The organism is Photorhabdus aballayi (assembly GCF_026153155.1).
In the GTDB taxonomy this organism is placed as follows: Bacteria; Pseudomonadota; Gammaproteobacteria; order Enterobacterales; family Enterobacteriaceae; genus Photorhabdus; species Photorhabdus luminescens.
This window is the reverse complement of record NZ_JAPFCD010000010.1, coordinates 57,672-115,342: the sequence shown is the minus strand read 5'-3', so window position 1 is coordinate 115,342 and position 57,671 is coordinate 57,672. Positions and strand designations below refer to the sequence as shown.

The following is a 57,671-nucleotide window of genomic DNA, read 5'->3' as shown; positions in this document are numbered from 1 at the left end:
GTATCGTATTGCATACCCCCTTTCAAGCCCCAGGAATCATTAATTTTCCAGTAACTATCTCCCGCCCAGGTCATCATACCTGTACTGTCTTTACTGTTGATCATGGTTTCTTTACCGGTGCGTGGACGTTCAAAGTAATAGATTTGACCTAATGACAGGTTAAAACGTTCAACTAAACCTTCATCATAAAGGCGGGTAGTGAGACCGGTAGTCACTTGATTGGCAGATGAGATACGGTCCAGGCCGCCATAAAAGCGGTCACGGAACAGGCCGGTATAGTCAGTTTGTAATAAAGATGAGTCGAAGTTGTTGATATTATCTTGGTCTTTGTATGGCACATACAAATACTGAACTTGCGGCTCTAGCGTTTGGGTGTAATTGCTGTTCAGGTACGTTGAACGTTCAAACACCATTTTGGCTTCGCTTTTGAACTGTGGCAGAACCCGGTTAACAGATTCTTTATATTCAGCATTCTCAAGAGCCTTGGGAATATCCTGCTGATAATGAGTCGCCATCAGCTTAACTTCATTATTCATACTGGCCCAGCCATTAGAGAGCGGCAGGTTAATGGAGGGTTCCAGATGCCAGCGGGTTGCTTCCGGGTTATTTTTACCTACACTGGTGAATTTTGCCGCCTGACCATAGACTTTAAGGTCAAATGGCCCCAGATCGTTTTTGTAATAGTTCAGATCTAACTGTGGTTCAGCCCTGTAAGCTTTTCTACTGGTATCTTTAGAGAAAATTTGGAACTGTTTAGTTGATAGTGTGGCATTCCAGTTCTGTTGAGCATAGCCCAGACTGAATTTTTGTGTGGCATAGCCATCCGTGGTGGAACCATATTGAGAGCTGAAATCAGAAAAATATTCGGGATCGCTGACTTTGGTATAGTCGATATTAAAACGCCATACCCTATCCATCACACCACTGTGTCTCCAATAGAATAACCAGCGATTATCACTTTCTCTGGCGGTACGTGTGTTTGCCTTTTTGTCTTTGACATACTGCTCGTCGTTATTCAGCCAATCGAGAGCAAGGGTACCTGTGCCTGCTTTAGTTAAGTAACGGAATTCATTATCCAGTTTTAAACCACGCTGACTAATATAGTGTGGTGTAATCGTAGCATCATAATTCGGTGCGATATTCCAGTAATAAGGTAGCAGAAATTCAAAACCACCTTTTTTGGAATAGCTGGCGTTAGGAATAAGAAAACCGGAACGGCGTTTATTACCGATCGGTAATTGAAGATACGGGCTATAAAATATTGGAACGTTAGCCATTCTGAAACGGGCATTCCATATTTCGGCCACTTCTTCTTCGCGATCGAGAATGACTTCGGAGCCGACAACGCTCCAGCTATCATTACCAGGCAGGCAGGAAGTAAAAGTACCATTATCCAGAATGGCATAACGGTTTTCACCGCGCAGTTTCATTTTGTCTGCGGTGCCGCGTCCTTGACGCCCAACCATCTGATAATCACCCTGATACATATCGGTATCTTTATTATTTAAATTAGACCAGGCGCGTGGACCTTTTAGAATAATCTGAGGATCATCATAATGAACATTACCCGTTGCAGTCACGGTTCTTAACGGAACTTCATCTTCTGTTTGATCAAGTTGTACTTTATCTGCGGTCAGGGTCTTATTACCCTGTTTAATATTGACATTACCGATAAATTTAGCAGAACGTGGATAATCTGCTTGTGAATCATCTGCCAGGATATTGATAGGGAGTTGATTGAGATCGCCATTAATTATTGGTTGATCATAAACAGGTATACCCAGCATACACTGTGCTGCGAGATCAGCATGTGCATGCTGACCGTAAAGTGCGGCCCATACCGTTGTGGCCAGCAAAGTTGGATAACATTTCTTCATAGATATTTATGCGGTTCCATCATCAGTGGCATTATGCCGGGCAAACCTCAAGAGACTAGCGCACTCGATGAATATGCGCCAGTGTAAAGTCATACCTTTACTTATCTTGCCGTTAGGCACGGAGCTGAATGAATAGTATGATAATGCAAAACTACACTCAGAGCATTGGTGAATTGAGGAGTATATGCATTATTGGGGAAAATTGCTTGGGCTGATCTTTGGTGTTGTGTCTGGAGCGGGCTTCTGGGGTATTGTTATTGGTCTATTTATTGGTCATATGCTTGATAGGGCCAGTGTACGGAGAAACCAAGGTTTTTTTGCAAATAATCAGTCTCGCCAACTGTTATTTTTCAGTAGTACTTTTCAGGTGATGGGTCATATTACTAAATCAAAAGGGCGGGTGACTGAAACAGATATCCGGCTTGCGAGCCAGTTAATGGAGCGAATGCAACTTCACGGACAAGCCAGGATAGCGGCACAGCAGGCTTTTCGTGAAGGTAAAGAGCCCAATTTTCCTTTGCGTGAGACGCTAAGACAATTGCGTCGTGCCTGTTTTGGCCGGTCTGACTTAGTTCGCATGTTTTTGGAGATCCAATTACAGGCTGCATTTTCTGATGGTCAATTGCATCCGAATGAGAGGAAAGTGCTGTTTATTATTGCTGATGAACTTGGAATCTCTCGTAACCAATTTGAACAATTCCTTGCCATGATGGAAGGCGGCCGTAATTTCGGTGATGGGGGAGAGTGGCAGCAACGGCAGTATGGCGGCTATCAGAGGGCCGCACAGGGGCCAACACTCGCAGACGCTTGTAAGGTGTTAGGTGTGCGTGAAAAGGATGACGCGACGACAATTAAACGTGCCTATCGTAGATTGATGAGTGAACACCATCCGGATAAGCTGGTAGCAAAAGGTTTACCACCGGAAATGATGGAAATTGCTAAACAAAAGGCCCAGTCAATTCAGGCTGCTTATGATCTCATTAAAAAAGAGAAAGGTTTTAAATAGCCTGTTATTTTATTTTTAAAAACATGTTACTAATGTTACTCAATTTATAGGGGAATAATATCCCCTATAGCTGTTGAGTTTATTTTTTATTTCTCTAAAATATTAGAATATTTTATGTTTTATTTTGTTTTAATTTAGGAGGAATGCAAAAAATGGCAAATATCCGTGTTCTCTTGGCTTGTTGCGGCTTAGCCTTGTGTCTGGTATTGGCTTCATTGGATTCGGTTACCGTATTTGTCTATTAATCAAAAATCGGCTTTACACTGAAAATGCATTGGTGTTCCATAGACCGGATGTGTGATATATAACTCTTGTGCATGTAATTGCAGGCGAGGCGCCATTGCCCTTGCCTGCTGATGAGCGTAAAACCGATCTCCCAAAATCGGGTGCTCAAGTGCTAGCATATGTACTCTGAGCTGATGTGAACGACCGGTTATCGGTGAAAGTTTTACTCGAGTTGCCTCATCTTCGTAAGCGAGTACTTCATATTCAGTTTGAGCTGATTTCCCGGTTTCAAAACAGACTTTCTGCTTTGGCCGATTCGGCCAGTCACAAATCAGCGGTAAATCGACAAGACCAGTTTCTGGTTCCAGACGTCCCCAAACCCGTGCAATATAGGTTTTTTCCGGTTCTCGTTCACGGAACTGGCGTTTCAACTCTCGTTCTGCATCTTTGTTCAATGCAACCACCATTACGCCGCTGGTTGCCATATCTAGCCGGTGGACAGATTCTGCTGCTGGGAACTGTTGTTGTATCCGCGTCATAATACTGTCTTTATGTTCTTCTGCCCGACCGGGAACAGAAAGTAATCCACTGGGTTTATTGACCACGATGATATGTTGATCCTGATAGAGCACATGTAACCAGGGATCGGTAGGAGGATTATAAGCTTCCATTGAGGCTCCGGTAGCTGAATATTAGGGGAGGCTCGGAATAGGGTTCTTAGTAAAGTTTACCCCATCCCGGTTCAGCCTCCGGGTATTGCTAATATTTACTGATGCGTAACGACAACAAGGCGAATAGCATCCAGACGCCAGCCTGCCTGATTTAAGTTAAGCAGTAACTGTTGGCGATTGGATTCAATGGCTTCCAATTCATCATCACGAATATTTGGATTAACGGCCTTCAATGCTTCCAAACGGGAAAGTTCAGCAGTGAGATTTTCATCTGCTTGCTGTTTCGCTTGTTCAATCAATGATTGAGCTTGAGTTTCTACTAAACCTTCGGCCTGTTGCAAAATAGCGTGGACTTCTTTTTGTACCGCATTGACCAGTTTACTTGCAGTATGACGATTCACTGCATTAAGTTGGCGGTTAAAGCTTTCAAACTCCACCTGACCAGCCAGATTATTGCCTTTCAGATCCATCAGTATCCGCAATGGCGTTGGTGGAAGGAAACGGGTCAATTGCAGGTGTTTCGGGGCTTGAGCTTCAACGACATAGATCAGTTCCACCAGCAGGGTTCCGACAGGTAATGCTTTATTTTTCAAAAGGGATACTGCACAGCTACCCGTATCGCCGGAAAGGATAAGATCCAACCCATTACGGATAATGGGGTGCTCCCAACTGATAAACTGGGCATCTTCACGGGACAGTGACTGTTCACGATTAAAGGTGATAGTACAACCATCTTTTGGTAACCCAGGGAAATCAGGGACCAGCATATGATCGGATGGTGTCAGCACTATCATGTTGTCATTGCGATCTTCCTGATTGATACCAACGATATCAAATAAGTTGAGAGAGAAGTTCACTAAATCAGTATCATTGTCATACTCTGAAATTTTTTCTGCCAGCCGCAAACCATGCTCGCCGCCATTAGAATTCATTTCCAGCAGTCGGTCACGGCCTTGCTCCAGTTGCTGTTTGAGTTGCTCATGTTGTTGGCGACATTGATCAATAAATTCACCAAATTTTTCCTGGCTATTGGGTTTAGCAAGATAGTTCAGCAGAGTTTCATAATAGTGATCGTAAATAGTACGACCGGTTGGACAGGTATGCTCGAATGCATCCAGACCTTCGTGATACCAACGAATCAGGACTGCTTGGGCGGTATTTTTCAGATAAGGCACACTGATCTGGATATCACGGCTTTGGCCGATACGATCCAGACGTCCGATGCGCTGTTCCAATAAATCCGGATTGAATGGCAAATCGAACATCACCAATTGATTGGCGAACTGGAAGTTGCGACCTTCTGAGCCAATTTCTGAGCACAGTAATACCTGAGCCCCTTCTTCTTCGGAAGCAAAATAGGCTGCGGCGCGATCACGTTCAACCAGTGATAGACCTTCATGGAAAACAGCGCCACGAATCCCTTCGCGCTCACGTAGTACCTGTTCCAATTGCAGAGCAGTGGTTGCTTTCGCACAAATTACCAGCACTTTTTCATGACGATTCGCCATTAGAAAACCAAGTAGCCACTCTACGCGGGGATCAAAGTGCCACCAGGTAGCATTTTCGCCTTCAAATTCTTGATAAATTTGTTCTGGGTAGAGCATATCCCATGCGCGTGCTTCCAGCGATTTTTTAGCGCCCATAATATCGGAGACTTTAATAGCGGTCTGATATTGGGATGGCAGAGGCAACTTTATCTGGTGCAGTTCCCGATGGGGGAAGCCTTTCACGCCATTACGGGTATTACGGAACAGAATACGGCTGGTGCCGTGACGATCCATCAACATGGAAATGAGTTCACGGCGTGCAGTTTCACTTTCATCACTATTACTATTGGCGGCTTTCAGCAGAGGCTCAATATCCTGCTCACTAATCAACTCACCCATTAGGTTTAATTGATTATTATTGAGTTGTTCCCCGGATAACAGCAGTGTGACAGCATCGGCAACTGGACGGTATTTTTGTTGTTCGTCAATAAAAGCTTGATAATCGTGGAAACGGTTTGGATCAAGTAGGCGTAGACGGGCAAAATGGCTTTCCTGCCCTAGCTGTTCTGGTGTTGCAGTCAATAGCAATACGCTGGGGATTTGTTCAGATAACTGTTCTACAACCTGATATTCACGGCTAGGCGTATCCTCGCTCCAGGCCAAATGGTGAGCTTCATCCACCACCATCAGATCCCAGTTGGCTTCAAGCATATGCTCAAAACGTTGTTTATTGCGGCGGACAAAATCCAGTGAACAGAGCACCAATTGTTCTGTTTCAAATGGATTATCACTATCGTGTCGTGCTTCGGTATAGCGGCTATCGTCAAACAGGGCAAAGCGCAGATTGAAACGGCGTAGCATTTCTACCAGCCATTGATGTTGAAGGCTCTCTGGCACAATCACCAGAACACGTTCAGCACGACCGGCCAGCAATTGCTGGTGGATGATCATCCCGGCTTCGATAGTTTTACCCAAACCGACTTCATCAGCCAACAGAACCCTTGGCGCGTAGCGTTTGCCGACTTCATTAGCGATATGAAGTTGATGAGGGATCAGGCTTGCACGGATACCCCGCAAACCGCTTTCAGCCAGTTTAAATTGTTCGCTTTGATATTTACGGGCGCGAAAACGCAAGGCAAAACGGTCCATGCGGTCAATTTGACCAGCAAATAGACGATCCTGTGGTTTGTTGAAGGTAAGTTTACTGTCAAGGAGCACTTCGCGCAGACTGATATTTTCTTCCAGAGTATCAAGTCGTGTGCCTGTATAAATCAGCAGGCCATTTTCGTGTTGGACTTCATCCACTTTGAGTTGCCAGCCTTCATGGCTGGTGACAACATCCCCCGAGTTAAACATAACACGGGTAATAGGAGAGTCATTGCGTGCATAGAGGCGGTTTTCGCCGCTGGCAGGAAAGAGCAAAGTGACCATTCGTGCGTCCAGTGCAACAACGGTTCCTAATCCAAGTTCGCTTTCTGTATCGCTGATCCAGCGTTGACCGAGGGTAAATGGCATAAATTTTAACTCAGTTTCTGTTAGATAATGTTATTCATAGGTGGAGGACGACAGCTTTTTATTTGGTCTAACGGAGATAGTGGGCAGACAGCAAAACACCCCGTTAATTCCCTTATCACTCGTCAAAGGGGCGATATGTTAATGGAAGCAAAGCCAGTCGTCACCTGCAAAAAATAGTCATCAACCAAAAGGCATTACCATCTGTCCGGTGAGTAAAGTTGTAAAATCATCCTGTAAAAACGGCAGAATAGCATCAGCGATGGGCTGAAGCTGCTTATTGATATAGTGATCATAGTCCGGTGATGAATGCAGATTTTCCAGCGGTTCTGGCCCGGATTGTGTCATGACATAGCTTATCCAGCCACCATTTTGATACTGCAAAGGCCGGTTATGTTGCAGATTATATTCATCTGCTAGCCTTGCTGCCCTTACATGTGGCGGTACATTGTGCTGATAGTCAGACAGTTTACGGCCTAATCTTTTACGGTAGGTTAGTTTATCATCAAATTTTCCTTCCAGGGTACTGGTAATATAGCGGCGGATAAATTCTTGATAAGGTTTATTATGAAAAATCAGTGAATACAATTGCTTCTGGAAATCCTGCGCCAGAGGTGTCCAGTCAGTGCGTACTGTTTCCAGACCTTTATAGACCATACGATCACCACTCAGGCCGGCATAACGTTTTTTGCTGCCTTGTTCAGCGCCACGGATGGTTGGCATCAGAAAACGGCGATAGTGAGTTTCAAATTCCAACTCAAGGGCGCTTTTGAGTCCAAAATGTTCTTGCAGATGCTTTTGCCACCATTGGTTAACTGACTGCGCCAATTCTTTACCGATGCTAAGGGCAACTTCTTCTGTGTGTGCCTGTTTTAGGCATATAAAGATGGAATCGGTGTCTCCGTAGATAACTTGATAGCCTTGGGATTCAATCAGTTTTCTGGTTTGGAGCATAATTTCATGGCCGCGCATAGTAATGGAAGACGTTAAGCGCGGGTCAAAGAAACGGCAGCCTTCTGCTCCAAGAACACCGTAGAAAGCGTTCATGATAATCTTCAATGCCTGTGACAATGGGGCATTATGCTGTTTTTTTGCTTCGTCTCGTTCGTGCCAGATTTGCGTCACAATATCGGGCAGACAGTGTTGAGTACGGGAAAAGACGGCATTACAAAAACCGGGAACTGCATGTTCATTATCCGGTTGTGCTAGCCCTTCCGCCATGCCGACAGGATCGATAAGAAAAGTGCGGATAATGGCGGGATATAGGCTCTTATAATCCAGTACCAGAACTGAATCATACAAACCGGGAAGAGAATCCATCACGAAACCGCCAGGGCTATTCTCTCCTGATCTTACGCCTAGATTGGGTGCAACATAGCCGATACGGTGCATTCTTGGCATATAAAGATGGGTAAAAGCCGTTACTGAACCGCCACTGCGATCTACCGCGAGACCGGTAACTGTTGCTCTTTCTAGCAAGAATTCCATTAAGTGGGTTTTATCGAAAATTCGGTTTACCAGAATACAGTCTTGCAGATTGTATCGCGCTAGAGCGGGTTTATCCTGCTGGAAACGGCGGTCAATCTCATCCATGCGCTGATAGGGTGTATCAATGGCTTTACCTTCGCCTAATAGTTCCTGTGCTACATATTCCAGACTAAAAGAAGGAAAATTCCAGGTAGCGGTTTTCAGTGCTTCAATACCATCAATAATCAACCGGCCGGCGGTGGAAGCGAAAAAGTGCCCCGGTTTAAAGCCGTGCTCTCGCCATTCCAGTAACCCTCCGGCACGTCCAAATTTCAGCGGGACACCGTAGCGTTCAGCATGTTTTTGTAAAATTCGTAGATCGAACTGAATCAGGTTCCAGCCAATAATGGCGTCAGGGTCATATTTTTCCAGCCACTCGTTGAGTCTTTCCAGCATTTGCGGACGACTTGCTACATATTCCAAATCGAAATTTACCGGGTGTTCATTACCGTTAGCAGGGCCAAGCATAAATACTTTTTGCTGATCACATCCTGCTAATCCAATGGAATAAAGTTCTCCATGCTGGCTGGTTTCAATATCCAGGGATACCCATTTCAATGTTGGGCGATAAGTCGGGTTGGGTTTCATTTGATAGCTGCCATTAGGCGCCTGACTGAACCAGATGGGGGCAGTGATAAAACGTTCCATCATAAATCTGTCTGGTGGACGGATATCTGCTTCATAAACCTGAATTTCCTGTTGCTGTAGTACTTTCTCAATCCGTTGTAACTGCCGATATTGCTGGCAATAAAGCGCTGCGACAGGTTGACGATTAAAATCCTTTAATGGAAGTGGGCGGAGATGGTAGTTGCGCTCTTGCGCCAGAATTTTTTCCACCCGCGGCATATTGGCTTGCGGGATAAAAGCAACAGCTTGTTGGTGAAGAATTTTTATATGACGTGGCCCCTGATCTGTCACCAGCCAGTATTTCACCTCAATACCTGCGGGAGTATCACGCCAGTGACGTGTCAGTATAAAACCTTGTTCGGTAGGATTCTGTTGCATCATAGAGGCTGGCGCTTATATTTGTTGAAAATAACCACAATTATAGCATTGGATAATGGTTATTTGTACAGTTGTTTGAACTCGCTATATCGTGATGTGATGTATACCCGTTATCTTTCAAGTTGCCTCTTTGTTGGCTGCACTCACTCACCCCAGTCAATCGTTATCTATGCTCCTGGGGATTCGTTCACTTGCCGTCGCGATGCATCTTGAAATCCATAGAGTATAGATATTATTTTTGTTCTTGTAAGTTTAAGTTATTTATGGGGGTTATAATAAAGTTAAAAGGCGGGTTAAACTTATAAAACCGCTAGGTTAGACATAATTACGCTTATCCCGTCTAGCAATAAAGCATAAATCTAGCGTAGTAAGTATAGAACCAATAAAGAATAAAAATGGAGGCAAAAACAAAATAGCTTATTGATCTAATTTTATTGTTTTTAAATAAAGCATATGACTTGTAAAAACAGGCTATATAAAAAGGACTAAGTGGGATTAATATAAATATGGAAGTGATTATATCAATACCTCCATCTTCATATTGCCATATATCACAATCAATTGAGTTGAAGTCAAAAAAGTCTGTAACCCTAGGAAAAGCGAATGAGTTAATTAATCCAAAGGATAAAAAACTTAACATAAAAAATGTAAATATATCTGATATTTTCATTTTTTATCCTTTAAGTAAATTATCTAAATAATCTAGCCGCTTATATATACTTACTCCGTAAGAAATCCATTTTTTTTCATCAGTAGTGCTTAATTCAGGAGGAGTGTTCATTATTCTTATGAAATCTCCCTTTTCTCTTGTTATACCACGGTTATATCTAGAACCAGCCATGATATATTGTTCTTTTGTTAAGTTCTTGGTATTTGCATTAGGATAATCATAGAGAATTAAATCTCTTAAATGACGAGCAACCATTTTAATATTAAATTCATCAATTTGAAGGCAAGTTGCAATTTCTAACTGGTCTGTTGTTGTTAATGTATTTGAGTCGAAACCCATCATATCTGCTACATGTCTTATCTGTATTGCAACTATACCCGTAGAAGTTTCATTTGAGCCTTTTGAGCGAGTTTTATCAAGATTAAAAGCCTGTTCACGCCATTGCCTCATTGCAATAGTGTTTAACTTCCACATATCTGGTTTACCGCCCGCTTCTATTCTGGCAACACCAGCTAAAAGATTTGATGGGATTTGTTCTATATGGGCATATTTTAAAATTAGGTTTCTGTTATATTTCACATATGCATCTTTATAACCATCCAGATAATTTACTGAGCCTGGAATAAATTGATTAAGAAGGTAAATTGAAGCATCTATTTCATCCCATCGCCTAAAAGATGGCCTGGAACTTGGGTCATATGTACAGAAATTATTACTTAATACCCTGTTACGTAATTTATTCATTTTTAATAAACCTCATCATCTCTGATACTATAAGCAGAAGTACCCGCAATGTGGTGACTCCAAGTTATATTTTGATAAATGACAGAGATACTCTCTTCTGGTTGATTCTCTGCATGGGTTAAAGAGTGAGGGTAATTAATATTAAAAGCATTTATTTTTGCTTTTGTTAATTCTATTGAATAAAACTTTTCTTGAGCACCTTCTGATGAAGTTCTGTAAAAATCTAGCAGGATATGAAGTTCTTCATTGTTTGAAATTGCTAATCCAAGTAAAGGAGAGGATTTATCGATAGGTTTTATGATATTAAAAGGATGATGACTTACATGCTGTACGCGAGTTAAAGAATGTGTAGCGGAGTAAACTAATATTTGATCCCTGTGGTTCTCTTGATATTTATTACCAATAGAATCAAAAGTAGAACAGCCTGCTGAAATTAACCCTTGGTTCTTTCCTTTTATGGTCGCATAAATCAAATTAGACATTATTAAATCCTTTATGAAAAATTAACACATAAAAAATACTTATAACAAAAAAGATTTATACCATCCAATTTTATTTTTAAAATATAGACCTTAGTCACAGAAGGAAATAATCGAAATACCAAGCCATATCCTATTCCTATTTATTCTAATAGCGATGGAGTTAATAACGCCTAATGAGAGTCAACCTTCCTACCCAAAATAGCCGCCTCAGAAACAGTACCGGCAATCAACGCGTTTGTTGATCCGTCATAATGAATATTGCCATCAACAATTAATAAAGCACGGTCAGCTATACGAGCGGCATCATCCAGATTATGGGAAACCATCAGTAATGTAAGCTGACGTTCATGGCAAACTTGTTCCAGCAATACCAGCATTTCATTACGCAGTGCCGGATCTAGGGCAGAAAAAGGCTCGTCAAGTAATAAGATTGGTTGCTGACGAACCAGACAACGGGCTAATGCTGCCCGCTGCCGTTGTCCACCAGAAAGTTGAGCTGGTAGACGGCTAAGACAATCTTCCAACGAAACTTGAGAGACTATTTGCTGTAATGTCTGTTTCTGAGTGCTATTAAGGCGTAATCCGGGATGTAAGCCTAGCCCAATATTCTGCTCAATTGTCAAATGAGAGAAGAGATTATTTTCTTGAAACAGCATGGATACCGGGCGTTGAGCTGGTGGCGTACTGGTATGATTTTCCCCATTCAGCCATAGGGAGCCTTTTTCTGCTGTTTGAAAACCGGCGATCAAGTTCAGGAGCGTACTTTTACCTGCGCCACTGGGACCCAGTATTGCGATATGTTCCCCGGCCTGAATCTGCAAGTTAAAGCGCATCATCAGATGTTCATAGCGGTAAGTCAGATTCTCAAGTTTAAGCATTACGTGGTCTCGGTAAGCGTTCAAGTAAACTAAACAGCATAAAACATAACAATAACAGCAATAAAGCAGTGATCGCGCCATCCTGACTACGGTAAGCCCCGATTTGCTGGTAGAGATAGAAGGGCAGGGTACGGAAATCTTCATTACCAAACAGCGCTACGACGCCAAAATCTCCAATGGATAGGACACAAGCAAAGGCCAGCGCTTGTGCCAGCGGAACTTTCAGTGCTTTTAGTTCAATCCAGCGCAGTCGGTTAATACCTTGAATATTCAGGGAGCGACACAGTGGATTGTAGCGGGCAGCCAGATCTTTCATTGGATTATCCAGAACTTTCAGTGCATAGGGAATTGCCATCAGTGCGTTGGTTAAAATCACCAGACCATAGGGTGAACGGGGCAGACCAACGGTATCGTTGAGTAACAGAAAGAACCCTGTTGCCAATACAATGCCAGGCATAGAGAGGATTAACAAACCACTCATTTCCATTGCTTGTCCCCAATGGGAGGAATAACGCAGGTACAGTTCACGGCTGCTCCACAGCAACATCATAGTGAATAAAATACACAGGAACCCTGCGCCTAAAGCAATCATTACAGAGGTGATAAATGCCTGCCACAATGCAGGCTGGCGCAATACGTTAAACAGCCCGCTGTTAAGGCCATCCACGATAACAGCCAATAATGGCGGCACGAGTAGTAATAATGCTGCGGTAATTAACAGACTGTCGCAGATTTTTCTCAACAAAGTATCCTGTGGATTACGCCATTGTTGTTGATTGCTGTAGCCGACAGATAGAGCGCTATTAAGCTTCTGGCTGAGGAGCACAAGGCCTAGGCAGCAGATAATCTGAATCAATGCCAGTAACGCGGCGCGGTTGAGATCGTAGTCATAGCTTAACGCCTGATAGATTGCCAATTCGACAGTTGTTGCCGCGGGCCCGCCACCTAACGCTAGCACAGTAGCAAAACTGGCGAAACAGAGCATAAAAATCAGTGCGCCAGTGGGTAGGATCTGGCGGCGTAGATAAGGCCATTCAACAAAACGGAAATGTTGCCATTCATTCATACCTAGCTGCGCCGCTAATTGCCGTTGTTCCACTGCGATGTTTTCCAGTGATTGCAGTAAAAGCCGTATTGCTAGTGGCATATTAAAGAAGATATGCGCCAACAAAATTCCTGATAAACCATAAGGAGTAAAACGGTAATTGATGCCGATCCATTCGCAGAACTGAGCCAGCCAGCCGGCTCGGCCATAGACCGTCAGAATGCCGAACAGAGCGACTAATACAGGCAAAACCAGCGTCATAGCACATAGGCGAAGAAATAGGATTCGGCCTGGAAAATAGCGGCGATAGAGTGCTCTGGAAAGAAAAATAGCCGGGATAACAGAAAACAGCGCCGACAAAAAAGCCTGCCAGAAGGTAAAACCCACTACATGCCACAGATAGCTATCTTCTGCCAGTAAAGACCAGTTATGTTCAGGTGCATTAGACCAAAGCGCACCGAATGCTAGTAAGGCGACCAATAGTAAAAGACCGGAGGCAAGAGCCCCCGGCAACAGCCATCCGGCTATCAGCGGCTGACAGCGCTTTGCCATGCACGAATCCATTGGTTACGGTATTTTGCGACTTCTTCTGCGGGATATTGCAGTGATTTTTCAGGTATTGAAAGCTGTGAATATACTTCTGGAAGTGGAATATCAATGACCGGATACATCCAGTTAGTGGTTGGAATCTCCTGTTGGAAAGCTGGAGTCAACATAAACTGCATAAATTTCTGGGCAAGCTCCGGCTGCTTGCTGGAAGCCAGTTGTGCAGCCACTTCGATTTGCAGGTAATGACCTTCGTTGAAGGTAGCGGCAGCATAATCGTCTTTCTTCTCAGATAACAAGTGGTAGCCCGGTGAAGAGGTATAACTCAGCACCAGATCGCCTTCTCCTTTCAGGAACAGGCCATAAGCTTCACTCCAGCCTTTGGTAACAGTCAGTGTTTTCTTTGCCAGTTTTTGCCAGGCTTGTGGGGCATCATCACCATAAATCTTTTGCATCCATAACAGCAGACCTTGCCCCGGTGTGCTGGTGCGAGGATCTTGATAGATCACTTTCCAGTTATTGTGGCTATTGATCAGCTCATCCATGCTTTTTGGCGGGTTTGGTAAACTCTTTTTGTTATAAATGAAGGCAAAATAGCCATAGTCATAAGGAATGAATATCTGGTTGTGCCATGATACCGGCAGTGACAGCTTGCTGATATTCACTTGACTTTCAGTGAACAGCCCCGTTTGTTGAGCCGCTTGAATTAAGTTGTTATCCAATCCAAGAATAATATCCGCAGCAGTACGTTTACCTTCCATTCTTAGGCGATTGAGCAAAGAAACGCCATCTTCCAGAGCAATCAATTTCAGTTCACAATCACATTCAGTCTCAAACGCTTTTTTAATTGCGGGTCCGGGTCCCCATTCTGCGGCAAAAGAATCATAGGTATAGATTGTTAATACCGGCTTGGCCTGTACAACCTGACTCAATAGCAACATAGAAGCTGATAGGGCCGTCAGTACGATTAATTTGGAAAATAACGTCTTAAACACTTTGCTCTCCTTACATTAATGAGGATTGGCAAAGGATTTGAGGAAGCGCTAAACGGCAAGATAATGTCTGTGAAATAGTTAGCAGCTCAAATCCCTACGCCGGTATTTAGCCGGATCAGGTTCGGCGGGTTTACTCTCAGCAAGGCTGTTTTAAACAGCCAGCACCCCGTTGAGATGGCGCTATTGTAGAGATTTAGCTAGCGACTGCAAAGTCCAATGATAGAGGTTTACCACTTGAGGGTAGTGTGAAACAATTAGTCATCTTTCAAATTTAGTTTATCGAGGTAGTCTGGTGATCGATGATGATGGCTACCGCCCGAATGTAGGAATTGTAATTTGTAATCGGCAAGGCCAGGTTTTGTGGGCCCGGCGTTATGGGCAACATTCCTGGCAATTTCCTCAAGGGGGCATTAATCCGGGGGAATCACCAGAACAGGCTATGTACCGGGAACTGTATGAAGAAGTGGGTTTAGGTCGGAAAGATGTACGCGTTCTGGCCTCTACGCGTAATTGGTTGCGTTACAAATTACCCAAGCGTTTGGTGCGTTGGGATACACGACCTGTCTGTATTGGTCAAAAACAGCGGTGGTTTTTGCTACAACTGCTCTGTAGTGAAGAAGATATTAATGTGCAGCACAGTAATACCCCGGAGTTTGATGGCTGGCGTTGGGTCAGCTATTGGTATCCTGTCCGGCAGGTTGTCTCTTTTAAGCGTGATGTTTATCGGCGCGTGATGAAAGAATTTGCTTCGGTTGTAATGCCAATACAGGAAAGCTCATCTCTGCCACGTTCTTCGTATTCTTATCGTCGCAAAAGAAGTTAGGTGAGTTCTATGCTCATGCGCTTACGGGAAATTGTTGAAAAAGTTGCTATGGCGACTAATCTGGCCGAAGCGCTTGAGCTATTGGTGAACGAGACCTGTCTGGCGATGAATACGGATGTCTGTTCTATCTATCTTGCTGATCATCAACGGCGGTGTTATTACCTGATGGCAACCCGAGGGTTGAGGAAACCCCGGGGAAGGGCTGTCAGTTTGGCTTTTGGCGAGGGAGTTGTCGGACAAGTTGGTCAATTGTCTGAACTGATTAATCTGGCTGATATCCGCAGCCATCCAAGTTTCAAATATTTGCCTCAAGTTAAAGAGGATAGCTTTCGCGCTTTTTTGGGCGTTCCGGTGGTCTATCGTCGCCAGTTGCAAGGTGTTTTAGTCGTTCAGCAGCAGGAACAACGCTTGTTTAGTGAAACCGAAGAGTCCTTTATGGTGACGCTTGCGACACAACTGGCGGTGATCCTTGCTCAAGCTCAGACTAAGGGTTTGTTTGGTCAGTATCGGCAAACCAGAATTAAAGCGTTGGCAATTTCCAATGGCATCGTGATGGCTCAGGGATGGCAAGATTGTTCCCAACCCTCGCTTGATCAAATTTTTGAAGCTTCAACCCTTGATCATGCAGCAGAACGTTCTCGTTTAATTCAGGCGCTTGAAGATGCAACAGCAGAATGCCGTCGGCTCAGTAAACGTTTTACCGCAGGCTCTCAAAAAGAGAGTGCCGCGATTTTTAATCTTTATTCCTACCTTTTGAATGATCCTCAGTTGAAACAAGATCTGTTCTCCTGCGTTGAACAGGGATCTGTGGCGCAATGGGCGGTTAAACAAGTTATTGAGAAATACGCAGAACAATTTGCCAGTTTGCAGGATGCTTATATGCGGGAAAGGGCATCGGATCTACGGGCGCTTGGGCAGCGATTATTATTTCATCTTGATGATTCACTGACTGCCAGCCATCAGTGGCCTGAATGGTTTATTCTGGTTGCAGATGAACTGAGTGCCAACCTATTGGCAGAAATGCCGCAGGAAAGATTAGCCGGGGTTATTGTTCGTGATGGCGCTACCCATTCACATTCGGCCATATTAGTTCGAGCAATGGGTATTCCGGCCATTATGGGGGCAGATATCCAGCCGGAACTCCTGCACAATCGTATGCTGGTTCTTGATGGTTTCCGTGGAGAAGTTTTTATTGAACCTGAGCCACTGATTTCACAGGAATATAGACAGATTATCGAAGAAGAAAAAGCGCTTAGCAAACTGGCTGAGGGAGATGTTGATCAGGAAGCGCGGCTTAAAAGTGGTGAGCGCATTTTGGTTCAGCTTAATGCGGGTTTGAGCCTGAAATATGAGTTACAGATCAGTAATAGTATTGATGGTGTTGGACTCTATCGCACCGAAATACCCTTTATGCTGCATTGTGGTTTCCCGTCAGAAGATGAACAAAAAGCGCGTTATCATGAGATGTTGCAATTATTTCCCGATAAACCGGTGGTACTACGTACACTTGATATCGGTGCGGATAAACAACTGCCTTATATGCCGCTCAGCGAAGATAACCCTTGTTTGGGATGGCGTGGTATACGGGTGACGCTGGATCAACCGGAGATCTTTCTTATTCAGCTTAGGGCAATGCTCAGAGCTAACGCTGATACGGGTAATCTGAAAATCCTGCTGCCAATGGTGACGAGTGTAGAAGAAATTGATGAAGCTAAGCGATTGTTAGACAGAGCGAAAGAGGAAGTCGAGCAAATGCTGGCGCGTCAAATACCTATGCCTCAGATCGGTGTCATGATAGAGGTTCCTTCGATGATTTTTCTGTTGCCACAACTTAAAAACAGAGTCGATTTTGTGTCTATCGGTACCAATGACTTAACACAATATCTATTGGCAGTGGATCGGAATAATACTCACGTCGCTTCTCTTTATGATTGCTTGCATCCAGCGGTAATTCGGGCATTAAAACTGGTATTTGAAAATAGCCAACGAGCAGGTCTTACGGTCAGTATTTGTGGTGAAATGGCAGGCACTCCGATGGGGGCGTTATTATTGATTGGTCTTGGCTATCGTAGCCTGAGTATGAGTGGTTGTAGTGTGCCAAGAATTAAATATTTATTACGTCATCTGGAGTTGGCTCAGGTTGAAAAATTAATGGCCGAGATACTGCAAGTTGAAACCAGCCGAAGGATAAAGGAGTTGTCAGCAACGTTTATGGAGCAGCATGGGGTTGGCGGTTTGGTCAGAGGCGGCATTTAATCCGTTTAATGGCCTGTGCTATGATTCTCAATCACTTGCCTTAGGGCATTAACGCTAAATATTAAGTGGGGAAAGATGAGTAACAGCTACCTGGCATTTCCTAATATTGACCCGGTCATTTTTTCAATAGGTCCAATAGCCCTCCATTGGTATGGTTTCATGTACTTGGTAGGGTTTATATTCGCCATGTGGCTTGCGACACGCAGGGCAGCAAAACCCAATAGCGGCTGGGCAAAAAACGAAGTAGAGAACTTGCTTTATGCAGGGTTTGTTGGCGTATTTGTTGGTGGCCGTCTGGGCTACGTACTGTTTTATAATTTCCCTGCTTTTCTCGATAACCCACTTTATTTGTTTAAAGTTTGGGACGGTGGAATGTCTTTCCACGGTGGTTTGATGGGGGTTATCTGTGCAATGTGGTGGTTTGGTCGCAGAACGAAACGCCATTTCTTACAAGTTGCTGACTTCATTGCACCGTTAGTCCCTTTTGGCTTAGGCATGGGGAGAATTGGTAATTTTATTAACGGCGAGTTATGGGGACGTGTCACATTGGATACGCCGTGGGCGATGTTGTTCCCAAGCTCCCGTGGTGAAGATATTGCACTGGCTGCAACGGACCCTTCATTGATATCGGTACTTGAACAATATGGTGTTTTGCCACGTCACCCTTCACAGCTTTATGAAATGGCGTTGGAAGGGATCGTTCTGTTCATTATTTTAAATTTATATATCCGTAAACCTCGGCCGATGGGCAGTGTTTCTGGTTTATTCTTAATTGGTTACGGTATTTTCCGGGTAATAGTCGAATTTTTCCGCCAACCGGATGCGCAATTGGGTTTATTCGACGGGATCAGCATGGGACAAATTCTTTCTATCCCAATGATCCTGGCGGGAATATTAATGATGATATGGGCATACAAACACCAAGGTAATAAGGTACAAGAGGTAAAATGAAACAGTATCTGGATTTAATGACAAGAGTGCTTGCAGAGGGCACTTCGAAAGCAGACCGCACTGGGACGGGGACACTCTCGATTTTCGGGCATCAGATGCGTTTCAATTTGCAGGATGGTTTTCCGCTAGTGACAACTAAACGTTGCCATATCCGTTCAATTATTCATGAGCTTCTTTGGTTCCTGAATGGTGATACCAATATTAAATATCTGCATGAAAATGGGGTGACTATTTGGGATGAATGGGCAGATAAAAACGGTGATTTGGGGCCGGTATATGGTAAACAATGGCGTGCATGGGGCACCGCAGATGGTCGCCAGATTGACCAATTGAAAACCGTATTGGAGCAGCTTAAAAGCGATCCAGATTCACGTAGAATCATTGTTTCTGCTTGGAACGTTGGTGAACTGGATAAAATGGCATTAGCGCCATGTCACGCTTTCTTCCAGTTTTATGTTGCGGATGGCAAACTTTCCTGTCAGCTTTACCAGCGTTCCTGTGACGTATTCCTTGGTTTACCGTTCAATATTGCGAGCTATGCATTGCTAGTTCATATGATGGCTCAACAGTGTGATCTGGAAGTGGGCGATTTTGTCTGGACTGGTGGTGACACCCATCTTTATAGCAACCATATGGAGCAGACAAAATTACAACTCAGTCGTGAACCGCGTTCATTGCCAAAATTGGTGATAAAGCGTAAACCGAAATCACTTTTTGATTATAAATTTGATGACTTTGAAATAGTCGATTATGACCCGCACCCAGGAATAAAGGCACCGGTTGCTATTTAGTTGTTTGGTTATTAGCAATAATTTGGAGGGAGACTATTGAGTGTAAATTGTTTCCCTTTTAATTTTGATGATATAAACACAGACATGCAGAAGTAGAGAAAAAAGGCAGAGATCTACTTGGCAACTCAGAGTATTTGGAGCATAGGATGTTTATCATGAAAAATGGGATATCTGAATTGGAACGTGAGAAAGATCAGGCTGATATAAACGCAGAGCAGCAGGCCATAGCGTTGCTTAAAATCGCCATGCTGTCTAAGAAAGACATTATAGAAGGTAGAAAAATGACACTTGAAGAAGCACTTCGTAGGCTCAAGGAACGTCGGGCGTGATATATAAAGCTAAAATTACTAAAACAGCCTACCAAATATTTTCTATTATTGAGAACTACAAGGTTAACACCATAGGATTGGAAACGGATCGGAATGTGATAGATGATTAATTGAATCATCGAGATTGATTGGGGAAAACCCGTTAGCATACGGCTATTCCTCAATGTTACTGGATAAAGGAATACAATTTCACCAGTGGTTTTCCAAAGATCGGCAATTCCGTGCCATTTATGATGTAGTCGGGGATGAAATTCAAATATTGGCATACGCAAGCACAAACCAAGATTTAATTGCCCTCTTGTATCAACTACTGATCATACACTGACAGTAAAAACACTTTATGGTGCATTAGTCTCAGAGCCGGGTAGGATTGGCATTAAACCCGACCTAAGACAGCAATATGAAAGACCTTAAAAAATCTTTTTTACTCAATCAGTTGTAGAAATAGATAAAGCTAATCGATAAAAACTGCACTAGAAACCTTAAAACGTTTACTCAGGGCTTTTATATGGGTTACTGTCAGTGACTTTGTTCCACTCAGAATTTGTGATACCAGAGAAGCTTCTCCGATTTCGTTTTTAAGGTCGGCTGGTGTAAAACCGTATTGATCCATTAGAACTCGTAGGGTTGCAATCCCCGTAGGAATATTTTCAATAGCCTGGTTAAATTCTGCAAATTCAGGAGCAGTATCTTCATAGCGTTTAATCGCTGTAGCTAGAATCTCAATTAGTCCTTTGTTATTGTCATAGTCTTTGAAAAGCTCATCAATTAAATCCAGCGCTTCTTTGTACTGTTCTGAGGTATCGATGTAGGTCAGCCAAGGGATCTCTGAAAACAGAGCGCGAGCTCGTTCCTGAACGACTGCAAAATTTATCATTCTCTGTTTCTCCGGTAGTAGTCGGTTAACTTGTCGTATTCTGTGTGGGATACGATGTGTTTAATGTAACAGTGCTCCATTGAAAACTCAATAAAGGCCAGTAACCGGACATTATTACCACCAATATCAATATACCACTATTGATCTCTATACTTAAAACAAGCTTCTCAATTAATTATTTTCTAGTCTGATATTATTTATCTTTATAGAATGAATTAATAGTAATAACATCCTCATGTAAAGCATTCAATATTTTCTTTATTATGTTCATGAGATTCTTCCTCATAGCCATATAATCTTACAATGTATGGCAATAATAAGAAATAAAAATAACTATTCTCTTTGATTTTTGCGAAGCTCTACGCAATTTAAATGTAACAATAATATGTTGTTATTTTTTTATTGATGCACTCTCGCATAAAATTCAAATTTATGTTTATTTTGTTTTGGAAATAAATAGAATGTCTTACGAAAGGAAATAAGGAATTATCAATGGTAAATAATATGAATGTAATCGGTCATTATAATATTGATAATCAATTAGGTTTTTCTTTATTGGAATTGATGATTGTTATTGTTTTGGTTTCAATATTTTCCTTATGGGGAGTGCAGGAATGGGGCTATCACCAGGAAAGAGCCAGATTACAAGAATCAGCACAAAAAATATTAACATTTATAACCAGACAACAATCTTTAGCAAATTACCTGAATAAAAGAGTCGTGTTGTGGTTGAAAATAGGAAAGGACTGGTGCATAGCGCTCTCTAATCCGGTATTGGCTGATTGTGATTTGGAAAATGTTGAGGGAATAAGTTCCCCCTATCAAGATGTTATTATCAGTTCAGCAACCAAGGATCAGATAGAATTTCATGGAATAAGAAACACCATGATACCTGCGAGTTTTATTTTGGCGAATTCCGCAGGTGAAATATCTATTATTTTTTCTTCGCGAGGTAGGATAAGATCATGTAGTAATAATAAATTTAACCAAATTCCAGCTTGTGATTAATTATATTTTTTCACTAAAATAAGCGATACTTTATTGTAACAATGAAACATAAAAATCAATCTGGAATGACATTATTAGAAGTTATTGTAGCAATGGCTATTGGTAGTATTATTTTACTAGCGATTGCTAAAAGTTATCCTATTTTAACTAAACAAATAATGGAGTTATATCAGAGATATCGTTTAGGCTATTTCGTTAAACAAACATTGCATATTATAGAAAAAGATATTCGCCGTGCTGGATATTGTCAGCATTATTGTGATGGAAAGCCAATATTCATCGATAATAAAAGTGATGAGAGTGAGGATTCATGTCTGATTATTGCATACGATCTTAACATCAATAGCCAATGGGAGCCGCCAGAACACAGTGAATCGGAATTCTTCGGCTATCGCCTTAACAATAAATCAGTCGAGTGGAAAAGGGGGGCGGGTAATTGTCAGGAAAATGGCTGGGAAAGGCTGTTTGATCCAAATGAAATAGGGGTAGATTCCTTTCAAGCAGAAAGGTTACCCGCAAAAGATGGCCTGGTTTTTATCAAATTGGCGCTTATTGCACATTGGTTTAAACATCCATCGATAAACTACCAATATCAGTCAGTAATACGTTTGCGCAATATCAGGGGATAAGTACCGTGGCTGAGCATTCTTCGCATGGCTGCTTTCAATATCAGCAAGGTAATGTATTGCTAATTTCAGTACTGATATTGCTGGCAGTGAGCCTAATGATGTTAAAGGCTTTGCATCATCATCTGGATAACGCTTTAATCATGATGGTCGATGAACGCAGATATTTAAAGGCTTTTCAGCAAGCAGAATCTTCACTGGCGTGGGGAATTGCTCAGTCATGGCCACTTGATAGTAATAAAACAGAGGAGTGGTATTGCCAGCAACAGCAGGAATTTCATTTGACCAGTTGCTTAAAAAGGCATTCGAGTCATTTTTTTCTACTGAAAGGTATGGCTGATGTGGCATCTGGTCAATCTGTCGGATTATATCAATGGATGAAATTATTTTCTGCTGGTGGAAGAGATTCTCTTATCCCGGTAGAAAGTGGTTGGCTGGACTTTTGCCCTGAGGTAGATGTGGGATTTTGTTCATGAAGTCGGATCTTTTTTATGAGCATCAAGCAGGTATGAGTTTGCCCGAAGTAATGATTGCTGTTATGGTTTTTTCGGTCTCTCTATTGGGATTAATGCGTTATCATCAGGCGCTATTATTTGGGTTTCAGCAACATTGGCAGCAATCAAAGGCGGATAAATTATCTTATGGGTATCTGGAACAATATGAATTAATTGCAGGTCAAAACCCTTTGCCAGAAATAATATTACCACCGGGATGGCACGCTGAATTTCAGACAACATATCCGTTGTCTGGCTGCTATCAGCTTACAGTTATGGTAACAACATCTTATAATCAGCAAAGTAAAGCAAGCCGATGGATTTGTTCAAATGGGAGTTCTAATGTTCAAGGTTTATCATTCTAATCAATTAGATCTTCTTAAGGAATTGATAGCAATATTGATCGGGGATAACCCACTGACTGATCCATTTGCTCAGGAAGTCATTTTGGTACAAAGCCCAGGTATGTCACAGTGGCTGCAAATCCAACTGGCTGAAAGAATAGGCATATCAGCCAATATTTCATTTCCGCTTCCCGCTACGTTTATTTGGGATATGTTTACCAAAGTATTGCCTGATATTCCTAAGGAAAGTGCTTTTAGTAAAGATGCTATGACATGGAAATTGATGGCGTTATTGCCTCAATTACTGCCAGAAGCGGAGTTTATCGCGCTCAGGCACTACCTTGATCAAGATTTTGATAAACGGAAGATTCATCAATTGGCTGGACGGGTTGCTGATCTGTTTGACCAATATCTAGTTTATCGCCCGCAATGGTTGGAAAGTTGGCAGCAAGGTCAGCTTATTGATGGCTTGAGCGATAATCAATTGTGGCAGAAAAGATTATGGCTGGAACTGACGAAATATACTCACCAGTTACAACAACCTCAATGGCATCGCGCTAATTTATATCAGCGTTTTATTTCGATACTGGAAAATAGTTCTGAACTAGAAAGCAGCCCTGAGCTAGAAAATAGCCTTGAGCTAGAAAAAAATAGAACTGAGTTTTCAGTTTGTTTACCGAAACGGGTATTTATCTGTGGTATTTCTGCCTTACCCCCGGTCTATTTACAAGCTTTACAGGCACTGGCCCGGCATATTGATATTCATCTGATGTTTACCAATCCATGTAAATATTATTGGGGAGATATTCAGAATTATGCTTTTCTGGCAAAACTGAGCAGCCGTAAACCACGCCATTATAAGAGCGAACAGGAGCTGGAATATTTTAAAGACCCTGGTAATGCTCAATCACTGTTTAACGATGACGGTGAACAAGATGTAAGTAATCCCTTGTTGGCATCGTGGGGACGGTTGGGCCGTGATAACCTCTATTTATTGTCGCAGCTTGAGCAGAGTTCGGATGTTCACGCCTTTGTTGAATTAGAACAGGATAATCTATTACATCAATTGCAAAGGGATATTCTCTATCTGGAAGATCATGCCCAAATTGGTTCAACAAAAGAAACATTTGAAAATAGCCTGCAAAAAAGAGTACTTGATCCGTTGGATCGTTCTTTATCTTTCCATGTTTGCCATAGCCCTCAACGTGAAGTGGAAGTTTTACAGGACCAGCTATTGCGATTATTGGAAGATAATCCATCGCTGACGCCAAGAGATATTATTGTGATGGTTGCGGATATTGACAGTTATACTCCCTATGTTCAGGCCGTATTTGGTAATGTCTCTGCTGAACGTTATATTCCATTTGCCATTTCTGATCGTAAGGCTCGTCAAGCGCATTCAGTTTTACAGGTATTTATTACACTGTTGGATTTACCTCAAAGCCGTTTTACGACGGAACAGGTTTTAGCATTGTTGGAAGTGCCAGCGTTGGCGAATAAATTTGACATTCATGAAGATGGTTTGCGTTTATTAAGGCGTTGGGTTGAAGAGTCAGGTGTTCGTTGGGGGCTGGATGACGATAATGTGGAAGAACTGTCTTTGCCGGTAACAGGTCAGCATACATGGCGTTTTGGGCTCACTCGAATGTTATTGGGTTACGCAATGGATAGTCGGTCAGGCCCTTGGAAAGAGGTATTGCCCTATGATGAATCTAGTGGTTTAGCCGCAGAGCTTGCCGGCCAATTAGCTGAGCTTTTAATGCAATTGAGTTATTGGCGCAAGATTCTTAGCGAGAGCCGAACATTAACGGGTTGGTTACCTGTCTGCCAGCAGTTGCTGGAGACATTTTTTGCATCAGATAGTGAAACTGAATTAGTACTCGCGATGATAGAACAGCAATGGCAGAAAGTCATAGTCAATGGCTTAAATGCCCGTTATCAGGAAAGTGTGCCATTGGTTCTATTACGAGATGAATTGGCGCTTCAGTTTGATAATGAAAAAATCAGCCAGCGTTTTCTTGCCGGATCTGTTAATTTTTGCACCCTAATGCCGATGCGTTCTATTCCCTTTAAGGTTGTTTGTTTATTGGGAATGAATGATGGTATCTACCCCCGCTCAATTCCACCGCTTGGATTTGATCTCATGGCGGAAAAAGGTCAGAGGGGGGACAGAAAACGACGGGATGATGACCGTTATCTATTCCTTGAAGCCTTGATATCTGCCGAACAGTTCCTCTATATCAGCTATATTGGCAAGTCCATTCGTGATGATACGGAATGTAATCCTTCCGTATTAGTAAATGAATTATTGGATTATGTCTGCCAAAGTTTTTGTTTGCCGGGAAATGAAAAACTGAATGTTGATCAAAGTGCTACTTATGTCAGAGAACATTTGTTGTATCTTCATTCCCGCGTTCCATTTGCACCAGAAAATTTTATACCGGGCAGTTATCAGCAAAGCTATGCCGGGGAGTGGTTACCGGCGGCAACTGAGCAAGGTGCGGCATACGCTGAATTTTGCCAATCTATTGAAACGGCGCGAATTCAAGAAATTACACTTGATAATTTGAACAGTTTTTACCGTCATCCCGTTCGGTTTTTTTTCCAACGTTGTTTGAAAGTAAATTTCGTTATTGAAGAAACGGAATTACCAGAGGAAGAGCCTTTCGTTTTAGATAATCTCCAGTGTTATCAGTTTAATCAGCTATTGTTGAGTGCGCTAATTGAACAGCAATCGCCTGAACCACTTTTCAATCGGCTTCGTGCTGCTGGCGGGTTGCCTTTTGGCGCTTTTGGTGAGGTTTATTGGTTGAAGCAGCAAAAAGAGATGCAGCCTCTGGCGGATAAGATTCGTGAACAACAGATGGAAACTTTATCTGTTGATTTACATCATGATTTAGGCCAGGTGATGCTGACAGGACAAATTAATAAGGTACAACCGGATGGTTTGCTACGTTGGCGGCCAGCCAGCTTAACAGCCAATGATGGCATGCAATTATGGGTTGAGCATTTGGCTTACTGTCTTGCCGGGGGGAAGGGTGAAAGCCGTAGTTATGGGCGTGATGGCAGCGAATGGCGTTTTGCGTCTATACCTTTAGAACAAGCGAAAAATTATCTGAATCAATTGATTGAGGGTTATCAACGAGGAATATCAGCGCCTTTACCACTGTTTTGTAAAAGTGGTTGGGCGTGGCTTTCAACATGTATGAATAAAGAAACAGGTGAGATTGATAATAGCGATGAAATTCAATCAAAAGCTGAAAGCCAGCTATTGAAGGCATGGCTTGGAGATCAGGGACGTATAGGCGAAGGGGATGATCCTTATATTCAGCGAGCTTTCAGGCAAATCGATGAATCATTTTTAGCAAAACTTAAACAGGAAGCGCTCAATTATTTGTTACCGATGGCGCGAAATCAGAAACATAGGGAGAATATCGGATAATGCATAAACATTTTGTTCGCATGACTACTGTAATGTTCCTGCTCTTTTGGGGAACAGTAAGCTATGCGCAAACACCACAGTGGAAGCTACTGCAAGAGACAATTTATAAAAGCGAAAACGATCATCGTCAGTATCAGGGAATCAGATTGGCAAACAATATGACGGTCTTGCTGGTATCTGATGAGAAGGCAACCAAATCTCTGGCAGCGGTAGCAATTCCGGTTGGTAGTATGGAAAACCCTGACAGTCAGCTTGGACTTGCACACTATCTGGAACATATGGTTCTGATGGGCTCCGAACGTTATCCACAGTCAGGTGAGTTATCAGAATTTTTGCAAAAGCATGGTGGTAGCTACAATGCCAGCACGGCTTCTTACCGCACAGCTTTTTACCTCGAAGTAGAAAATGAGGCATTAGCTCAGGCTACAGATCGTCTGGCTGACGCACTGGCTGAACCGTTACTTGACCCAGTGAATGCAGATCGGGAACGAAACGCGGTTAATGCAGAGCTGACAATGGCGCGTTCTCGTGATGGGATGCGGGTTGCTCAAATACGAGCAGAAACTCTGAATCCTAAACATCCCAATGCCCGGTTTTCTGGCGGTAATCTAGAAACACTAAAAGATAAACCAGAGAGTAAATTACAGACCGAACTGGTGGATTTCTATCAGCGCTATTATTCGGCTAATCTGATGAAAGGTGTCATTTACGGTAATCAGCCTATTGATAAGCTGACTCAAATTGCTGTTGATACTTTTGGCCGGATACCAGATAGAGAAGCGAGTGTGCCGCCGATTACTGTTCCGGCAGTAACGGAAAAAGAGAAAGGGATTATCATCCATTATGTTCCAGCCCAACCGCAAAAGGCATTGCAACTGGAGTTCAGCATTGACAATAACAGTGCTGATTTCCGCAGTAAAACTGATGAATATCTCGGTTATATGATAGGCAACCGTAGCTTGAATACATTATCAGATTGGCTACAAGCTCAAGGGCTAGCAGAAAGTATCAGTGCTGGTGCGGAGCCTATGGTTGATCGTAACAAGGGGATCTTTTTTATTTATGTGACGTTGACAGATAAAGGGCTTGCACAACGGGATCAGGTTATTGCGGCTATTTTTGCTTATATTAATTTGTTAAAACAAAAAGGCGTCCAGAAAAGTTATTTTGATGAGATCGCGAAGGTTTTGAATCTGTCTTTCCGGTATGGCTCCATTGTTCGTGATATGCATTATATCGAATGGTTATCGGATGCTATGTTGCGAGTTCCTGTTTCCAATGTACTTAATGCCGGTTATTTGGCTGATAACTATGACTCAGAAGCAATTGCCGCCCGGCTTGCTGAGCTGACGCCTGAAAATGCAAGAATCTGGTATATCAGCCCAAAAGAGCCGCATAATAAACAGGCTTATTTTGTTCAGGCGCCTTATCAGGTTGATCGAATCACATCACAGCAACGGATGGAATGGCAGCAGTTAGAAACGCAAATGAACTTTTCTTTGCCTGTGCCAAATCCTTATATTCCTGACGATTTGAAGCTGATAAAAGCAGATAAGAGTCAAAAACATCCAGAGATGATCCTTGAACAGCAGAGTGTCCGTCTGCTCTATATGCCGAGCCAATATTTTGCTGATGAGCCTAAGGCCAGCATTACGTTAGATTTACGTAATGCAAAAAGTTTGGATAGTGCCCGTGAGCAGGTCACTTCCTCTTTGCTTGATTATTTGGCAGGGCTTTCCCTTGACCAGCTTAGTTATCAGGCCTCTGTTGCTGGAATGAATATTTCTACTAGTTCGTCACAGGGACTGCAATTGGAGGTAAGTGGTTACACTCAAAATCTGCCAGCGCTTTTAACCTCTTTAATCAGTAATTACATGGCGTTCACCCCAACGGAGGATCAACTGGCACAGGCTAAGTCTTGGTATCGTGAGCAGATAGAGGTTTCCAATAACGCTAAAGCTTATGAAATGGCTATGCAGCCGTTGAAGCGCCTTTCTGTGGTGCCTTACACGGAACAGTCCACACGTTTAAAAGCGCTGGAGACTATCACAGTTCAGGATATTGTTACGTATCGTCATGAAATGATAAAAAATGCTGCTTTGCAAATGATGATAATTGGGAACTTGACCGAACAGCAGAGTAAAGTGATTGCTGAATCTGCCCATAACCAACTGGCCAATCAAGGAAATGACTGGTGGATTGGGGATAAAGTGGTGATCGATAAAAATTACCCGGTTAATTTCCAGCGTGTCGGCAGCAGCACAGATGGCGCTTTAGCCGAGGTTTATATTCCGACGGATTATAACCGTATAGAAGGTTATGTTTATTCCAGTTTGTTGAGCAATATGCTCCAGCCGTGGTTCTATGAACAGTTAAGGACAACGGAGCAACTGGGGTATGCGGTGTTTGCTTTCAATACCAGTGTCGGGGAGCAGTGGGGATTAGGTTTCCTACTACAAAGTAATAGTAAACAACCTAAATATTTGAATCAGCGTTATCGAGATTTCTATCAGAACGCTGGTAATAAATTGAAAGCGATGTCTCAGGCTGATTTTGAACAGTATAAGAGTGCGCTGATTAATGAAAAGCAGCAACCGCCACAAACTTTCTATGCCGAAGTTGCCCGTTTCTCTGGTGATTTCAGCCGCAATAACTTTAATTTTGATAGCAGAGATAAAATGCTTGAGATCCTAAAGAAAACTACACAGCAGCAACTGATTAAGTTCTATCGGAATGCGGTAATCAAACATCAAGGGCTGTCATTGATTTCACAAGTGATTGGTAAATCAGGAAACTTGGATGGATATGCGAAATTGAAAGGTTGGAAAACCTATCAGAATGTGACTGAATTTCAGAAACGGTTACCTGTTGAGGTAAGAGAGCAGTGATCACAGAGATATCTGTTCACAGGCTTAATGTATTAACTCTGCCGCTGAATGGTCAGCGGCTGATCGAAGCATCGGCCGGGACAGGTAAAACCTACACTATCGGTATCTTATATTTGCGTCTTCTGCTTGGATTGGGGAAAGATGCTGCTTTTTCACGACCTTTGAGTGTGGAAGAAATCCTGGTAGTGACTTTTACTGAGGCAGCAACAAATGAGTTACGTGGGCGTATCCGTGAAAATATTCATAAACTTCGTCTCGCTTGTATTCGAAACGAAGTAGAAGGTGCAGAACCAGCCTATCAACAGCTATTGGATGAAATCCCAGATAAAGAGCGGGCGGCTATCTGGTTACTGGCCGCAGAGCGGCAAATGGATGAAGCCGCGATTTATACCATTCATGGTTTTTGTCAGAGAATGTTGGCGCATAATGCTTTTGAATCTGGGATCTTGTTTGAACAGACATTAATTCAGGATCAACATCCATTAGAACGGCAGGGGTGTTCCGATTTCTGGCGGCGACACTGTTATCCATTGCCATTATCAATGGCACAGGTAATCAGTCAGGAGTGGAGTGGGCCGGAAGCTCTGCTGGCTGAATTATACCCTTATTTACAAGGGGATATGCCATATATTGTTAATGCGCCAAACAGTGATGAAACGCTGTTAAGTCGTCATGAAAAAATTACCCAGTTGATCAGCGATGTTAAATACCAATGGAATGAAGTTGCTGGAGAATTGCACGATTTAATTGCGGGTTCTGGTGTCGATAAAAGAAGTTACAGTAGTAAGCACTTACCAAATTGGCTGAATAGTGTCACGGATTGGGCTCAGGCACCTACAGAGGATTATCTGTTGCCAAAAGCGTTGGAGAAATTCCGGCAATCAGTATTGGCAGAAAAGACAAAAAAAGGTGAAGTACCTGAACATTCACTTTTTGTTGCGATAGATGATTTATATAAGCAACCACTTACCTTACGTGATTTGATTATCTCCAGAGCTATTATTGAGATTCGCCAATCAATCGGTCAGGAAAAATTAACACGAGGTCAGATGGGGTTTGATGATTTACTTATCCGCCTTGATGATGCTCTGAAAGGCCCTGGCAGTGATTTGCTTGCCGAGACTATCCGTCGGCGCTATCCAGTTGCGTTGATCGACGAATTTCAGGATACCGATCCACAGCAATACCGGATTTTTCATACCATCTATGGCGGTCAGCCTGAAAATGGATTGCTGTTTATTGGTGATCCCAAACAGGCTATTTATGCATTTCGCGGCGCAGATATTTTCACTTATATTCGCGCCCGTTCTCAGGTAAGTGCTCACTATACTCTGGAAACAAACTGGCGCTCTGCTTACTCAATGGTACAGGCAGTAAACAAACTGTTTATGCGTTCAGAAAATCCATTTTTGTTTGAACAGATCCCTTTTATTAAAGTTTCTGCGGCAGAGAAAAACCGAGAACTTTCTTTTAGCTATGATGGTGAAGAACAGGCCGCATTGAATTTCTGGTTACAACCAGGTGAGGGTGTTTCTACCGGAGATTATGAGCAAACGATGTCACGGCTCTGTGCTGCGCAAATTCGTGATTGGTTGCAAGCAGGTAGTGAAGGGCGGGCTTTGTTACATAAAAGTGAAGGTTTTCGGCCTGTGACGGCGGCTGATATTACGGTTTTGGTGCGTAGTAGAAAGGAAGCCATACTGATCCGTAATGCACTTAATTTGTTATCTATCCCTTCCGTATTTCTTTCTAACCGAGAGAGTGTATTTGCTACCGCAGAAGCCAAGGATCTTCTCTGGTTACTACAAGCGGTGTTATCACCGGAGAAAGAGCGAGTTCTGAGAAGTGCGTTGGCGAGTGGTTTATTTGGTCTAACTGCCTGGCAGATAGACAAGTTGAATCATGATGAAAAGAGATGGGATCAGCTAGTTGATGAATTTGATGGCTATTTTCGTCTGTGGCAACGCCGCGGTGTGTTACCTATGTTACGAGCGGTAATCGCCAACCATCATATTGCTGAGAATTTGCTTGCTAGTTATGACGGTGAACGACGTTTGACGGATGTGATGCATATTGGTGAGTTGTTGCAGGAAATATCTTTACAACTTGACAGTGAACATGCGGTTACTCGCTGGTTGGCTCAGCAAATCTCTCATCCTGATCCACAATCTGAAAATCAGCAGATGCGACTGGAAAGTGATCGTCATTTGGTACAAATTTGTACTATCCATAAATCTAAGGGGCTGGAATATCCGCTGGTATGGTTGCCATTTATCTGTAATTTCAGGGAGCAGAAACGGGCGATATATCATGATCGTACAAGCTTTAATACTTGCCTCGATATCTTTCCTGACAACGAAACGATTGAGCTGGCGGAACAAGAACGATTGGCAGAGGATTTGCGTTTACTCTATGTCGCATTGACACGTTCTGTTTACCATTGCAGTGTCGGCGTGGCTCCGCTGATAAAAGGCAATAAGAAAAAGATCGGGGATACTGATCTGCATCTGTGTGCTCTGGGCTACCTGTTGCAAAAGGGAGTGAAAGGGGATGCTGATTTTTTGGCAACATCGCTTAAAGAATTAAGTGGAGATGGCATTGTTATATCATCAATTAATGAGACTGATGGTCATCCTTGGCAATCGCACAGTAAAAATGATTTAGCCCTGTCGGCTAGGCAATTTAAACGCAGAGTCCAGGATGACTGGCGTATTACCAGTTATTCTGGTTTACGAAACTCTGTGGTTCATCGTGGCAATGCTTCCGCTTATTTTGCTGGAGAAGAATCTGTTGACGTGATTGTTCAGTCTATTGCGCCAAAGCTTGATGTTGATGCTAGTGGTGAAAAGCAGTTAGCAGAACAACCTGAAATGACACCACATACATTCCCTAGGGGGGCCTCCGCGGGGACTTTTTTACACGCTATTTTAGAAGAACTTAGTTTCAGCCAACGACCTGATGAGAAATGGTTGGCAGAACAACTGCAATCAGCTGGATTTGATGAACACTGGAGTGGGACATTACAGCAATGGATGGCCGATATTTTTACTATTCCATTGAATGAGGAAGGAGTGCAGCTGGCAAAAATTCCGCTGCATCATCAACAGAATGAAATGCAATTTTATCTACCGGTTGAGCAGCTTTTGCGATCTCAGACGTTGGATACACTAATGCGTTGTTATGACCCGATTTCTGCTCGTTGCCCCCAACTGGAATTTCAACAGGTGAAAGGGATGCTGAAAGGATTTATTGATTTGGTTTTCTGTTGGCAAGACAGATTCTACGTGCTGGATTACAAATCAAACTGGTTGGGAGAGGAGAGCCAGTTCTATACCCGCCAGGCAATGGAAATAGCCATGATTGAGCATCGTTATGACCTGCAATATCAGCTTTATACACTGGCATTGCATCGTTACTTACGTCACCGGCTGGCTAATTATGATTACCAACAACATTTCGGCGGCGTGATTTATCTGTTTCTAAGGGGGATAGATAAACAACAGCCGGGGAATGGTATTTTCCATTGTCGGCCATCGGCTGAATTTGTTGATGCTTTGGATCTGCTTTTCAGTGGCAATGAACAGTCTGAGAAAGAGAAAAATTGATGATTTCGTTATTACAACAGGCAGTAAACCTCAGGCTTTTGCGTTCATTGGACTTACAGTTTGCTCATGCATTGATTGAGGATAAAGATCCTGTTTTGTTGTTAATCATGGCGTTGTTGAGCGCTGAAACAGGTACCGGGCATGTTTGTCTGCCAGTTAATCGGATAACGCCAGAATACTTTTTTGATGGGCGACATCGTGAATTTGCGGAGCAGTTGTGGCAGGTTGCGGGAAAACCTGATGGGCAGAGTTTGCTGATAGCACTGGAAAATTGTGCTGCGGTTAGTGATGGATTTCAACCAACGCCTATTGTGCTTTCCCATGACCGGCTTTATTTGCAGAGAATGTGGCAAAGTGAATGTCAGGTGGCCGCTTTCTTTGCCGGCAATCAACCAATCGATAATATTCAGGAACAGCAACTGAGAGCTGTTTTAGATGAATTATTCATGCTGCCTGAGGAAATAGTGGACTGGCAAAAGGTGGCAGCGGCTGTCGCGGTGACTAGCAGAATTTCGGTTATCTCTGGTGGACCAGGAACCGGGAAAACTACCACTGTTGCTAAGCTGTTGGCGGCCTTAATTAAACTTGATCCTGACAAAAAGCGGGTTATCCAACTGGCAGCTCCGACTGGAAAAGCGGCTGCCAGATTGACCGAATCTCTTAATAGTGCGGTTAAAAAATTGCCGCTGACGGAAAAACAGTTTGCATGCCTGCCTGATCAGGCACAGACGATTCATCGTTTGCTAGGAGCGCAGCCTGATAGCCAGCGATTACGCTATGATCGGGATAATCCACTGAGTTTGGATGTGCTGGTGGTAGATGAAGCTTCAATGGTGGATTTACCCATGATGGCTAGGTTGATTGATGCATTGCCGCCGAAAGCGAAAATTGTTCTGCTTGGTGACCGAGATCAATTGGCATCAGTGGAAGCAGGAGCAGTGTTGGGTGATATTTGCCGTTTTGCAGAACTGGGATATAGCGTAACGAGGGCACAACAGCTAAGCAGATTAACGGGATGTCGGTTAGCGGCGGGCGATCAGCAAAATATCCCAGAGGTTCGTGATCGTTTGTGTCTTTTACGTAAAAGTTATCGCTTTAATGTGGATTCCGGGATTGGTCAATTGGCTGCGGCCGTTAATCAGGGAAAGAGTCGACAAGCTCTCTCTATTTTGCAGCAATCGTTAAAGGATATCTGTTTTTACCCGTTGTCCGACGATGAAGATTATCAGCGGTTGCTGGCAGAAGCGGTATCGGGTTATCACCCTTACTTGCATCTGGTGGCAAAGCAGGCACCTGCCAAAGCGATTTTAGATGAATTTAACCGCTATCGTTTGTTATGTGCACTTAGAGAAGGGCCGTTTGGCGTCAGTGGGCTTAACGAGCGTATAGAACAACTGTTACATCGTCAGGGGCTTATTCGGCGTCCTGTTGGGATTTTCAGCCGTGGTTATGCAGGTCGGCCCATAATGATATCGCGTAATGACAGCACATTGGGCCTATTTAATGGTGATATCGGTATTATGCTGAGGGATGAAAACAATGAACTACGTGCTTATTTTCAACTGCCTGATGGACAGATTAAAGGAATCCAGCCAAGTCGTTTGCCACAACATGAAACTGCATATGTGATGACCGTACATAAATCACAGGGCTCAGAATTTGACCATACAGCTTTGGTATTGCCAACGCAATTTGTGCCGGTTGTCAGCCGTGAATTGGTTTATACAGCGATAACCCGCGCCAGAGAAAAACTGACTCTTTATACACATGAAGCGGTATTGCGTCAGGCAATCCAGACACCAACTCAAAGGCGAAGTGGGTTAGCAGAGCGGCTTAGCTTACAGGAGGATTAGCGCTTGCTCTGATAGACGGCTTGTGAAAAAAAATTTATCTATTAATGATGTGGTCATATCTTATCTGACGTTTTTTGAACGTTATTTGCACAATTTTTGGATCGGAATTTTTAAGCCCGACAAGAAGGCCATTAATACCTTTAATGAATTTTCTGATTTGCCGTACTGACTTCAGTAAATATGCCTTTTGTTTTTGTAAAAAGTTCTCGATTGGGTGATTGAAAAATTCTTGTGTAGTTAGCTAGAGATTGCCTTGTTCTATTCGAAATAAATGCATCTTAAACCTGCCTGTATGCCAAATTTTGGCTAGTTTCTAATTGAAGTATTTTCTTGGTTTTTTTAGTTGAGTGATTATTAGCCGTAATGTTCAGTCGGTAATACCGATTAGTTTCATTGTGATGGCTATATACTGATCGATATCTTAATTTCACCGATTCAAGAGTCGTTACAATTACTGAATCAAATTGTTAATGTGTGTATTTTGTTATCAATGTAAACAAAAAGATTATAAATTTAATAAATTTTAATATTATTGTGTGGTTAATGTCACAGTTTGTGAATATATTAAATGAAATTTATTATTATTTGATGATATAAACGCCTAATTACATGAATTGTGATTTGTTTACTAAACGGATTGCGGATATGTCTGGATAGCTTGCTAGGGGTGAGATGAATATCCAGATTTTTGATTTAAGGATTAAGTTGTCTGATGCAAGATAATGAAATGAGTACTGAGTCACCCCACTCTTCCCCGGAGCTGGATACCGGCCTGATTTGTTTGGCCATGTTGGCCAGGTTTCACAACATAGCTATATCGACTGAACAACTTTCACACGAATTTTCTACTTCTAACCAAGGTCTTACCCTGAAGGAGCTGTTGCTGGCTGCTCGTCATTCAGGGTTGAAAGCCAAGGCTGTACACACAACACTTGCCAGACTTGAACATACTCCATTGCCAGCCATTGCCGTTGATAGAGATGGGAAGTTTTTTATTTTGGCCAAACTGGATAAAGAACAGGCTTTGATTCAAGACCCACGTTCGGCTCGCCCCGAAGTTATCAGCTTCGAGGGGCTTGAGCAGCGTTGGACAGGGCAACTGGTGCTTGTGCGTTCCAGTAACGGTCTGTCCGGCGAGACTTCGCGCTTTGACTTCACTTGGTTTATCCCGGCTATCGTTAAATATCGCAAGTTGTTGGGTGAAGTTTTGCTAGGGTCTTTTGCCTTGCAGTTGTTTGCCTTGGTGACTCCCTTGTTCTTTCAGGTGGTCATGGACAAAGTACTGGTGCACCACGGCCTAACCACACTGGATGTTATCGCGACGGGATTGCTGGGTATCATGCTGTTTGAGTCGGCCCTGAGCGGTCTGCGTAGCTACGTGTTTACCCATACGACCAGCCGTATTGATGTGGAGTTGGGATCGAATCTGTTTCGGCACTTGATTAATCTGCCGCTGGCTTATTTTCAGGCCAGGAGAGTCGGTGATTCTGTGGCTCGTGTACGCGAACTGGAAAACATCCGCAGTTTCCTCACCGGCAATGCCATTACCCTGATGCTTGACGTGCTTTTTTCTCTGGTGTTCATCCTTGTGATGTTCTATTACAGCGGCTGGTTGACCCTCGTTGTGGTGTTATCATTGCCGCTCTATGCACTGGTTTCGGGGGTGGTTACACCTCTCTTGCGTAAGCGATTACAGGATAGCTTCACACGCAACGCCGAGAATCAGGCATTCCTTGTCGAAACGGTAAATGGCATCGATACCCTAAAGTCAATGGCGGTTGAACCGCAGGCCATCCGCAAGTGGGACAACCAACTGGCGGCTTATGTTGCCGCAGGTTTCAAAACACAGACCTTATCCACTATCGCCAATGAAAGCGTCTCGCTTATTGGCAAGTTAGTGACGGTCGCCACACTCTGGCTCGGTGCGCGTCTCGTGATAGAGGGGCAGCTATCGGTGGGGGAGTTGATCGCATTCAATATGCTGGCCGGTCGTGTCAGCGGCCCTATCATGCGTCTGGCGCAACTGTGGACCAGCTTCCAGCAGACCGGGGTTTCAGTGCAGCGTCTGGGAGACATCCTTAATTCCCGTACTGAATTGTCTCAGGCTACACGTAGCACAGTACCGCCGCTCAAGGGGCAGGTAGAGTTTGAACAGGTGCATTTTCGTTATCGGGCTGATGGTTCTGAGGTGCTACGCGGAATCAACTTGGTCATTGGCGCGGGAGAAATCATTGGTGTGGTGGGCCGCTCCGGTTCCGGCAAAAGCACCCTGACCCGCTTGTTGCAGCGGCTCTATGTTCCGGAACGTGGACGGGTCATGGTCGATGGCATGGACTTAGCATTGGCTGATGTGTCCTCGCTGCGCCGACAGATTGGCGTGGTGTTACAGGACAATATGCTATTCAACCGCAGCATTCGTGAAAACATTGCCTTGAGCGATCCGGGGGCGCCGCTCGAAGTGGTCATGCATGCTGCCCGGATGGCTGGGGCCCATGAATTCATCCTTGAGTTGCCTGAAGGTTACGACACCATTGTGGGTGAGCACGGAGCGTCACTTTCGGGCGGTCAACGGCAACGGGTAGCCATTGCCCGAGCTTTGATCGGCAACCCTCGCATTTTGATTTTCGACGAGGCGACCAGTGCGCTGGACTACGAGTCTGAACGAGTGGTGCAGCAGAACATGCAAAGCATTTGCAAGGGGCGCACGGTCATCATTATCGCTCATCGGTTGTCCGCTGTACGCGACGCGCATCGTATCCTCGTAATGGATCGCGGGCAGATCGTTGAACAGGGAGCCCACGCCGAGTTACTGGCGTGTCAGGACGGCCACTATTCACGGCTGTATCGAATGCAGCAGGGCTGAAAGGCTTCCATTTTCCCGGAAAGTACGATGAAAACGGCTAATAACGTAATCAATGGTTAATAACACAGTCAGAGGTAGATGTGACCAAGATAAATATACTCCGATTCAAGGAAAATAATTTCGAATGAGCGCCACCCTTTCTTTATTGCAGCGTTATCGTCACGCGTGGCGTCAGTCTTGGGGTCAACGTAAAAGCATGGATGTGTCGCCGCGACTTGCTCATGAATTACAGTTTTTACCGACGGCTTTGGAGTTGCAGGAAACACCGGTTCACCCAGCACCGAGAATTTTCACCTGGAGCATTATGGGTTTCGCTGTATTGGCGTTGCTCTGGGCCTACATCGGCAAAATCGAGGTAGTGGCTATCGCTCCGGGAAAGGTCGTTCCCAATGGCAAGACCAAGTTGATTCAATCCAGTGAAACGGCGGTAGTCAGAGCGATCCACGTCAATGACGGCCAAACGGTGAAAGTCGGCGAATTGTTGGTCGAACTCGACCCGACGGCGGCGAGCGCTGACGTCAGCCGGGTCCAGAGTGAGCTGCTGGCTGCTCATATCGACAGTGCGCGGAGTGCCGCCATGCTCGACGCGATCAATCAGCAACAGCCGCCGGCGTCGCTGGTAGGGACGATTGCCAACGCCAACCCTGAGCAGGTGCTCAGTGCCCAACGCTGGCTTCAAGGACAATACCAGGAATACCGCAGCAACCTAGAGTTGGTGGATGCGGAAATCCACCAACGCAGCGCCGAAATTCAGTCTGCGCAGTCTCAGGTGGCTAGCCTGCGAAAAACGTTACCGATTGCTACGCGATTGGCCGAGGATTACCAGCGGTTATTGGCGAAACAGTATGTGTCGCGGCATGCATATCTGGAAAAAGAGCAGACGCGGTTGGATCTGCAACGCCAGTTAAGCGTACAGCAGGCCAGTGTCTTGCAGCATACCGCCGCTCGGGACGAAGCGCGACGTCGGCGTGAGGCCGTTGTTGCGCAAAATCGCCGCGCCATGCTTGACCTGCAACAGGAAGCAAACAAAAAAGCAGCAACCTTGGTTCAGGAGCTGGCGAAGGCCCGTTACCATGAAACCCTGACCAGCCTCAAAGCTCCGGTGGCTGGCACAGTTCAACAACTTGCTATCCATACCGTCGGTGGTGTGGTGACACCGGCTCAGCCGCTGATGGTCATCGTTCCCGCAGACCAACCGGTAGAAGTGGAAGCCATGCTGGAAAACAAGGATGTGGGTTTCGTCCACGTTGGCCAACCGGTCACTGTCAAAGTGGAAACCTTCACTTTCACCAAGTACGGCACTGTTGACGGCGAAGTGCTCAACGTATCGAACGACGCTATCGAGGATGAAAAACGTGGGCTTATCTATAGCAGCCGTATTCGCTTGAAGTCTGATCACGTGATGGTCAATGGTCAGCGAGTCGCGCTATCTCCGGGCATGTCGATCACGGCAGAAATAAAAACCGATCAACGTCGAGTGATCGATTACTTCTTAAGCCCATTGCAGCAGCATCTGGATGAAAGCCTGAGAGAACGGTAAGAGAACGGCGGCTTGTGGGGGCAGCTCTGTGAGCCCGGTTCGCTATACTCACCGTTTTCCGAGTTTGAGATAAGTTACTGTTAATGGTCAAAGGGTTTTTCGCAGTCTTACTTTGTTTGGAGTGACTTGATGAAAGTATTACGTATACACGAAAGGTTCAAAAACTGGCGCAACATGATTATTTTCATGAGCTGCACCTTATTAATGGCATGCTCTAAGCCGATGGATGTATATAAACCGATTGATGTATCGCATTCGGGGCAATCCGTCAAGATTGATTTTGAAATCAGTAAGATTAGAGAATATCGGGTTTCTCTGTTATTTGCGGTTGGGGATAGTCAGGAGGAAAAAGAAAGGCGATCTGAGTTATTCCGTGCTCATGTTGATGGAGTTGCCATACCTATTGCTTTTCGTCTGGTTAAAGACGGCAAAGTTCTTTTTGACGAGGAAATAAACACAGTGGGTGCAACGCTGATGCATACCGTCCATTATAAAGAGAAAAAGATAGATACGGCGGTACGTACTATTGACATATTTCAGTTCACTCCCGGACATTACTCGATGGTAATTACCACTCTGGAAGATGTGCCAGCTTTTAATGGTATTGAGAGCTTTGTACATATTACGGATAGTGTATTCAATTAATGGCATTGAGAGTTTTATACAGCTCATATATTTTAATCCGAAGATTTAAAATGGTATCAGTATAAACAAAGAAAATATTAAAATTTTGAGTGACGAAATGAAAATATTACAGGTATATGAAAGATTTAAAAACTGGCGAAATATCATTGTTTTTATGAGCTGCACCTTATTAATGGCATGTTCTGAGCCCATCAATATATACAGACTGATTGACGTGTCGAAGTCTGGTCAGTCAGTCAAAATTGATTTTGAAATCAGCAAGAAAGGAGATTATCAGTTTGCCCTGCTGTTTGCTAGAGGGCATGGTCATGATGAAATGAACAGGCGAGATGAGTTATTTGGGAGTATTGATGATGACGGGGTGACAACTCCCGTTTCGCTTCATCTGGTTAGAAACGGCCAGGTTTTCTTTGACAAGAAAATAAACGCAGGGGGATATGCTTGGGGGCACGCCTTCTATTACGAAGAGATAAGGGTAAATACGGTTGTGCGAGAAATTAAAACATTTTCGTTACCCCCCGGACGTTACTCTGCGGTAATTACCACCCTGGAGGATGTCCCTGCTTTTAATGGAATTGAGAGTTTTGTCGAGTTCACTTATTACAATCCGAAAATTTAAGAAGATTTAAAATGGTATCGGTATAAACAAAGGAAATATTAAAATTTGGAGTGATGAAATGAAAGTATTACAGGTACACGAAAGGTTAAAAAACTGGCGAAACATTATTATTTTTATAATCTGCACCTTATTAATGGCATGCTCTAAGTACATTGATACTATATATAAACCGATTGATGTGTCGCATTCGGGGCAATCTGTCGAGATTAATTTTGAACTCAGCAAGCGCAAAGCTGGCAATTATCAGTTTGCCTTGCTGTTTGCTAATGGAGATGGTTTTGTTGAAATGCAAAGGCGAGATAAGTTGTTCGGAAATATTGATAAGGATGGTGTTGCCATCCCCGTTTCTCTTCGTCTGGTTAAAGATGGCCAGGTTTTTTTTGATAAGGAAATAAATACGATGGGGAGCGAAGGAACACAATCCTTTTATTATAAAGAGAGAAATATAACTGCGGCTGTGAGAGAAATTAAAACACTTTCGTTATCCTCCGGACGTTACTCTGCGGTAATTACTACCTTGGAGGATGTCCCCGCTTTTAATGGCATTGAGAGTTTTGTAGAGCTCACGTATTTTAATCCGAAGATTTAAGGCGATTTAAAATGGTATCAGTATAAACAAAGGAAATATCAAAATTTGGAGTGACGAAATGAAAGTATTACGTATACATGAAAGGTTAAAAAATTGGCGAAATATTATTTTTTTTATAAGCTGTACCTTATTAATGGCCTGCTCTAAGCACATTGAGACTATACGCAAACCAATTGATGTGTCGCATTCTGGTCAATCCGTCGAGATTAATTTTGAACTCAGCAAGAGACAGGCTGGAGATTATCAGTTTGCTCTGCTGTTTGCTACCACGGATGATTATGATGAAATGGACAGGAGATTTAAGTTGTTCGGGAATATTGATCATGATGGGGTTGCAATCCCCATTTCGTTCCGTCTAGTTAAAGATGGTAAGGTTTTTTTTGACAAGGAAATAAACGTAGTGAGGTTTGATGGTGTGGAAGCCTTCTATTATGAAGAGAGAAGGATAAATACGGCTGTGCGAGAAATTAAAACACTTTCGTTACCCCCTGGGCGTTATTCTGCTGTCATTACCACCTTGGAGGATGTCCCCGCTTTTAATGGCATTGAGAGTTTTGTAGAGCTCATCTATTTTAATCCGAAGATTTAAGGCGATTTAAAATGGTATCGGTATAAACAAAGAAAATATTAAAATTTGGAGTGATGAAATGAAAATATTACAGGTATATGAAAGATTTAAAAATTGGCGCAATATTATTATTTTCATGAGTTGCACCATTATTAATGGCCTGCTCTAAGTTCATTGATACTATATATAAACCGATTGATGTGTCGCATTCGGGGCAATCCGTCGAGATTAATTTTGAACTTAGTAAGAGCGAGGCTGGAGATTATCAGTTTGCCCTGTTGTTTGATAAAGGGAATGATTATCAAGAAATGCTAAGGCGGCTTGAGTTGTTTGGGAGTATTGATAAGGACGGGGTTATAACCCCCGTTTCACTTCATCTGGTCAGAAACGGCGAGGTTTTTTTAGACGAGAAAATAAACGCAGGGGGACGTAGTTGGGGGCGTAGCTTCGATTATGAAAAGAGAAGTATAAATACGGCTGTGCGAGAAATCAAAACACTTTCGTTACCTCCCGGACGTTACTCTGCGGTAATTACTACCTTGGAGAATGTGCCTGCTTTTAATGACATTCAGAGTTTTGTCGAGTTCACCTATTACAATCCGAAAATTTAAGAAGATTTAAAATGGCATCGATATAAACAAAGAAAATATTAAAATTTGGAATGACGAAATGAAAGTATTACAGGTACATGAAAGGTTCAAAAATTGGCGAAATATTATTGTTTTTATGAGCTGCACCTTATTAATGGCATGCTCTAAGCACATTGATACTATATATAAGCCGATTGATGTGTCGCATTCGGGGCAATCCGTCGAGATTAATTTTGAACTCAGTAAGCGAAAGGCTGGAGATTATCAGTTTGCTCTGCTGTTTGATAAAGGGGATGATGATGAAATGAAAAGGCGGCTTGAATTATTCGGTTATATTGATAAGGACGGAGTTATAACCCCCGTTTCGCTTCATTTGGTTAGAAACGGAGAGGTTTTTTTTGACGAGAAAATAAACGCAGGGGGACGTAGCTGGGGACGTAGCTTCGATTACGAAGGGAGAAGTATAACTACGGCTGTGCGAGAAATTAAAACACTTTCGTTACCTCCCGGACGTTACTCTGCGGTAATTACCACCCTAGAGGATGTGCCTGCTTTTAATGGCATTCAGAGTTTTGTACAGCTCACGTATTTTAATCCGAAGATTTAAGAAGGTTTAAAATGGTATCGGTATAAACAAAGAAAATATTAAAATTTGGAGTGACGAAATGAAAGTATTACAGGTACACGAAAGGTTTAAAAATTGGCGAAATATTATTGTTTTTATGAGCTGTACATTATTAATGGCCTGCTCTAAGCACATTGATATATACAGACCGATTGACGTATCGAAGTCTGGTCAATCAGTCAAAATTGATTTTGAAATCAGCAAGGTTGGAAATTATCAGTTTGCCCTGCTGTTTGCTAATGGGGATGGTTTTGATGAAATGGAAAGGAGGGATAAATTGTTTGGGAGTATTGATAAGAACGGGATTGTAATCCCTGTTTCGCTTCGTCTGGTTAAAAACGGTAAGGTTTTTTTTGATGAGAAAATAAACGCTGTGGGAAGCGGTTGGGGGCGTACCTTTGATTACGAAGAGAGAAGGGTAAATACGACTGTGCGAGAAATTAAGACATTTTCTTTACCCGCCGGATGCTACTCTGCGGTAATTACCACCCTGGAGGATGTCCCTGCTTTTAATGGAATTGAGAGTTTTGTCGAGTTCACCTATTACAATCCGAAAATTTGACCCACATCTGTAAAAAAACAAGGAAATAATAAGTATGGAAAAGAAATATACCGTAACCTATAAAGTTGCCCCTATGGGGGCTAAGTATGTTTATCAGGCCGATAAGGGCGATCACAAAGCGGGAGATGTACATTCTTCATTCGGCGGTCATATGTGGTATGTTTTAAGTGACGGGACCGGAAATGAAAAAAGTTATGGTTTCGAGTCAGCGTATGATCAAATGTTTGGTGAAGGGAGAATTACTGAGCATGATGATGCCGCTTACCAAAAGACCTCTTACGAAACCACCGTAGAATTGACTGAATTTCAGTACAACAGGTTAAAAGTTTTTTCAAAAGACCCATCGTTAGTTGGATTTGATGCTGAGCGTTACAATGTGGCCAAAAACAGTTGCGTGGATTTCGTATTTGCGTCATTAAAAGCCATTGGCTATAACGAAAAAGGTTTCGAGGGAGAACTGTTCCCTAATAATAATCCGATACATTTGCGTAAAATGTTACAAAATAATGGAAGTAAAATTATTCGTGACAACCTGAGTCGTTATATTCGTTATAGTGATTTTTATTATCTGGACGATGAAAGTGGTCGAGCATGTTTATGGCTTAGGCCAGAGGATACGAAAATTACCCTACCGATGAAGCCATTTATTAACATCGATATCGTGCCTATGCCAAAACCTCTGCGGTATATTCAGGGTGAAAGTAAAGCTCAGCAGGATGTTGCTAACGGGTTTATACAAAATTCTGCAACACATAAAATATCTGCTCTTGGAGATATCCTCAATAAAACAGATTTCACTTCAACCCAAATGGCAAGCCTTGCCACCGGTGGTATTCGTCCCGGTGAAATGCAGCTTGACCCCAATGTCCGACCTAACACCTATCTGTCGGAGTTCTACAAGCCTTTCTACCAACCCGGAGACACTAGCAAACTGGATTTCGGCCTGCGCAATGCTGTAACGTTGAACGGCTTGTCGGCGATGACAACGTTTAACACTTATGTTGACCCGTTGTTATTGGATCTGAGTGGCAATGGTGCGCACATGACTGATATCCGTGACGGCGTGTTGTTCGACATGGATAACAGTGGCACGCTTAAGCGCAGCGGCTGGACGGATCGCAATACCGGGATATTGGTGATCGATGATGGTAGCGGTCAGATAAAAAATGCCAGCCAGATGTTCTCCGAGTACTACGGTGGTAAGGCCGGAATAAACGGTGCCGCTGGCGAAAAAAAATTCAAGGATGGGTTCGGTGCTTTAGCCAGTGAAGATGCCAACAAGGATGGCGTGATTGATGAACGTGATCCGATCTGGAGCCAGTTGCGGGTCTGGGTTGATGGTACACACGATGCAAAAGTCGATGCGGGCGAACTCAAAACACTGGCGGAATTGGGTATTACCCAGATAAACGTCCGGGCTTCGAACAAAACAGAAGTTCGTGATGGGAATAAGGTCGTTGCCAGTGGGGCGTTTACTATCAATGGTAAAACTCAGGAAGTGTTGGCCGTCGATTTTCTCGGTGACCCCGTCAGCAATACCTTGAGTACTGAGGGAGCTGGCACGCGAGTGACCTCCACTCACAACGATATCACAACCAAGGCTTACGCCAGCCAGAGTGAAACAGATGAAACCCTAAATGCCGAGCAACTGGGAGTAAGCAATCTGTATGGCGGCAGCGGCAATGATACGTTGATTGCGGCAAAAACCGGCAGTTGGCTGGTCGGGGGGACCGGGAGCAATACCTATGTCGGCGGTGCTGGCGATGATGTTTTTGTTATCAGCGCTTCTGACGATACGAAAAACATTCACGGCAATGGCGGGCACGATACGGCGATTATTGTCGGTAACCAAGGCGTGGAGCTGAACATGGGTCAATCCAGTTTAACCATTGCCGAAGGCGGGAGCGGCAACGATACGATCATAAGCGGTAGTGTCAACGGTGTCTTTATCAAGGGCGGTTCCGGTGATTCGGTGCTGGTCGGTGGTATGGGTAACGACGTTCTGGTCGGCGGCAGTGGGCACAATACTATCATTGGTGGCACTGGTAAGTCAGTTATTTATGCCGGTCCTCAGGGTGACACAATTTACGCCTCCAAAGGCGGCAGCATCATTCACGCTGGCGGCGGTGATGATAAGATTTTCGGAGGCTTCGGTGACGACGTGATCGAAGTGGGCCACGGCAATGCTACGATTGATGGGGATGGTGGGATCAACATCGTCAGCCTGCACGGTAATCACGGCGACTATCGAATCACCCGTACTGACAGCGGATATATCGTGGCCGACAAGGTCGCCGGACGTGACGGCACGGTAACGCTGAAAAATATCCAGAAACTTAATTTTTCAGATATTTCGGCTGTTGATTTACAAATACCTGATGCTATGCCTGTCGAGGATGTCCTTACTCACGACAAGGACGGCAAGATTTTTGATCGTACTCAGCCCCATCTGATTTCCGCAGAAAGTCTGTTGGCTAACGATCAACACCTTAACAGTCAGGGAGCCTTGCGCATTGCCAATGTTGGTGATGCGATAGGTGGTACGGTCAGCCTCACAAACCAAGGCGATGTCTTGTTTACGCCGGACCCGCTTTACACTGGGCTGATCAGCTTCAAATACGGTGTCACCGATGCGGCCGGTAATCCTTCGGCATCGGTAGTAGACCTGAACAGCGGGGAAACAGCGCCGATGCGTGCCCCTGTCACGTTACTGACCCCGGAAGTTCCTCTCGATCCATTGGCTGCTCAGCAGTGGTATCTGAGCGATGCCAATATTCTGCCAGTCTGGAAGGACTACACCGGCAAGGGGGTACGCATTGGTCAGTTCGAGCCGGGCGGTAAGTTTGCCACCGCGCCTGAAATATTTGATATCAATCACCCCGACCTTGCAGCGAATGTCGATAAAGCTTGGTTGCAGACTCAACAAACCAATGGCACCTTGCCGGACGTGGTCTCCAACCACGCGACAATGGTGGCGGGTGTAATGGTCGCGGCGAAGAATAATACAGGCGGCGTCGGGGTTGCCCATGATGCTACGTTGGGCGGCTATTATCTGGCTAATGACGGTGCCGATCTTGCGGGACTGGGGCATATGGTCAGTTTTGACGTTGCCAACAATAGCTGGGGATTTACCAACGATTTCGCGCTCAGCAGCTTTCAGGACGGCTCTATAAATACTGCCGCGTCGTTGAGTATGAATGCGCAGTACGCGGCGGCTAATGGTCGTGGCGGATTGGGTACCGTCATCGTAGCGGCGGGCGGCAATAATCGTGCAGAAGGCGGCAATGCCCAAGGGTCGCTGACCAATAACAACCGTTTTTCGGTGGAAGTCGGTGCGATCAACGCACAGGGCGATTTATCGACTTTGCAGATTGGTTCTTCACCGTTCTCCAATCCGGGAGCCAGCCTGCTGGTTTCGGCGCCGGGCAGCAATGTCGTGTCTACCAGCCATATGCTGAAAACCGAACGTGGCTCAACTTTCGGCAATGACTACACCAGCATGCAAGGCACCAGCTTTGCCGCTCCGATAATCTCCGGTGTTGTTGCGCTGATGCTTGAGGCCAACCCGAACTTAGGTTATCGGGATGTGCAGCAGATCCTTGCTCTATCCGCTCGCAAGATCAATGACCCATCTACCAAATGGAACGATAATAACAGCCATAGCTGGAATGGCGGCGGCATGCATACCAGCAACGATTATGGTTTCGGTCAAGTCGATGCGCGAGCCGCTGTTCGTTTGGCTGAGTCTTGGATGACTCAAAGCACTGCTGCTAACGAGTACGTCTATAGCGCATCCAGCGGTCCTGTGGGGAAAACTTTGGCTGCGGGTGAGACGCTGACGTCATCCATCGCCATGAATGCCGGTCTGAATGTTGAGCATGTCGAGATCGATTTTGACGCTCAGGTAGGCCGTCTTGGCGATCTGACGCTCAAACTGATCTCTCCAGATGGCACTCAGAGCATATTGCTCAATCGTCAGGGTAAGGTTCCAGACGGCATGCCGGGCGCGAGTGCGAGCGATCTGGGTAGTAGCCAGTCGGGAACGTTCAAGTACAGCTTTATGTCGACTCATGATTTTGGCGAGCGCTCGGCTGGCAATTGGACCCTCCAAGTGACCGATGCGAATTCCGGCCTGCCGGTCACATTAAATGCCTGGTCGCTACGTTTGTACGGCAGCAAGAGCACCCCGGATGACACTTACTTTTACACCGACGAATATATCCAATCGGTGGTCGGGCAGGCCAACCGCGCGGTGTTGGATGACGCGGTCAATGGCGTGGCGGGAGGGCGTAATACCCTCAATGCGGCGGCTGTTTCGCGGGATACCTCAGTCAACTTGCTGACTGGCGTTGCCAATATTGGCGGCACAGCGTTGACGATAAAGAATCCGTCGGGTATTCAGAACATCGTCACCGGCGATGGCAACGATACGCTGGTGGCAGGTAATGCGGATGCATTGCTTGATGGCGGGCGTGGAAACAACACACTGGCAGGCGGTGCGGGTAAGGACTTCTTTGTGGTTCACCGCCGTGAGGCAGGCAGCGATATCATCAGCAACTTCGAGGCCGCTCGTGGCGAAATCATCGATCTGGTCGGATTTGGTGGCAAAACATTTGCCGATCTGTTGCTGACGCAACAGGGGGCGGATGTTAAGGTCGATCTGGATAAGGGGCAGAGTATTGTCCTGAAAAATCAGACACTCGCCGGGATCGGTGCGGCGAACTTCAAGTTCCAGAACACCTTTATTGCCCCAGTAGCTTACACGAGTAGCGACGCCTCAACGCTCCAGCCACAAGAAGGCTTGGGAACCGTGATCCTTAAGGGCGGCGGCAAGGGCGTCATGCTCACTAGCGACGCTCAGGGGCAGATGAAATTTAGCTTGAATGGAACGATCTATAGTCATGACAGTGCGGCGTCAGATGTTTTTGTGGTGGCAGCCCAACCGGGCGTCAAGGACTATAAGAATGCATTACGTGGATTCCGTCACGGCATTGATAAAATTGATTTGCGTCAAACCGGAATCACTGATTTCAGCCAACTAACCATTGCTAAGAGTAATCGTGGCACGATCAACGGCCTGTCACAAATTCATGGCGTTGAAGTTGTCTTTAATGGGGCCAGCGGTACTGATTCAAACGTGAAGTTGCTGTATCTCGATACCTTGGATATTTCGCAGGTCGATGCGGCCGACTTCCTCTTTGCGGAGCCTTCGCCGGATTTGGTGCCAACGGTCGGGCCAGTGGTGACGCAATCTCCCGATAAACCGACGGTGACTGTACCGAGCTCATTGACACCAATTGTCGGCCCTCTTGGTGTTGACAAGCCTTTACCACTTTCCCCTATCGACCGGAAGCCGATTAGTATTCCCCCAAGGGAGCCGGTTAGTATTCCCCTTATTGACTGGAGTCTGACTAAAATTTCTCCTATTGATATTGACCGGGATATGATTAAAGTTACCCCTGTTAAGCTGACGCCGACTAGAATTAGCACTGGCTTTGTCGACCTGAGGTCGCATTTTGACCAGAATGTTGACCGGATGTCACCTATTAACCGGGATATGATTAAAGTTACCCCTGTTAAGCTGGAGCCGATTAGAATTGGCACTGGCTTTGTCGACCTGAGGTCGCATTTTGACCAGAATGTTGATCGGATGTCACTGATTGACCGGAAGCCGACTAGCACTCCTCCTGTTGAGCCGCGCACAACGCTTAACGTTCCGAAAATTGAGCCAGCAGCGGAACCTACACCGGTGACTACTGACCCTAATTCCATTACGGTCGAAATTCCCTTTGCTAAGGTTACGTTGGGGGACGAGAGTAAGACTATCAATGTGGAAGCTAGGGATAGCGAAATAGTTGCCGGCAACGGTGACAATAAGGTGAATGTGATGGGCAGCTTTGCCGATATCACTCTAGGTGATGGTAACAATGTCATTGTCGGCAATGTCGGCAACCTAACAGTCGGGCATGGTAATAATAGCATTACCCACAATGTGGAAGCTATGGATAGCAAAATAGTTGCCGGCAACGGTGATAATAAGGTGAATGTGGTGGGCCGCTTTGCCGATGTCACGCTAGGTAACGGTAAAAACGTCATTGTTGGCAATATCGACAGACTAACAGTCGGACATGGCAACAACATCATTACCCACAATGTGGATGCTGGAAATGGCAAAGTGGTTGCCGGCAACGGTGACAATAAGGTGAATGTGATGGGCCGTTTTGCCGATATCACTCTAGGTAATGGTAACAATGTCATTGCCGGCAAGGTCGACAGACTAACAGTCGGGCATGGTAATAATCGCATTACCATCCCAAGAATTTCAGCGAGGGTGAAAGTAGGGGATGGTAATAACAATATTGTGACCAGCGGTGATATGTCGACGGTAGAAGTAGGGGATGGTAATAACGATATTGTGACCAGCGGTGAGTTGTCGACAGTAGAAGTAGGGAATGGTGATAACCATATCGTGACCAGCGGTTTTATGTCGAAAGTGAAAGTCGGGGAGGGTAATAACCATATTGTGGACAGTGGTGATATGTCGACGGTAGAAGTCGGGCATGGGGACAACGATTTGGAATTTAGCGGTAATAGGGGGCGGTTGGTGTTTGGAAAGGATATCAGCCCTGAGCGTCTGTGGTTCCAGCATGAAGGGCAGGATCTGCAAATTTCGGTCATTGGCAGCAAGCAGGAGGTAACACTGCATAATTGGTATGCCAGTCCCGCCGAACGACCAGGTAGCATCATGGCGGGTGACGGTCATCGATTGATGGACAGTAATGTCGAAAATCTTGTCCAGGCTATGGCTGCCTTCGCGCCACCAGCGCCTGCGACCACAATGCTCGGCGATGTCGAGCAACAGCGGCTGCAACCTGTGCTGGCAGCTAACTGGCACTAACTCGGTAACAAGACCCGCGATGGTTATCGCGGGTCTTCCATAAATAGGTGAATTGCGTCGTTTAACAAAACCTGCGGAATTCTCCCTCCTGAATGCTCATTGTGAGTAAACGCGCTTTTAGCATTAGGGGGAGATGGAGAACAAATAGCTCGAAGAGCTGTTATTTCGTTGGATTTTCTTGCTTCTTGATGTCTATTTTTAGTCTCTTAATCGGAGCGCCGTCTGCGGTAATCATATAATATGCACAAGTCCAAAGTCCCAGTTTCCAGTCAAAACGGCTGATATATTCAGCATACTCTTTTCGCAAAAGTCGGCTTTTTCGGCATGAGTACGTTTATTACTGTGGTTCCAAATTCAGCATAAGAATCTTAGAACGGCGCTGATAGTTGTATAACTCTTGTTTCTGAATCGGTAGCATTGAGAGTTCTGCTGGCTCAAAACCCCGTTCCTGGAACCAATGAATGCTGCGGGTAGTCAGGACAAACAGTTTTTCCAGTCCGAACTGTTTGGAGTGTTCTGCAATGCGATTCAATAGTACTTCACCTCTTAAAGAGCTGCGATATTTAGGGTGAACGGCTAAACAAGCCATTTCGCCAATTTTCTCCTCAGGGTAAGGGTAGAGCGCAGCACAGGCGATAGTCAGGTTGTCGCGTTCGATAATGATGAATTTATCAATTTCTCTCTCAAGTTGTTCTCTTGAACGGCGAACCAGAATACCTTGTTGTTCCAGCGGGCGAATAAGTTCGAGAATACCACCAATATCATTGATATTAGCCCGGCGTATTTGTTCTGCGCTTTCCATGACTATTTGGGTGCCAATACCATCACGGGAGAATAATTCTTGCAGTAGAGAACCATCTGCCTGATAACTCAATAAATGGCTGCGACGAACGCCACTCCGGCAAGCTCTTACCGCACTCCGTAAAAAACGGATTGTACCTGAATAGTAGTCACCTTTAACTTCGAGCTCTTTAATCAGTTCTGGTGCTTGGTTAAGAAAAACTTCCGATAGGATTTTTCCGTCTTTGTCTTGTACACCTTGAGTAGAGCAGAAACCAATTAGTTTTTCAGCCTGTAGTTTGATAGCTAACTGCGTAGCAACATCTTCAAATGCTAAATTAAAACTCTCTCCAGTGACAGAAACTGCAACAGGGCCAACTAGTACGATTGCGCCATTGTCTAATTGACGATTTATAGCGTCCTCATCAATACGGCGAATTTTTCCACTGTGGCAATAATCTACACCATCATCAACACCAAGCGGTTGAGCAATTATAAAATTGCCGCTAACGACATTAATATTAGCGCCTTGTAACGGTGTATTATTCAGGTTCATAGAAAGACGTGCGGTGATATCCAGTTGCAGCAAACCAGCAGATTGTTTGACTAATTCTAATGTTTTATTATCGGTCACACGGGTATGTTTGTGGTAAACCGGTTTGTAATGATGATCTGCAAGGTTTTGTTCAATTTGAGGTCTGGCGCCATAGACGACCACCAGGCGGATGCCTAAACTATGCAGTAATCCTATGTCGTTGATGATATTAGAGAAATTTTCATGAGCAATAGCCTCTCCACCAAGCATAATAACAAAGGTTTTACCACGATGTGCATTGATGTACGGAACAGAATGACGAAATCCTTCAACTAATTCGGTGCTGCGTTCTTTCATAACAGACTCTCGATTGAATTTTTATTCGTAATTTATGCTTTTTTATTCCTTTTGAGGAAAAATGGCAAGAGGCAATTCAGATAAAAACATTTTCATGTACCTGTAGACGTTAATAATTTGCAAAATATAAAATGCTGTTTATTGATGACAGCATAATGCTGATTGGTTAAAGTTTTTCATTTGATCGTTTCATTTGGTGAATGTCACCCTGAATGTTTGTATTTTATGAATGGAATATTAAGTAGATGAGTCATTCAGATCATAATCTGTCACGACGTCGTTTGTTGCAGGGAGCCGCAGCGATGTGGTTACTTAGTGTTAGCCAGGTGGGTTACGCAGCGTCAGCAAAAATTATCGCAGTACGTATTTGGCCGGCATCCAGTTATACCCGTGTAACGCTTGAATCCAATATTCCACTCAAATATCGCCAGTTTGCGCTGAAAAATCCAAATAGAATTGTGGTTGATCTTGACGGTGTACAACTCAATCATGCTCTAAGCGGGATGGGGGAGCAGATTCAATCCCGCGACCCTTACCTTAAACTGGTCAGGGTGGGGCAGTTTAATCCTAAAACCGTTCGCTTGGTGTTCGAAGTTAAGCAATCGGTCAGTCCACATATGTTTACGTTGAAACCAGTGGCGAAATTTAAACATCGTCTGGTGTTGGATATTTATCCCGTAACAGGAACGAATACGGATGATGATCCATTACTTGCTCTACTCGAAGAGTACAATAAAGGTCATTTGGCAGAAGATCTGCCAGTGGAAAGACCAAAGTCAGGCAAGGCAGGTAAAGACAGGCCAATCGTTATCATGCTTGATCCAGGGCATGGCGGGGAAGATCCTGGTGCTATTGGCAAATACAAGACCCGCGAAAAAGATATTGTTCTGCAAATTGCTCGTCGATTGAAAACGCTGATTCAGCGTGAACCGGGGATGAAAGTTTATATGACCCGTAATGAAGATGTGTTTATCCCGCTAAAAGTCCGGGTGGCAAAAGCGCGTAAGATGCGGGCTGATCTATTCGTTTCTATTCATGCTGATGCCGTTACTAACCGAGTTGCCCGTGGTTCTTCGGTTTTTGCACTCTCGACTAAAGGTGCAACCAGTAATACCGCACGTTTTCTAGCCCAGACGCAGAATGAAGCTGATCAGATTGGCGGGGTAAGTAAAAGCGGTGATAAGTATCTGGATCACACGATGTTTGATTTGTTACAAACTGCGACAATCAATGACAGCCTTAAATTTGGCAATGAAGTGCTCAAACGCATGGGAAAAGTGAATAAACTTCATAAAAATCAGGTAGATCAGGCTGGATTTGCGGTACTGAAAGCACCGGATATTCCTTCGATTTTGGTAGAGACTGCGTTTATTAGTAATCTGGAGGAGGAGCGAAAACTGAAAACTGCGCGCTTCCAGCAGCAGATCGCAGAGTCGATTTTTGCGGGTATCAAAGCTTATTTCAAGAATGGGGGGAATTTGGCGATTTGAGTTCTGAGGCCACGTATCTGCTCTCTCTATTATCATTAAACTGAGTACAGATACGACGGCGACAAAATTATCTAAAAATTATTTAGAAGTCACTTCTGGAATTTTTACGCTGAAACGCATAGAGAATTGGTTGCGGGGGCCGGATTTGAACCGACGACCTTCGGGTTATGAGCCCGACGAGCTACCAAGCTGCTCCACCCCGCGTCCGTTTTAATATTTTGAGTAGCGAAAATTGGTTGCGGGAGCCGGATTTGAACCGACGACCTTCGGGTTATGAGCCCGACGAGCTACCAAGCTGCTCCATCCCGCGTCCGTTTAGAACCTACCTCGTGCTTTCCTGCATCACTAACGCCTGCCGGAATTGGTTCCATTCGCAAATATTGAACTATTTTATCGTGTTGGTTGCGGGGGCCGGATTTGAACCGACGACCTTCGGGTTATGAGCCCGACGAGCTACCAAGCTGCTCCACCCCGCGTCCGATGCGGGCACTATACTCAGGATAAGAGCTGTTGCAAGTTTTTTTGTTAAAAATTGTTTGTTTCGTTACTTTTTTGATGGGTTACTCTGCATGTTGATGTTTTTTTATTCGTTTGTGTCGTTGTTTTGTTAAGTTATTTTTTTATGGTAGGTTTCATTATTTTTGTTGGTTTGGTATTTTGTTCGCCGCAGGCTATGTTGGTAAGAGAGAGAAAACAACAATGAAATACTGGGGTAAGTATCTGCTGTGTGGAACCGTGATTTCACTGTTGGTTGGATGTCATTCTCGCCCAACAGCACAGGGCCAACAATATAGAGATGGTCATATCGCTCAGGATTTACGGCTGGTGAATCAACCCAATGCGCAGGGTAAGCCAGTTAATGCAAAGGATTTTTCAGAGCAGATTGCCCTGATTAATCAGGTTGCTCCTCGTCTGTATAATCGTAATAGCTTAACTTTTAACGCCGTTCAAAATTGGATGTTAGCGGGTGGTGAAACCAGTAAGTTGAATCTGTTTAATTTACGCGCTTATCAGATGGAAGGGGTGGATAATTACGGTAACGTCCAATTTACCGGCTACTATACGCCAGTGTTGCAAGCTCGCCGTGTTAAACAGGGGGAGTTTAAGTATCCTCTGTACCGGATGCCGCCTAAGAGTAAATATCGCTTACCAAGCCGAACTGAAATATACAATGGCGCTCTTAGCCCCAATTTGATTATTGGTTATAGTCGTTCACTGATTGATAATTATATTATGGGGGTACAGGGTAGTGGTTATGTCGATTTTGGTGATGGTGAGCCACTGACTTTTTTGGGTTATGCCGGTAAAAACGGGCATATTTACCGGAGCATTGGCAAGTTACTGATTGAGCGCGGGGAAATTGCGCAGGAAGATATTTCTATACTGGCGATTCGTAAATGGACAGAATCTCACAGTGAGGCAGAAGTCCGTGAGCTGTTGGAGCAGAATCCATCATTTGTTTTCTTTAAACCTGAAAACTATGCGCCGGTACGGGGCGCCAGTGGCGTTCCTTTAATTGCAAAAGCCTCTGTAGCGGCTGATAAAATGCTTGTTCCACCAGGAACAACCCTGTTGGCAGAGATACCTCTGCTGGATAAGGAGGGTAAATTTACCGGTCAGTACCAGATGCGCCTGATGGTTGCGTTGGATGTCGGTGGGGCAATAAAGGGCCATCATTTCGATATCTATCATGGTATTGGTGGGGCGGCGGGTATAGCGGCAGGTTTCTATAACCATTACGGTCGGGTTTGGGTGTTAAAAAAAGCGCAGCCTACCATGTTGATGGTAAGTCAGTGATAACTCTTCATACATTTTATAACAGGTTTTCAGGATTGATATTCAGTAATGCAAACTTCTCTTTCTGATGCATATATGCAGCGCTTTGCGGGAACTGCCCGTTTATATGGACAAAAAGCGCTCTCTTTGTTTTGCCATTCTCATGTTTGTGTTGTAGGTATTGGTGGAGTAGGTTCTTGGGCGGCTGAGGCTTTGGCTCGTACAGGAATCGGCGCGATCACTTTGATTGATATGGATGATGTATGTATTACCAATACTAATCGCCAATTACATGCTTTAAAACAGCATATTGGGCAACCAAAGACAGAAGTGATTGCCGAACGTATTCTGGCAATTAATCCAGAGTGCAAAGTGACTTGTGTTGATGATTTCCTCACACCCGATAATGTTGAAGAGATGATGGCGGCTGGATTCAGTTATGTGATTGATGCTATCGATAGTGTCAGGCCAAAAGCGGCGCTGTTGGCTTATTGCCGTCGCCATAAAATTCCACTGGTCACAACCGGCGGCGCAGGTGGACAACTTGACCCGACTCAGATTCAGGTTGTTGATTTGGCGAAAACGGTTCACGATCCTTTAGCGGCTAAACTGCGAGAAAGGCTGAAATCTGATTATCGTGTTGTGAAGAATGGAAAAGGTAAGTTGGGTATTGATTGTGTGTTCTCAACCGAGCAATTAGTTTATCCGCAGAGTGATGGTTCTGTTTGTGCCGCGAAAAGTACCGCCGAGGGAACTAAGCGTATGGATTGCGCTTCTGGTTTTGGCGCCGCAACGATGGTCACGGCGACATTTGGATTTGTAGCGGTTTCCCATGCCCTGAAAAAGATGGTTGCTAAGGCGCAACGTCAAGGCGATCTTTGATATAAGATTTTGCGGTATTTTGCACGGTATTAATCAGCGACTTGACGCCGTTCAGCCGTGAGCCGCTTATCTGCTGTTCCAGCCCAAGTTGGTGGAACAGCGCCAACAGGTTAGTTGCTAAAATTTGTTCCGGTGTTTTGCCTTCTACGGCAGTCAAGATCACGGCCAGTAGACCTTTTACAATGCGACCTTCGCTGTCGCCATAAAAATGCAAATGACCATCTGGCAGTAATTGATGCCCTAACCAAACCCGGTTTTCACAGCCGGACATTTCAGTATCTTGCTGTTTCAAGCTTTCTGACAATACGGGCAGTTTCTTCGCCAGTAAGATTAACTGGCGATAACGATCTTCCCATTGGCGGCATTGGTCAAAGGTTGCAATGAGCTGTTGTTGGCTGATTTCCCGGCCAAATGGGTGTGGTGCAATCCGGTTTTCAGCGGCTTGAGTCATAATGTCATTCATCCTGTAATTCATTCATCCTGTAATTCATTCATCCTGTAATAGAGAAAGGCCAAATTTTACTGCTTGAATTAAAGCATCGGCATCCTGCTGATTGTTGTAAGGCATAAAAGAGGCGCGCAAACAGCCGCTGATGCCTAAAGCTTCGATCAGGGGTTGAGCGCAGTGTTGACCGGAACGTAACGCAATATTTTGTTCTGCCAGAATGGCGGCCAAATCACTGTGATGAATGTCGGTAAAATTAAAAGCCAATAAGCTGGAACCGGCAATGCGATAGCTGATAAATCCGGGTAAAGCGGAGAGTTGTGCTTCGGTATAGTCAGCAAGTGCGACTGCATGAGCCTCGGCTTTGGCAATATCAATATCTTGCAACCATTCCAGCGTGGCAGAAAAGCCAATAATACCGGCAACATTTGGTGTGCCTGCTTCAAACCGGAAAGGTACCGCTTCTGGTGTAAAACCGTTGAATGAAGTGTGGGAGAGCATTTTCCCGCCGCCTTGCCAGGGAGACATAGCATTAAGTAACTCGCTTTTGCCGTAAAGTACGCCAACACCGTTCGAACTATAGAGTTTATGAGCAGAGAATGCGTAGAAATCGATATCTGATTGTTGAACATCAATGGGATTGTGAACAACGCCTTGGGCGCCGTCCACAACGATCAGACAACCGTGTTGGTGTGCTATTGCCGTTATTGCAGAGAGATCAACTGTTCCGCCAGTTACATTGGACATTTGGCTGATGGCTATCAATCGACTGTGTTTGTTTAGCAATTCAGGCAGGATGTTGATGTCAGGCAACTTGCCATTGCCTAGAGGCCATTTAATAACCTTGGCGCCGATTTGTTCTGCCAACATTAACCAAGGGATCAGATTGGAATGGTGTTCCTGCTCACTGACGATAATTTCATCACCGGGCCAGAGATGAGTGCGGAAAT

General features: G+C 44.3%; 41 protein-coding genes, 3 tRNA genes and 1 riboswitch (2 of these 45 cut by a window edge). Of the genes, 27 read left to right on the top strand and 17 right to left on the bottom strand.

The window, feature by feature from the left end:
• Positions 1–1,877, bottom strand: partial view of an LPS assembly protein LptD gene (lptD, locus tag OO184_RS07900; protein ID WP_265378699.1) — the 5' portion only. 448 nt of this gene lie to the left of the window's left edge; only the first 1,877 of its 2,325 coding nucleotides appear in the window; it begins with the start codon at positions 1,875–1,877; its stop codon lies off the left edge, out of view.
• A 184-nt stretch (positions 1,878–2,061) separates the two neighbouring features.
• On the opposite strand from lptD, the gene djlA reads away from it, so the two are divergent.
• On the top strand, positions 2,062–2,883 hold the full coding sequence (djlA, locus tag OO184_RS07895) for a co-chaperone DjlA (protein WP_265378698.1): 822 nt from the start codon (positions 2,062–2,064) through the stop codon (positions 2,881–2,883).
• Positions 2,884–3,128: 245 nt separating this feature from the next.
• Here djlA and rluA read toward each other — a convergent pair whose 3' ends face one another.
• From rluA to thiB, 8 genes are all read right to left on the bottom strand, one after another.
• Positions 3,129–3,779 (bottom strand): bifunctional tRNA pseudouridine(32) synthase/23S rRNA pseudouridine(746) synthase RluA, encoded by a 651-nt coding sequence (gene rluA / locus OO184_RS07890; protein ID WP_265378697.1) that lies wholly within the window; start codon positions 3,777–3,779, stop codon positions 3,129–3,131.
• A gap of 95 nt (positions 3,780–3,874) precedes the next feature.
• Positions 3,875–6,781, bottom strand: a complete 2,907-nt coding sequence (rapA, locus tag OO184_RS07885) for an RNA polymerase-associated protein RapA (protein ID WP_265378696.1) — start codon at positions 6,779–6,781, stop codon at positions 3,875–3,877.
• Between the two features lie 180 nt (positions 6,782–6,961).
• Positions 6,962–9,310, bottom strand: a complete 2,349-nt coding sequence (locus OO184_RS07880; RefSeq protein ID WP_265378716.1) for a DNA polymerase II — start codon at positions 9,308–9,310, stop codon at positions 6,962–6,964.
• 673 nt (positions 9,311–9,983) lie between these two features.
• Positions 9,984–10,724 carry a hypothetical protein gene (locus tag OO184_RS07875; RefSeq protein WP_265378695.1) on the bottom strand — a complete coding sequence of 247 codons (741 nt, stop codon included), beginning with the start codon at positions 10,722–10,724 and terminating at the stop codon, positions 9,984–9,986.
• Positions 10,725–10,726: 2 nt separating this feature from the next.
• A complete protein-coding gene (locus OO184_RS07870) occupies positions 10,727–11,206 on the bottom strand; it encodes an Hcp family type VI secretion system effector (protein ID WP_088373893.1) in 480 nt (159 codons plus the stop codon).
• Positions 11,207–11,376: 170 nt separating this feature from the next.
• Positions 11,377–12,084, bottom strand: coding sequence for a thiamine ABC transporter ATP-binding protein ThiQ (gene thiQ, locus OO184_RS07865; RefSeq protein ID WP_265378694.1), 708 nt, complete (start codon positions 12,082–12,084; stop codon positions 11,377–11,379).
• A complete protein-coding gene (thiP, locus tag OO184_RS07860; RefSeq protein WP_265378693.1) occupies positions 12,077–13,681 on the bottom strand; it encodes a thiamine/thiamine pyrophosphate ABC transporter permease ThiP in 1,605 nt (534 codons plus the stop codon). Before thiP ends, thiQ begins: the two co-directional genes overlap by 8 nt.
• A complete protein-coding gene (thiB, locus tag OO184_RS07855) occupies positions 13,657–14,670 on the bottom strand; it encodes a thiamine ABC transporter substrate binding subunit (RefSeq protein WP_265378692.1) in 1,014 nt (337 codons plus the stop codon). The genes thiP and thiB overlap by 25 nt, the downstream gene beginning before the upstream one ends.
• 73 nt (positions 14,671–14,743) lie before the next feature.
• Positions 14,744–14,849, bottom strand: a riboswitch (TPP riboswitch).
• 113 nt (positions 14,850–14,962) lie between these two features.
• Between thiB and rppH the strand changes: the two genes are divergently transcribed.
• The 5 genes from rppH to OO184_RS07830 all read left to right on the top strand — a co-directional run bounded on the left by rppH (position 14,963) and on the right by OO184_RS07830 (position 19,820).
• On the top strand, positions 14,963–15,493 hold the full coding sequence (rppH, locus tag OO184_RS07850; protein ID WP_265378691.1) for an RNA pyrophosphohydrolase: 531 nt from the start codon (positions 14,963–14,965) through the stop codon (positions 15,491–15,493).
• A 9-nt stretch (positions 15,494–15,502) separates the two neighbouring features.
• A complete protein-coding gene (ptsP, locus tag OO184_RS07845; protein ID WP_265378690.1) occupies positions 15,503–17,749 on the top strand; it encodes a phosphoenolpyruvate--protein phosphotransferase in 2,247 nt (748 codons plus the stop codon).
• Between the two features lie 75 nt (positions 17,750–17,824).
• Positions 17,825–18,700: a prolipoprotein diacylglyceryl transferase gene (gene lgt, locus OO184_RS07840; RefSeq protein WP_265378689.1), complete on the top strand. Its 876-nt coding sequence runs from the start codon at positions 17,825–17,827 to the stop codon at positions 18,698–18,700.
• Entirely contained in the window at positions 18,697–19,491 is a 795-nt protein-coding gene (gene thyA, locus OO184_RS07835) for a thymidylate synthase (RefSeq protein WP_265378688.1), read from the top strand. The genes lgt and thyA overlap by 4 nt, the downstream gene beginning before the upstream one ends.
• A 146-nt stretch (positions 19,492–19,637) precedes the next feature.
• Complete coding sequence (locus OO184_RS07830; protein WP_244161578.1) at positions 19,638–19,820, top strand: hypothetical protein; 183 nt, start codon at positions 19,638–19,640, stop codon at positions 19,818–19,820.
• Between the two features lie 454 nt (positions 19,821–20,274).
• Here OO184_RS07830 and OO184_RS07825 read toward each other — a convergent pair whose 3' ends face one another.
• Together OO184_RS07825 and OO184_RS07820 are read right to left on the bottom strand one after the other, a co-directional pair.
• Positions 20,275–20,697 carry a helix-turn-helix domain-containing protein gene (locus tag OO184_RS07825; RefSeq protein WP_265378687.1) on the bottom strand — a complete coding sequence of 141 codons (423 nt, stop codon included), beginning with the start codon at positions 20,695–20,697 and terminating at the stop codon, positions 20,275–20,277.
• The gene (locus OO184_RS07820) at positions 20,694–20,822 is read right to left on the bottom strand and encodes a type II toxin-antitoxin system HigB family toxin (RefSeq protein ID WP_265378715.1); all 129 of its coding nucleotides are present in this window, start codon (positions 20,820–20,822) and stop codon (positions 20,694–20,696) included. The genes OO184_RS07825 and OO184_RS07820 overlap by 4 nt, the downstream gene beginning before the upstream one ends.
• A 367-nt stretch (positions 20,823–21,189) precedes the next feature.
• Between OO184_RS07820 and OO184_RS07815 the strand changes: the two genes are divergently transcribed.
• From OO184_RS07815 to OO184_RS07730, 18 genes are all read left to right on the top strand, one after another.
• Complete coding sequence (locus OO184_RS07815; protein ID WP_265378686.1) at positions 21,190–21,705, top strand: prepilin peptidase-dependent protein; 516 nt, start codon at positions 21,190–21,192, stop codon at positions 21,703–21,705.
• Positions 21,706–21,746: 41 nt separating this feature from the next.
• Complete coding sequence (locus tag OO184_RS07810) at positions 21,747–22,334, top strand: prepilin peptidase-dependent protein (protein WP_265378685.1); 588 nt, start codon at positions 21,747–21,749, stop codon at positions 22,332–22,334.
• 5 nt (positions 22,335–22,339) lie between these two features.
• Positions 22,340–22,807: a YgdB family protein gene (locus OO184_RS07805; protein ID WP_265378684.1), complete on the top strand. Its 468-nt coding sequence runs from the start codon at positions 22,340–22,342 to the stop codon at positions 22,805–22,807.
• Positions 22,804–23,190, top strand: a complete 387-nt coding sequence (locus tag OO184_RS07800) for a prepilin-type N-terminal cleavage/methylation domain-containing protein (protein WP_132346276.1) — start codon at positions 22,804–22,806, stop codon at positions 23,188–23,190. The genes OO184_RS07805 and OO184_RS07800 overlap by 4 nt, the downstream gene beginning before the upstream one ends.
• Positions 23,168–26,611: an exodeoxyribonuclease V subunit gamma gene (recC, locus tag OO184_RS07795; protein WP_265378683.1), complete on the top strand. Its 3,444-nt coding sequence runs from the start codon at positions 23,168–23,170 to the stop codon at positions 26,609–26,611. The genes OO184_RS07800 and recC overlap by 23 nt, the downstream gene beginning before the upstream one ends.
• Complete coding sequence (gene ptrA, locus OO184_RS07790; RefSeq protein WP_265378682.1) at positions 26,611–29,499, top strand: pitrilysin; 2,889 nt, start codon at positions 26,611–26,613, stop codon at positions 29,497–29,499. The genes recC and ptrA overlap by 1 nt, the downstream gene beginning before the upstream one ends.
• A complete protein-coding gene (gene recB / locus OO184_RS07785) occupies positions 29,499–33,104 on the top strand; it encodes an exodeoxyribonuclease V subunit beta (protein WP_265378714.1) in 3,606 nt (1,201 codons plus the stop codon). The genes ptrA and recB overlap by 1 nt, the downstream gene beginning before the upstream one ends.
• Positions 33,104–34,957, top strand: coding sequence for an exodeoxyribonuclease V subunit alpha (gene recD, locus OO184_RS07780; RefSeq protein ID WP_265378681.1), 1,854 nt, complete (start codon positions 33,104–33,106; stop codon positions 34,955–34,957). The genes recB and recD overlap by 1 nt, the downstream gene beginning before the upstream one ends.
• A gap of 727 nt (positions 34,958–35,684) precedes the next feature.
• The gene (locus OO184_RS07775; RefSeq protein ID WP_265378713.1) at positions 35,685–37,820 is read left to right on the top strand and encodes a type I secretion system permease/ATPase; all 2,136 of its coding nucleotides are present in this window, start codon (positions 35,685–35,687) and stop codon (positions 37,818–37,820) included.
• A 124-nt stretch (positions 37,821–37,944) separates the two neighbouring features.
• Positions 37,945–39,360: an HlyD family type I secretion periplasmic adaptor subunit gene (locus OO184_RS07770; protein ID WP_265378680.1), complete on the top strand. Its 1,416-nt coding sequence runs from the start codon at positions 37,945–37,947 to the stop codon at positions 39,358–39,360.
• 129 nt (positions 39,361–39,489) lie between these two features.
• The gene (locus OO184_RS07765; RefSeq protein ID WP_265378679.1) at positions 39,490–40,005 is read left to right on the top strand and encodes a DUF5625 family protein; all 516 of its coding nucleotides are present in this window, start codon (positions 39,490–39,492) and stop codon (positions 40,003–40,005) included.
• Between the two features lie 97 nt (positions 40,006–40,102).
• The gene (locus tag OO184_RS07760; RefSeq protein WP_265378678.1) at positions 40,103–40,624 is read left to right on the top strand and encodes a DUF5625 family protein; all 522 of its coding nucleotides are present in this window, start codon (positions 40,103–40,105) and stop codon (positions 40,622–40,624) included.
• A 58-nt stretch (positions 40,625–40,682) separates the two neighbouring features.
• On the top strand, positions 40,683–41,213 hold the full coding sequence (locus OO184_RS07755) for a DUF5625 family protein (protein ID WP_265378677.1): 531 nt from the start codon (positions 40,683–40,685) through the stop codon (positions 41,211–41,213).
• A 58-nt stretch (positions 41,214–41,271) separates the two neighbouring features.
• A complete protein-coding gene (locus OO184_RS07750) occupies positions 41,272–41,802 on the top strand; it encodes a DUF5625 family protein (protein ID WP_265378676.1) in 531 nt (176 codons plus the stop codon).
• A 134-nt stretch (positions 41,803–41,936) separates the two neighbouring features.
• Entirely contained in the window at positions 41,937–42,392 is a 456-nt protein-coding gene (locus OO184_RS07745; protein ID WP_312023691.1) for a DUF5625 family protein, read from the top strand.
• A 58-nt stretch (positions 42,393–42,450) separates the two neighbouring features.
• On the top strand, positions 42,451–42,978 hold the full coding sequence (locus OO184_RS07740) for a DUF5625 family protein (protein ID WP_265378675.1): 528 nt from the start codon (positions 42,451–42,453) through the stop codon (positions 42,976–42,978).
• A gap of 58 nt (positions 42,979–43,036) precedes the next feature.
• A complete protein-coding gene (locus OO184_RS07735) occupies positions 43,037–43,558 on the top strand; it encodes a DUF5625 family protein (RefSeq protein WP_265378674.1) in 522 nt (173 codons plus the stop codon).
• 34 nt (positions 43,559–43,592) lie between these two features.
• The gene (locus tag OO184_RS07730; RefSeq protein WP_265378673.1) at positions 43,593–50,456 is read left to right on the top strand and encodes an SPM autocatalytic domain-containing protein; all 6,864 of its coding nucleotides are present in this window, start codon (positions 43,593–43,595) and stop codon (positions 50,454–50,456) included.
• Between the two features lie 337 nt (positions 50,457–50,793).
• Here the strand turns inward: OO184_RS07730 and argA are convergent, their stop codons facing one another.
• On the bottom strand, positions 50,794–52,128 hold the full coding sequence (gene argA / locus OO184_RS07725) for an amino-acid N-acetyltransferase (protein ID WP_265378672.1): 1,335 nt from the start codon (positions 52,126–52,128) through the stop codon (positions 50,794–50,796).
• 245 nt (positions 52,129–52,373) lie between these two features.
• Here argA and amiC point away from each other — a divergent pair, with 245 nt between their 5' ends.
• Positions 52,374–53,618, top strand: coding sequence for an N-acetylmuramoyl-L-alanine amidase AmiC (gene amiC, locus OO184_RS07720; RefSeq protein ID WP_265378671.1), 1,245 nt, complete (start codon positions 52,374–52,376; stop codon positions 53,616–53,618).
• 127 nt (positions 53,619–53,745) lie between these two features.
• Here amiC and OO184_RS07715 read toward each other — a convergent pair.
• The 3 genes from OO184_RS07715 to OO184_RS07705 form a co-directional block, all read right to left on the bottom strand.
• A tRNA-Met gene (locus OO184_RS07715) sits at positions 53,746–53,822 on the bottom strand.
• A gap of 29 nt (positions 53,823–53,851) precedes the next feature.
• Positions 53,852–53,928: transfer RNA gene (locus OO184_RS07710), tRNA-Met, on the bottom strand.
• 89 nt (positions 53,929–54,017) lie between these two features.
• Positions 54,018–54,094: transfer RNA gene (locus tag OO184_RS07705), tRNA-Met, on the bottom strand.
• A 223-nt stretch (positions 54,095–54,317) separates the two neighbouring features.
• On the opposite strand from OO184_RS07705, the gene mltA reads away from it, so the two are divergent.
• Entirely contained in the window at positions 54,318–55,415 is a 1,098-nt protein-coding gene (mltA, locus tag OO184_RS07700) for a murein transglycosylase A (protein WP_265378670.1), read from the top strand.
• Positions 55,416–55,463: 48 nt separating this feature from the next.
• Complete coding sequence (gene tcdA / locus OO184_RS07695) at positions 55,464–56,276, top strand: tRNA cyclic N6-threonylcarbamoyladenosine(37) synthase TcdA (protein ID WP_265378669.1); 813 nt, start codon at positions 55,464–55,466, stop codon at positions 56,274–56,276.
• Here tcdA and csdE read toward each other — a convergent pair.
• Together csdE and csdA are read right to left on the bottom strand one after the other, a co-directional pair.
• Complete coding sequence (gene csdE / locus OO184_RS07690; RefSeq protein WP_265378668.1) at positions 56,248–56,727, bottom strand: cysteine desulfurase sulfur acceptor subunit CsdE; 480 nt, start codon at positions 56,725–56,727, stop codon at positions 56,248–56,250. The genes tcdA and csdE overlap by 29 nt on opposite strands.
• A 36-nt stretch (positions 56,728–56,763) precedes the next feature.
• A protein-coding gene (csdA, locus tag OO184_RS07685; RefSeq protein WP_265378667.1) for a cysteine desulfurase CsdA crosses the window boundary here: on the bottom strand, positions 56,764–57,671 show its 3' portion. It continues 316 nt past the right edge of the window; 908 of the gene's 1,224 nt are visible here — the last part of the coding sequence; its start codon lies beyond the right edge, outside the window; it ends in the stop codon at positions 56,764–56,766.

Bases quoted from the DNA above. Each gene is read 5' to 3' on its own strand.
- OO184_RS07875 (WP_265378695.1), bottom strand. From the start codon at position 10,724: ATGAATAAATTACGTAACAGGGTATTAAGTAATAATTTCTGTACATAT.
- OO184_RS07800 (WP_132346276.1), top strand. From the start codon at position 22,804: ATGAAGTCGGATCTTTTTTATGAGCATCAAGCAGGTATGAGTTTGCCC.
- tcdA (WP_265378669.1), top strand. From the start codon at position 55,464: ATGCAAACTTCTCTTTCTGATGCATATATGCAGCGCTTTGCGGGAACT.
- recD (WP_265378681.1), top strand. From the start codon at position 33,104: ATGATTTCGTTATTACAACAGGCAGTAAACCTCAGGCTTTTGCGTTCA.
- OO184_RS07880 (WP_265378716.1), bottom strand. From the start codon at position 9,310: ATGCAACAGAATCCTACCGAACAAGGTTTTATACTGACACGTCACTGG.
- OO184_RS07830 (WP_244161578.1), top strand. From the start codon at position 19,638: ATGTTTATCATGAAAAATGGGATATCTGAATTGGAACGTGAGAAAGAT.
- OO184_RS07750 (WP_265378676.1), top strand. From the start codon at position 41,272: ATGAAAGTATTACGTATACATGAAAGGTTAAAAAATTGGCGAAATATT.
- OO184_RS07770 (WP_265378680.1), top strand. From the start codon at position 37,945: ATGAGCGCCACCCTTTCTTTATTGCAGCGTTATCGTCACGCGTGGCGT.
- OO184_RS07740 (WP_265378675.1), top strand. From the start codon at position 42,451: ATGAAAGTATTACAGGTACATGAAAGGTTCAAAAATTGGCGAAATATT.
- OO184_RS07870 (WP_088373893.1), bottom strand. From the start codon at position 11,206: ATGTCTAATTTGATTTATGCGACCATAAAAGGAAAGAACCAAGGGTTA.
- lgt (WP_265378689.1), top strand. From the start codon at position 17,825: ATGAGTAACAGCTACCTGGCATTTCCTAATATTGACCCGGTCATTTTT.
- OO184_RS07730 (WP_265378673.1), top strand. From the start codon at position 43,593: ATGGAAAAGAAATATACCGTAACCTATAAAGTTGCCCCTATGGGGGCT.
- OO184_RS07765 (WP_265378679.1), top strand. From the start codon at position 39,490: ATGAAAGTATTACGTATACACGAAAGGTTCAAAAACTGGCGCAACATG.
- OO184_RS07815 (WP_265378686.1), top strand. From the start codon at position 21,190: ATGGTAAATAATATGAATGTAATCGGTCATTATAATATTGATAATCAA.
- amiC (WP_265378671.1), top strand. From the start codon at position 52,374: ATGAGTCATTCAGATCATAATCTGTCACGACGTCGTTTGTTGCAGGGA.
- rluA (WP_265378697.1), bottom strand. From the start codon at position 3,779: ATGGAAGCTTATAATCCTCCTACCGATCCCTGGTTACATGTGCTCTAT.
- thiP (WP_265378693.1), bottom strand. From the start codon at position 13,681: ATGGCAAAGCGCTGTCAGCCGCTGATAGCCGGATGGCTGTTGCCGGGG.
- argA (WP_265378672.1), bottom strand. From the start codon at position 52,128: ATGAAAGAACGCAGCACCGAATTAGTTGAAGGATTTCGTCATTCTGTT.
- ptrA (WP_265378682.1), top strand. From the start codon at position 26,611: ATGCATAAACATTTTGTTCGCATGACTACTGTAATGTTCCTGCTCTTT.
- OO184_RS07825 (WP_265378687.1), bottom strand. From the start codon at position 20,697: ATGATAAATTTTGCAGTCGTTCAGGAACGAGCTCGCGCTCTGTTTTCA.
- OO184_RS07735 (WP_265378674.1), top strand. From the start codon at position 43,037: ATGAAAGTATTACAGGTACACGAAAGGTTTAAAAATTGGCGAAATATT.
- rapA (WP_265378696.1), bottom strand. From the start codon at position 6,781: ATGCCATTTACCCTCGGTCAACGCTGGATCAGCGATACAGAAAGCGAA.
- ptsP (WP_265378690.1), top strand. From the start codon at position 15,503: ATGCTCATGCGCTTACGGGAAATTGTTGAAAAAGTTGCTATGGCGACT.
- thiQ (WP_265378694.1), bottom strand. From the start codon at position 12,084: ATGCTTAAACTTGAGAATCTGACTTACCGCTATGAACATCTGATGATG.
- csdE (WP_265378668.1), bottom strand. From the start codon at position 56,727: ATGACTCAAGCCGCTGAAAACCGGATTGCACCACACCCATTTGGCCGG.
- mltA (WP_265378670.1), top strand. From the start codon at position 54,318: ATGAAATACTGGGGTAAGTATCTGCTGTGTGGAACCGTGATTTCACTG.
- recC (WP_265378683.1), top strand. From the start codon at position 23,168: ATGTTCAAGGTTTATCATTCTAATCAATTAGATCTTCTTAAGGAATTG.
- OO184_RS07810 (WP_265378685.1), top strand. From the start codon at position 21,747: ATGAAACATAAAAATCAATCTGGAATGACATTATTAGAAGTTATTGTA.
- OO184_RS07755 (WP_265378677.1), top strand. From the start codon at position 40,683: ATGAAAGTATTACAGGTACACGAAAGGTTAAAAAACTGGCGAAACATT.
- OO184_RS07760 (WP_265378678.1), top strand. From the start codon at position 40,103: ATGAAAATATTACAGGTATATGAAAGATTTAAAAACTGGCGAAATATC.
- OO184_RS07745 (WP_312023691.1), top strand. From the start codon at position 41,937: ATGGCCTGCTCTAAGTTCATTGATACTATATATAAACCGATTGATGTG.
- thyA (WP_265378688.1), top strand. From the start codon at position 18,697: ATGAAACAGTATCTGGATTTAATGACAAGAGTGCTTGCAGAGGGCACT.
- djlA (WP_265378698.1), top strand. From the start codon at position 2,062: ATGCATTATTGGGGAAAATTGCTTGGGCTGATCTTTGGTGTTGTGTCT.
- OO184_RS07775 (WP_265378713.1), top strand. From the start codon at position 35,685: ATGAGTACTGAGTCACCCCACTCTTCCCCGGAGCTGGATACCGGCCTG.